At 71.9% G+C, this 57,453-nt stretch carries 47 protein-coding genes, 2 tRNA genes, 4 pseudogenes and 1 riboswitch (1 of these 54 only partly in view); of the genes and pseudogenes, 40 read left to right on the plus strand and 13 right to left on the minus strand.

Annotation, left to right across the window (positions count from 1 at the left end; genetic code table 11):
• The 4 genes and pseudogenes from ACGFQC_RS12155 to ACGFQC_RS12170 form a co-directional block, all read left to right on the plus strand.
• A pseudogene (locus tag ACGFQC_RS12155) lies at positions 1–372 on the plus strand (RNA helicase); the annotation flags it as partial.
• 236 nt (positions 373–608) lie between these two features.
• Positions 609–2,723 carry an FG-GAP-like repeat-containing protein gene (locus tag ACGFQC_RS12160; protein ID WP_363090821.1) on the plus strand — a complete coding sequence of 705 codons (2,115 nt, stop codon included), beginning with the start codon at positions 609–611 and terminating at the stop codon, positions 2,721–2,723.
• Positions 2,724–2,805: 82 nt separating this feature from the next.
• A complete protein-coding gene (locus ACGFQC_RS12165) occupies positions 2,806–4,341 on the plus strand; it encodes an amino acid permease (protein WP_363090820.1) in 1,536 nt (511 codons plus the stop codon).
• Between the two features lie 89 nt (positions 4,342–4,430).
• Positions 4,431–4,503, plus strand: a tRNA-Lys gene (locus ACGFQC_RS12170).
• A 250-nt stretch (positions 4,504–4,753) separates the two neighbouring features.
• Here the strand turns inward: ACGFQC_RS12170 and ACGFQC_RS12175 are convergent.
• Complete coding sequence (locus ACGFQC_RS12175) at positions 4,754–4,981, minus strand: hypothetical protein (protein WP_363090819.1); 228 nt, start codon at positions 4,979–4,981, stop codon at positions 4,754–4,756.
• 173 nt (positions 4,982–5,154) lie between these two features.
• On the opposite strand from ACGFQC_RS12175, the gene ACGFQC_RS12180 reads away from it, so the two are divergent.
• Positions 5,155–5,289, plus strand: a complete 135-nt coding sequence (locus ACGFQC_RS12180; RefSeq protein ID WP_363090818.1) for a hypothetical protein — start codon at positions 5,155–5,157, stop codon at positions 5,287–5,289.
• A 103-nt stretch (positions 5,290–5,392) separates the two neighbouring features.
• On the opposite strand, the gene ACGFQC_RS12185 is transcribed toward ACGFQC_RS12180, so the two are convergent.
• Complete coding sequence (locus ACGFQC_RS12185; RefSeq protein WP_363090817.1) at positions 5,393–5,998, minus strand: response regulator transcription factor; 606 nt, start codon at positions 5,996–5,998, stop codon at positions 5,393–5,395.
• 153 nt (positions 5,999–6,151) lie between these two features.
• On the opposite strand from ACGFQC_RS12185, the gene ACGFQC_RS12190 reads away from it, so the two are divergent.
• From ACGFQC_RS12190 to ACGFQC_RS12205, 4 genes and pseudogenes are all read left to right on the plus strand, one after another.
• Entirely contained in the window at positions 6,152–7,093 is a 942-nt protein-coding gene (locus ACGFQC_RS12190; protein WP_363090816.1) for an ABC transporter ATP-binding protein, read from the plus strand.
• Positions 7,090–7,857 carry an ABC transporter permease gene (locus ACGFQC_RS12195; RefSeq protein WP_363090815.1) on the plus strand — a complete coding sequence of 256 codons (768 nt, stop codon included), beginning with the start codon at positions 7,090–7,092 and terminating at the stop codon, positions 7,855–7,857. Before ACGFQC_RS12190 ends, ACGFQC_RS12195 begins: the two co-directional genes overlap by 4 nt.
• Positions 7,854–9,158 (plus strand): histidine kinase, encoded by a 1,305-nt coding sequence (locus ACGFQC_RS12200; RefSeq protein WP_363090814.1) that lies wholly within the window; start codon positions 7,854–7,856, stop codon positions 9,156–9,158. Before ACGFQC_RS12195 ends, ACGFQC_RS12200 begins: the two co-directional genes overlap by 4 nt.
• A gap of 42 nt (positions 9,159–9,200) precedes the next feature.
• Positions 9,201–9,662: pseudogene (locus ACGFQC_RS12205) on the plus strand (response regulator); the annotation flags it as partial.
• Positions 9,663–9,696: 34 nt separating this feature from the next.
• Here the strand turns inward: ACGFQC_RS12205 and ACGFQC_RS12210 are convergent.
• Positions 9,697–10,206 (minus strand): helix-turn-helix transcriptional regulator, encoded by a 510-nt coding sequence (locus ACGFQC_RS12210; protein ID WP_363090813.1) that lies wholly within the window; start codon positions 10,204–10,206, stop codon positions 9,697–9,699.
• A gap of 408 nt (positions 10,207–10,614) precedes the next feature.
• On the opposite strand from ACGFQC_RS12210, the gene ACGFQC_RS12215 reads away from it, so the two are divergent.
• The 14 genes from ACGFQC_RS12215 (at position 10,615) to ACGFQC_RS12280 (ending at position 25,360) form a co-directional block, all read left to right on the plus strand.
• Positions 10,615–12,303, plus strand: coding sequence for an ABC transporter ATP-binding protein (locus tag ACGFQC_RS12215; RefSeq protein WP_363090812.1), 1,689 nt, complete (start codon positions 10,615–10,617; stop codon positions 12,301–12,303).
• Positions 12,304–12,660: 357 nt separating this feature from the next.
• Positions 12,661–13,104, plus strand: a complete 444-nt coding sequence (locus tag ACGFQC_RS12220; protein ID WP_393288106.1) for a hypothetical protein — start codon at positions 12,661–12,663, stop codon at positions 13,102–13,104.
• 15 nt (positions 13,105–13,119) lie between these two features.
• On the plus strand, positions 13,120–13,476 hold the full coding sequence (locus ACGFQC_RS12225) for a nuclear transport factor 2 family protein (RefSeq protein WP_363090810.1): 357 nt from the start codon (positions 13,120–13,122) through the stop codon (positions 13,474–13,476).
• Positions 13,473–14,510 (plus strand): LLM class flavin-dependent oxidoreductase, encoded by a 1,038-nt coding sequence (locus ACGFQC_RS12230; protein WP_363090809.1) that lies wholly within the window; start codon positions 13,473–13,475, stop codon positions 14,508–14,510. Before ACGFQC_RS12225 ends, ACGFQC_RS12230 begins: the two co-directional genes overlap by 4 nt.
• Positions 14,507–15,139 (plus strand): flavoprotein, encoded by a 633-nt coding sequence (locus ACGFQC_RS12235; protein ID WP_363090808.1) that lies wholly within the window; start codon positions 14,507–14,509, stop codon positions 15,137–15,139. Before ACGFQC_RS12230 ends, ACGFQC_RS12235 begins: the two co-directional genes overlap by 4 nt.
• A gap of 2 nt (positions 15,140–15,141) precedes the next feature.
• Positions 15,142–16,086, plus strand: coding sequence for a hypothetical protein (locus ACGFQC_RS12240; RefSeq protein ID WP_363090807.1), 945 nt, complete (start codon positions 15,142–15,144; stop codon positions 16,084–16,086).
• Positions 16,087–16,328: 242 nt separating this feature from the next.
• A complete protein-coding gene (locus ACGFQC_RS12245; RefSeq protein ID WP_363090806.1) occupies positions 16,329–16,475 on the plus strand; it encodes an LxmA leader domain family RiPP in 147 nt (48 codons plus the stop codon).
• Positions 16,476–16,628: 153 nt separating this feature from the next.
• Complete coding sequence (locus ACGFQC_RS12250) at positions 16,629–17,942, plus strand: pitrilysin family protein (protein ID WP_363090805.1); 1,314 nt, start codon at positions 16,629–16,631, stop codon at positions 17,940–17,942.
• A gap of 142 nt (positions 17,943–18,084) precedes the next feature.
• Complete coding sequence (locus ACGFQC_RS12255; protein WP_363090804.1) at positions 18,085–19,299, plus strand: insulinase family protein; 1,215 nt, start codon at positions 18,085–18,087, stop codon at positions 19,297–19,299.
• Positions 19,296–20,366, plus strand: a complete 1,071-nt coding sequence (lxmK, locus tag ACGFQC_RS12260; RefSeq protein ID WP_363090803.1) for a class V lanthionine synthetase subunit LxmK — start codon at positions 19,296–19,298, stop codon at positions 20,364–20,366. Before ACGFQC_RS12255 ends, lxmK begins: the two co-directional genes overlap by 4 nt.
• A 58-nt stretch (positions 20,367–20,424) precedes the next feature.
• The gene (locus tag ACGFQC_RS12265) at positions 20,425–21,357 is read left to right on the plus strand and encodes a T3SS effector HopA1 family protein (RefSeq protein ID WP_363090802.1); all 933 of its coding nucleotides are present in this window, start codon (positions 20,425–20,427) and stop codon (positions 21,355–21,357) included.
• Between the two features lie 3 nt (positions 21,358–21,360).
• Positions 21,361–23,796 carry an SDR family NAD(P)-dependent oxidoreductase gene (locus ACGFQC_RS12270; protein ID WP_363090801.1) on the plus strand — a complete coding sequence of 812 codons (2,436 nt, stop codon included), beginning with the start codon at positions 21,361–21,363 and terminating at the stop codon, positions 23,794–23,796.
• Positions 23,793–25,220, plus strand: a complete 1,428-nt coding sequence (locus ACGFQC_RS12275; RefSeq protein ID WP_363090800.1) for a lysine 2,3-aminomutase — start codon at positions 23,793–23,795, stop codon at positions 25,218–25,220. Before ACGFQC_RS12270 ends, ACGFQC_RS12275 begins: the two co-directional genes overlap by 4 nt.
• A 2-nt stretch (positions 25,221–25,222) precedes the next feature.
• Positions 25,223–25,360 carry a hypothetical protein gene (locus ACGFQC_RS12280; protein WP_363090799.1) on the plus strand — a complete coding sequence of 46 codons (138 nt, stop codon included), beginning with the start codon at positions 25,223–25,225 and terminating at the stop codon, positions 25,358–25,360.
• Between the two features lie 279 nt (positions 25,361–25,639).
• Here the strand turns inward: ACGFQC_RS12280 and ACGFQC_RS12285 are convergent, their stop codons facing one another.
• Positions 25,640–27,055, minus strand: coding sequence for a hypothetical protein (locus ACGFQC_RS12285; RefSeq protein WP_363090798.1), 1,416 nt, complete (start codon positions 27,053–27,055; stop codon positions 25,640–25,642).
• Between the two features lie 279 nt (positions 27,056–27,334).
• On the opposite strand from ACGFQC_RS12285, the gene ACGFQC_RS12290 reads away from it, so the two are divergent.
• The 8 genes from ACGFQC_RS12290 (at position 27,335) to ACGFQC_RS12325 (ending at position 34,820) form a co-directional block, all read left to right on the plus strand.
• On the plus strand, positions 27,335–27,832 hold the full coding sequence (locus ACGFQC_RS12290) for a hypothetical protein (RefSeq protein WP_363090797.1): 498 nt from the start codon (positions 27,335–27,337) through the stop codon (positions 27,830–27,832).
• 247 nt (positions 27,833–28,079) lie between these two features.
• A complete protein-coding gene (locus ACGFQC_RS12295) occupies positions 28,080–29,720 on the plus strand; it encodes a hypothetical protein (protein WP_363090796.1) in 1,641 nt (546 codons plus the stop codon).
• A 10-nt stretch (positions 29,721–29,730) separates the two neighbouring features.
• On the plus strand, positions 29,731–30,432 hold the full coding sequence (locus ACGFQC_RS12300) for an ABC transporter ATP-binding protein (RefSeq protein WP_363090795.1): 702 nt from the start codon (positions 29,731–29,733) through the stop codon (positions 30,430–30,432).
• Entirely contained in the window at positions 30,429–31,646 is a 1,218-nt protein-coding gene (locus ACGFQC_RS12305; RefSeq protein WP_363090794.1) for an ABC transporter permease, read from the plus strand. Before ACGFQC_RS12300 ends, ACGFQC_RS12305 begins: the two co-directional genes overlap by 4 nt.
• Positions 31,647–31,679: 33 nt before the next feature.
• Positions 31,680–32,771: a hypothetical protein gene (locus ACGFQC_RS12310; RefSeq protein WP_363090793.1), complete on the plus strand. Its 1,092-nt coding sequence runs from the start codon at positions 31,680–31,682 to the stop codon at positions 32,769–32,771.
• A gap of 112 nt (positions 32,772–32,883) precedes the next feature.
• The gene (locus tag ACGFQC_RS12315) at positions 32,884–33,672 is read left to right on the plus strand and encodes a DeoR/GlpR family DNA-binding transcription regulator (protein WP_363090792.1); all 789 of its coding nucleotides are present in this window, start codon (positions 32,884–32,886) and stop codon (positions 33,670–33,672) included.
• A gap of 78 nt (positions 33,673–33,750) precedes the next feature.
• The gene (locus ACGFQC_RS12320) at positions 33,751–34,113 is read left to right on the plus strand and encodes a DUF4406 domain-containing protein (RefSeq protein WP_363090900.1); all 363 of its coding nucleotides are present in this window, start codon (positions 33,751–33,753) and stop codon (positions 34,111–34,113) included.
• On the plus strand, positions 34,110–34,820 hold the full coding sequence (locus ACGFQC_RS12325) for an NUDIX domain-containing protein (protein ID WP_363090791.1): 711 nt from the start codon (positions 34,110–34,112) through the stop codon (positions 34,818–34,820). Before ACGFQC_RS12320 ends, ACGFQC_RS12325 begins: the two co-directional genes overlap by 4 nt.
• A 25-nt stretch (positions 34,821–34,845) precedes the next feature.
• On the opposite strand, the pseudogene ribA reads toward ACGFQC_RS12325, so the two are convergent.
• Together ribA and ACGFQC_RS12335 are read right to left on the minus strand one after the other, a co-directional pair.
• Positions 34,846–35,469, minus strand: a pseudogene (gene ribA / locus ACGFQC_RS12330) (GTP cyclohydrolase II); the annotation flags it as partial.
• A 137-nt stretch (positions 35,470–35,606) separates the two neighbouring features.
• A complete protein-coding gene (locus ACGFQC_RS12335; RefSeq protein ID WP_363090790.1) occupies positions 35,607–36,128 on the minus strand; it encodes a MarR family transcriptional regulator in 522 nt (173 codons plus the stop codon).
• A gap of 189 nt (positions 36,129–36,317) precedes the next feature.
• On the opposite strand from ACGFQC_RS12335, the gene ACGFQC_RS12340 reads away from it, so the two are divergent.
• From ACGFQC_RS12340 to ACGFQC_RS12355, 4 genes and pseudogenes are all read left to right on the plus strand, one after another.
• Positions 36,318–37,457: a dihydrofolate reductase family protein gene (locus ACGFQC_RS12340; protein WP_363090789.1), complete on the plus strand. Its 1,140-nt coding sequence runs from the start codon at positions 36,318–36,320 to the stop codon at positions 37,455–37,457.
• 67 nt (positions 37,458–37,524) lie between these two features.
• Positions 37,525–37,598 (plus strand) — tRNA-Met (locus tag ACGFQC_RS12345).
• A gap of 306 nt (positions 37,599–37,904) precedes the next feature.
• Positions 37,905–38,064, plus strand: a riboswitch (cyclic di-AMP (ydaO/yuaA leader).
• A gap of 7 nt (positions 38,065–38,071) precedes the next feature.
• Positions 38,072–39,106 (plus strand): M23 family metallopeptidase, encoded by a 1,035-nt coding sequence (locus tag ACGFQC_RS12350; protein WP_363090788.1) that lies wholly within the window; start codon positions 38,072–38,074, stop codon positions 39,104–39,106.
• Between the two features lie 207 nt (positions 39,107–39,313).
• Positions 39,314–39,481, plus strand: a pseudogene (locus tag ACGFQC_RS12355) (aldo/keto reductase); the annotation flags it as partial.
• A gap of 61 nt (positions 39,482–39,542) precedes the next feature.
• On the opposite strand, the gene ACGFQC_RS12360 reads toward ACGFQC_RS12355, so the two are convergent.
• From ACGFQC_RS12360 to ACGFQC_RS12375, 4 genes are all read right to left on the minus strand, one after another.
• Positions 39,543–40,979: a PrsW family intramembrane metalloprotease gene (locus ACGFQC_RS12360; RefSeq protein ID WP_393288109.1), complete on the minus strand. Its 1,437-nt coding sequence runs from the start codon at positions 40,977–40,979 to the stop codon at positions 39,543–39,545.
• A gap of 51 nt (positions 40,980–41,030) precedes the next feature.
• Entirely contained in the window at positions 41,031–41,867 is an 837-nt protein-coding gene (gene trmB / locus ACGFQC_RS12365) for a tRNA (guanosine(46)-N7)-methyltransferase TrmB (protein WP_363090787.1), read from the minus strand.
• Positions 41,868–42,096: 229 nt separating this feature from the next.
• The gene (gene lhgO, locus ACGFQC_RS12370) at positions 42,097–43,335 is read right to left on the minus strand and encodes an L-2-hydroxyglutarate oxidase (RefSeq protein ID WP_363090786.1); all 1,239 of its coding nucleotides are present in this window, start codon (positions 43,333–43,335) and stop codon (positions 42,097–42,099) included.
• Positions 43,336–43,386: 51 nt separating this feature from the next.
• A complete protein-coding gene (locus ACGFQC_RS12375; RefSeq protein ID WP_363090785.1) occupies positions 43,387–44,811 on the minus strand; it encodes an MFS transporter in 1,425 nt (474 codons plus the stop codon).
• A 721-nt stretch (positions 44,812–45,532) separates the two neighbouring features.
• Here ACGFQC_RS12375 and ACGFQC_RS12380 point away from each other — a divergent pair.
• Together ACGFQC_RS12380 and ACGFQC_RS12385 are read left to right on the plus strand one after the other, a co-directional pair.
• On the plus strand, positions 45,533–47,680 hold the full coding sequence (locus tag ACGFQC_RS12380; RefSeq protein ID WP_363090784.1) for an asparagine synthase-related protein: 2,148 nt from the start codon (positions 45,533–45,535) through the stop codon (positions 47,678–47,680).
• Positions 47,681–48,007: 327 nt separating this feature from the next.
• Positions 48,008–48,427: a hypothetical protein gene (locus ACGFQC_RS12385; protein ID WP_363090783.1), complete on the plus strand. Its 420-nt coding sequence runs from the start codon at positions 48,008–48,010 to the stop codon at positions 48,425–48,427.
• On the opposite strand, the gene ACGFQC_RS12390 is transcribed toward ACGFQC_RS12385, so the two are convergent.
• Together ACGFQC_RS12390 and ACGFQC_RS12395 are read right to left on the minus strand one after the other, a co-directional pair.
• Complete coding sequence (locus tag ACGFQC_RS12390) at positions 48,414–50,363, minus strand: sigma-70 family RNA polymerase sigma factor (RefSeq protein WP_363090782.1); 1,950 nt, start codon at positions 50,361–50,363, stop codon at positions 48,414–48,416. The genes ACGFQC_RS12385 and ACGFQC_RS12390 overlap by 14 nt on opposite strands.
• Before the next feature lie 585 nt (positions 50,364–50,948).
• On the minus strand, positions 50,949–51,713 hold the full coding sequence (locus tag ACGFQC_RS12395) for a helix-turn-helix domain-containing protein (RefSeq protein ID WP_363090781.1): 765 nt from the start codon (positions 51,711–51,713) through the stop codon (positions 50,949–50,951).
• Positions 51,714–52,117: 404 nt separating this feature from the next.
• Between ACGFQC_RS12395 and ACGFQC_RS12400 the strand changes: the two genes are divergently transcribed.
• The 3 genes from ACGFQC_RS12400 to ACGFQC_RS12410 all read left to right on the plus strand — a co-directional run bounded on the left by ACGFQC_RS12400 (position 52,118) and on the right by ACGFQC_RS12410 (position 56,302).
• Entirely contained in the window at positions 52,118–53,497 is a 1,380-nt protein-coding gene (locus ACGFQC_RS12400; protein WP_363090780.1) for an NAD(P)/FAD-dependent oxidoreductase, read from the plus strand.
• A 266-nt stretch (positions 53,498–53,763) separates the two neighbouring features.
• Positions 53,764–55,431 (plus strand): SpoIIE family protein phosphatase, encoded by a 1,668-nt coding sequence (locus ACGFQC_RS12405; protein ID WP_363090779.1) that lies wholly within the window; start codon positions 53,764–53,766, stop codon positions 55,429–55,431.
• A gap of 73 nt (positions 55,432–55,504) precedes the next feature.
• The gene (locus ACGFQC_RS12410; RefSeq protein WP_363090778.1) at positions 55,505–56,302 is read left to right on the plus strand and encodes a methyltransferase domain-containing protein; all 798 of its coding nucleotides are present in this window, start codon (positions 55,505–55,507) and stop codon (positions 56,300–56,302) included.
• A gap of 64 nt (positions 56,303–56,366) precedes the next feature.
• Here the strand turns inward: ACGFQC_RS12410 and ACGFQC_RS12415 are convergent, their stop codons facing one another.
• Positions 56,367–57,453 carry the 3' portion of an MFS transporter gene (locus ACGFQC_RS12415; protein WP_363090777.1) on the minus strand. 206 nt of this gene lie beyond the right edge of the window, so only the last 1,087 of its 1,293 coding nucleotides appear in the window; the start codon falls outside the window, past its right edge; it ends in the stop codon at positions 56,367–56,369.

The raw sequence follows: 57,453 nt of genomic DNA on the forward strand, positions 1-57,453 counted from the left end.
CGTGGTGGCCGTTCCTTCAACCGCGACGACCGCGGTGGTCGTCCGTTCGAGCGTCGTGACGACCGCGGTGGTTTCAACCGGGACCGTGACGACCGCGGTGGCCGTTCCTTCGAGCGCCGTGACGACCGCGGCGGCCGTTCCTTCGAGCGCCGTGACGACCGGGGCGGCTTCCGCCGCGACGAGCGCGGTGGGCACCGCGGCAGCGACCGTCCGTTCAACCGCGACCGCCGCGACGACCGTCCGGGCACCGGCTTCCGCGCCGGCGGCCACGAGCGGCCGAGCGCCCGCCGTGACGACCACCGTGGCACCGGCACCGGCGGTGGCTCCTTCGGGCGCCGTGACGACAAGCCGCGCTGGAAGCGCAACGGCTGACGTCGACTTGGCCGGCTGACCGCCGATCGCCGTCGCATCAGGGGAAGGGCCCGTACGACTCCTTGGGTTCCAGGAGTCGTACGGGCCCTTTTCCGTGTCCGAGGGGGAGCGGGGCCCTGTTTCCCCACCGCCGCCTCCGAGCCGGTTGTTAGCATTCCCTTGCTTGGCATGGACAGAGCGGCCGGAGGGGGAAACCGCCGCCGCCATGCCGTTCTCGTATCCCCTGGGAGGGACCCTTGGCCCGGCGTGCCCGGATCACACTCACTTTCGCGAGCCTCGTCGCCCTCGGCGCGGGCTCCCTGATCACCGCGGGCCCGGCCGCCGCGGACGCCACACCCCTGCCGCTGACCACGAGCGGGGTGTGGGGGATCGACTTCGCCGGGGGTGTCCTGACCACGGTGGAGCGCGCGCCGAACGGCGACCCGTACGTCACCAACCGGCCGGTCGCGGCCGACGGGTCCACGGTGGGCGCACGGGAGACGCGCGCCTACGCGGGCGAGTACGCGACCGGCGCGCACCTGTCGCGGACCCCCTGCGACGCCGGTACGTGCGTGTCGCTGCGGGCGGCCGGGAACGGCGACGTGGGCGTCTTCTTCGGCAACTCCGAGGAGTACGAGGGCAAGGAGCGCGCCCAGATCCGGACGGCCGACAACGGCTACCACTCCGGCTCCGAGCCCCTCGTCACCGGCGGCAGGTACGTCGACGTGACCGGCCGCTACTTCGTCTACGAGGCCGCCTCGACCGGCAGGCAGTACGTCGACTCCGTGCAGCCCTACCACGTGCAGCACGTGCGTCTCACCCGCGCCGTCACCGCCGCCTCCGTGTGGGGCTCGCGGCTGTACGCGCCGGGCGCCGGCAACGGCACCGTCACCGCCTACGACCTGGAGCAGAAGAAGACCGTGGAGACGCTGGCCACCGGCGCTCCCTGCACGGTCAAGGAACTGCAGGTGGTGGGCCGTTGGGTCTACTGGAACTGCGGTCCCACGGGCGCGGCCGGCGTGTTCGACCGTACGGCGGGGAAGAACGTCGCCGTGCCGTCGGGGCCGGTGCTCGTCGGCGACGGCTACCTGGTGCGGCACGACCGCGCCGCCGGCAAGCTGATGCTGACCGACTTCCACACCGGTACGGCGGCGGCCGCCCGCGAGATCGCCGACCTGCCGGCCGGGAACACCGCCGACCAGCGGCGGCAGACCTGGTCCGTCGACAAGTTCGGCGGGGACATCGCGTACGTGGACCCGGACAGCACCGTGCACGTGGTGCAAAGCGGGGTGCCGTCGCAGCCGCTGGCGCCGGTCGAGGCCGAGGTCGACGACGGTTCCGTCCACGTCCGGGACGACTGGTGGAACAGCACCTGGCAGCTGAGCAAGCCGGCCGCCTGGACCTTCACCGTGAAGGACGCCCAGGGCCACCGCGTGCACACGCAGAGCGGCACCGGCACCGCGCCCGACGCCCACTGGAACGGCCGGACGGACGCGGGCGCCGTCCCCTACAACGGCCGCTTCACCTGGACGCTCACGGCGACGGCGACCGAGGGCGCGGGCACGTACACCACGAGCGGTGCGATCGGGCTCTCCGGCGGCCGCCAGGGCCACCACGACCAGGGCGGATACAGCTACGGCGAGCTGGTCACGCTGAACGCGTCGGGCGCCCTGAGCCTGCACTACACCCACGGCAAGGGCACCTTCGACTGGAAGGTGTCCACCGGCGGCTGGCCCGCCGGGACCGTCGCGGTCCCCTTCGGCGACCTGACCGGTGACCGGTGCGCCGAGATGCTGGTCCGGATGCCGGGCGGCGAACTGCGCCGCTACACGGGCAAGTGCGGTGTGTCGTACTCCCCTTCCGGCTCCCGGCTGTCGCTCGGCACCGGCTGGAACACCTTCGACGTCCTCACCGCTGCGGGGGACGTCAGCGGTGACGGCCGTCCCGACCTGATCGCCCGCAAGGCCTCCACCGGCGCCGTGTACCTCTACAAGGGCACGAGTGCGGGACGGCTGGCCTCCGGCGTGAAGCTGTACGCCAACTGGAAGGCGTACAAGAAGGTCGTCGGGGCCGGTGACCTGAACGGGGACGGTGTCGGGGACCTCCTCGCGCAGGACAAGGCGAACAACCTGTACCGGTTCTTCGGCAGGGGCAACGGGACCTTCGCCCCGGGGGTGAAGCTGTACGCCGACTGGGGTGCCTCCTACAACGCGCTCGTCGGCGTGGGCGACATCACCGGGGACGGGAAGGCCGACCTGGTGGCACGGGACACCGCGGGCGTGCTGTGGCGGATGCCCGGGACCGGCAGGGGCACCTTCTCCGCACGGGTGAGGACCGCCACCGGCTGGCAGGGCTACAAGGGCCTCTTCTGAGGGATCCTCCGGAACCCGCAGGGGTTCTTTCTGGTCAAGTTGTGACGTGTGTCACGCCCCCGGCGAGGGAATTGCTGGGGGCATGACAGATGACGGCACGGCGACCGGCGGCCTCTCGGACGAGGAACGGCTGGCCCAGCTCGGATACACGCAGGTTCTCGCGCGCCGGATGTCGGCGTTCTCCAACTACGCGGTCTCCTTCACGATCATCTCGGTCCTGTCGGGCTGCCTGACGCTGTACCTGTTCGGCATGAACACCGGCGGCCCCGCCGTGATCACCTGGGGCTGGGTCGCGGTCGGCCTGATGACCCTGTTCGTCGGGCTGTCGATGGCCGAGATCTGCTCGGCCTACCCCACCTCGGCCGGCCTCTACTTCTGGGCCCACCGGCTGGCGCCGCCCCGCAGCGCGGCCGCCTGGGCCTGGTTCACGGGCTGGTTCAACGTGCTCGGCCAGGTCGCCGTGACGGCCGGCATCGACTTCGGCGCCGCGTCCTTCCTCGGCGCCTGGCTCAATCTCCAGTTCGGTTTCGAGGTCACGCCCGGCCGGACGATCCTGCTGTTCGCGGGGATCCTCGTGCTGCACGGCCTGCTCAACACCTTCGGGGTGCGGATCGTCGCGCTCCTCAACGGCGTGAGCGTGTGGTGGCACGTCCTCGGTGTGGCCGTGATCGTCGGCGCGCTGACCTTCGTACCGGACGAACACCGTTCGGCTTCCTTCGTCTTCGGCGAGTTCGTCAACAACACCGGCTGGGGCAGCGGCGTCTACGTCGTCGCCCTCGGCCTGCTGATGGCCCAGTACACCTTCACCGGGTACGACGCCTCCGCCCACATGACCGAGGAGACCCACGACGCGTCGACCGCGGGCCCCCGGGGCATCGTGCGGTCCATCTGGACCTCGTGGATAGCGGGCTTCGTCCTGCTCCTCGGCTTCACCTTCGCCATCCAGTCCTACGACGGCGCCCTCGGCTCCCCGACCGGCGCCCCGCCCGCCCAGATCCTCCTCGACGCACTCGGCGCCACGGCGGGGGAACTGCTGCTCCTCGTCGTGATCGGCGCGCAGCTGTTCTGCGGGATGGCCTCCGTCACCGCCAACAGCCGCATGATCTACGCCTTCTCCCGCGACGGGGCCCTGCCCCTCTCGCGGCTCTGGCGCACCGTCAGCCCGCGCACCCGGACCCCCGTGGCGGCGGTCTGGCTCGCGGCCGGCGGCGCGCTGCTGCTGGGCCTGCCCTACCTCATCAACGTCACGGCCTACGCGGCCGTCACCTCCATCGCCGTCATCGGCCTCTACATCGCCTACGTCATCCCGACCCTGCTGCGGCTGCGCAAGGGCGACGACTTCGCCCGGGGCCCCTGGCACCTGGGCCGGTGGTCCCGGACGATCGGCGTGATCTCCGTCATCTGGGTGGGCGTCATCACCGTCCTGTTCATGCTCCCCCAGGTCTCGCCGGTGACCTCGGAGACCTTCAACTACGCCCCGGTGGCCGTCCTGGTCGTCCTCGGCTTCGCGGCCGTGTGGTGGTTCGCCTCGGCGCGGCACTGGTTCCTCAGGCCCGCCGACGGGCGGGCGGTGCCCCGCGGGGCGGCGGAGGTGACGGCGGAGCCGGTCGATCCGTGACCGGTCTTCGCCGCCCGGCGCGGCCGTGTCCCGATACCCGATCGGCGATACGGCCACGTCCGGCTATGCTCGGGGAGGCAACATCGCCTGGGCCCTTAGCTCAATTGGCAGAGCAGTGGACTTTTAATCCATTGGTTGTGGGTTCGAGTCCCACAGGGCCTACCGGTGGCGGGGGAGGTAAACGCCCTCTGACCTGCTACGCAGCGCCTGAGTCGGCTTCGGTCGGGTCGGGCGCTGCTTCGTTCTCAAGCCATTGCGTGAGCGATGCGTGAGCGGATGCGCTCGTGGCCCGCGGATCGGGGGCTGTTTGGGCGGACGGATCAGCAGCTGCCGGACGCGACCTGGGGATCGGCTTCGCCGCCTTCTGGGCTGTTTCGCGGTCCAGCCGTACCCCGCCGCACCGAGGGCACGATCAATCCTCCGCGTCCTGCGCCTGACGCCCGCCGACCTCGTACGGCTGCGGACGGAAACCGATCTGGCACTGGCGGATATCCGCACCGAAGTCTTGCGCGCCGAGGCCGCGCGGCGCGAACTGCTCAGGGAGCGGCACGCCGAGGGGCGAGCCGCCGCCGAGGCCAACGAGCCGGACATGGCGTTGCTTTCGCGTGTCCTGGAGGGCCTGCGGGCCTGCCTGTAGCACCCACAGACTCCGCCTGGTCGACCGAAGGTCCTCGGGCGGTACGACGCCTGCCTGCTTCCCCCGAGGTGGGCGGGCACCGCTCCAGCCCCGCTGGCTGCAGCTGGCACAGCGGGTCTGCTCACGACCTCTCGCTCCGGCCCAGCGGGGGGAAGCCAAGAGAGCAGGAGTGCACGATGCCCGAGAACGCCGCCATGCAGCCCGCCGACGACGGGCTGATCGTTTCCCGGAAGTCCATCGCCACCATCCGCTCCCGTGCCGAGCAGCCGTCCGACGGCGGCTCGACCGGCGTCTCCGACACCAACGACTGAGCGGAGCCGACAGAAGTGACCGCATCCTCGAAGGTGGTCGAACGCCTAGGTGGGGACTTCCCACCACCGTGCGTGAGCGATGCGTGGCCGAGGGGGATGTGGATCAGATCCATCCTCGCCGCCGTGCCAGGTGCGCGGCTGCATGGCGGTTCTCCGCCCCCAGTTTGGTCGTGGCGGCGGAGAGGTAGTTGCGCACCGTTCCCGCAGCCAGTGCTGCCCGGTCGGCGATCTCCTCGATCGGAGCGCCGTCGGCAGCCATGGACAAGATGTCTGCCTCTCTGGGGGTGAGCGGGGACTCGCCCGCGCTGATCGCCTCCGAGGCGATGTCGGGGTCGATGTACCGACGTCCTGCGTGCACGATGCGGATGATCGTGGCGAGTTGTCGGGCGGAGACGGTTTTGCCCACGAAGCCTTTGACTCCGTTGCCGAGGGCACGTCTGAGATGTCCAGGGATACCGTGGCTGGTGACGATGAGAGCCTTGCAGGCCGGGAGTACGCGGGACAGCTCCCGAGCGACCTCGACGCCGTCCTTGCCTGGCATCTGGAGGTCGAGCACCGCTACGTCGGGCTTGTGGTGCAGGGCCATCGCCACGGCCTCAGCCCCTGTGGCGGCTTCAGCCACGATGGTCAGATCGTCCTCTAAGGAGAGGAGCGCGGCGACAGCGCCGCGTATGAGGTTTTCGTCATCGGCAATGAGAAGGCGGATCATCGAGTGGGTTCCTTCGGTGAGGTCACCCTCTGACGGTAAGGGCTCCTGCCCTGGACAAATGCGGGGCAGTTGGGCGGCTGACAGTCACAACGGACTCCTGACTCATGACAAACATCACTGCTGCCTGCAACAGAGGGGCGAAACACTGAGTGCATGACTATCGAGCAACCGGTGATCGAGGTGAGCGGCCTGCGTAGGCGCTATGGCGCGCAGGGCGGTGCGAGCTTCGAAGCGGTGCGGGGTGTGGACTTTTCTGTGGCGCGTGGGGAGATCTTCGCGCTGCTGGGTACCAACGGTGCCGGCAAGACGTCCACGGTCGAACTGATCGAGGGGCTCGCCGCGCCGTCCGAGGGCCGGGTCCGGGTGCTGGGTATGGACCCTTGCCGCGAGCGGCGCTCAGCGCGGCCGCGGATCGGCGTCATGCTCCAGGAAGGTGGCTTTCCCTCCGAACTGAGCGTCGCCGAGACCCTGCGGATGTGGGGCGGGTGTGTGTCCGGGGCGCGTCCGGTGGCGGAGGCACTGGACCTGGTGGGGCTCCGCGAACGCGCCGACGTACGCGTCAAGCAGCTGTCCGGCGGCGAGCGGCGGAGGCTCGATCTGGCCCTGGCTCTGCTCGGTCGGCCCGAGGTGCTCTTCCTCGACGAGCCGACCACGGGGATGGACCCCGAAGGCCGACAGGAGACGTGGCAGTTGGTCCGGCAGGTTCAGCGACAGGGCACGACGATCTTGCTGACCACGCACTACCTGGACGAGGCCGAGAACCTCGCGGACCGCATAGCGATCATGCACGAGGGCCGGATCGTCGCCGCCGGAACGCCCGCCGAGGTGACGGCGAGCCGCCCGGCACGCATTCGCTTTCTGCTCCCCGCCGGTACCACGGCGGACCTGCTTCCCTCCTCGGTGACCGTGGCGGTCACGGGGCAGTGGGCGGAGGTGCGCACCACCCGGCTGCAGGAGACGCTCACCGACCTCCTGTTGTGGGCGAGGGAGCGGGAGGTTGAGCTGACTGGTCTGGACGCACGGTCGGCCTCGCTGGAGGAGGCGTTCTTGGACATTGCGCGGAAGCAGAGGGTGCGGGAAGAGGTCGGCGTATGAGCACAGTGGTGATGGCACGCATGGGTGCGTTGGGCCGGGCCGAGCTCACCCTTCTGCTACGGGCCAAGTCGGCTCTGTTCATGGGACTCGCCTCGCCCGTGCTGCTCACGGTCGGTCTGTGGTCGGCCGTGAAGGAGATGGACCTGTCGAGGACGGGACTCTCGCCGGGAACCGTGCTGCTCCCGGGGGCGATGGGCTTCGTGCTGCTGTTCGCCGTGTACGCGAATCTCGTCGGTGTCTACGTGGTTCGGCGCGAGGAACTGGTACTGAAGCGGCTGCGTACGGGGGAGGCGAGCGATCCGGAGATCCTTGCGGGATCGGCCTTGCCCGCCGTGGCCATCACCGTGCTGCAGTGCGGGGTGCTGGTCGTCGGGGGAGCGGCTCTGCTTGGGCTGTCCATGCCGTCGCGACCGGATCTGCTGATCGCGGGCCTGCTGCTGGGTACGGTCATGACGGCATCGATGGCCGCTGCGTCCTCGGTGATCACCAGGTCGGCCGAGGCCGCCCAGGTGACGCCGCTGCCGGTGATGCTCGTGTCCTTGATGGGCTCGGGGATGTTCATTCCCCTCGACGTCATGCCGGAGCGCCTGGCGACGGTGTGCGAGTTCCTTCCGTTGTCCCCGGTGATGGCGCTTCTGCGGGCCGGCTGGGTGGGCGGTGTCGGTGCGGGAGAAACCCTGAGGTTCCTCGCTCTCGCACTGGTGTGGACCGGGCTCTCACTGCTGGCAGTGCGGCGTTGGTTCCGCTGGGAGCCCCGCGGGTGAAGTGGCACGGGGTGGGGAGTGGGGCCTGGCGTGGTGCGCTGACCTGGTGGAGTGGCAAGGGCACCTCTGCCCGCGTCGAGCTGTACACGCGGTGGACTTTTCACTTCGTCGCTCTGATCGAACTGATCGGTGTCGCGTGCCAGATCGCCTTCTCTCAGGGTCCCGGATGGTCGCGTGCCGGGTTGTCAGCGCTGATCTCGCTCCACGCCGTACTCACCGGGGTGACCTGCTCTCGTGCGTTGGACACCGCGCTGGACCGTTGGGCACGGCCGTCACGGTTCATCGTGGCGAGCACCGTCTTCTCGGTCCTGACCGTCGCGGTGGCCTTGATGCTGGGCAGAAGCGAGGCGCTTCCGGCCCAAGGGCTGCTGGCTCCGGCTGTATTGGGACCGATCATCTTCGGCTCGGTGCCGTTGGGGCTCACCGTCCCTCTGCGGCGGGTCGTCCAGCTGGTCGTCTGGGCCGCTGTGACGCTGATGCTGGTGATGCCCGCGCTGTCGTTTCCCTGGCGGACCACGTTGGACTGGGCATTCACCTCTCTGGCAGGCGGGCTTGTCATGGCCTTCGCCGCACGCTTCTCGGTGTGGCTGCTGGACGCGGTCAGGGAGCTGGACAGCGCGCGGATGACCCAGGCCCGACTTGCGGTGGCCGAGGAGCGGTTGAGGATCGGCCGGGACATGCACGACGTGCTCGGAAGGAACTTGACCGTCATAGCCCTCAAAGGCGAGTTGGCGGTGGAACTGGTGCGGCGGGGCTCGTCGGCCGCGGTCGAGCAGCTGGTCGAGGTGCAGCGCATCGCTCGGGAATCTCAGCGGGAGGTGCGGGAGGTGGTGCGCGGTTACCGCGAGGCTGACCTGCACACTGAAATCGCAGGTGCCAAAGACGTATTACAGGCAGCCGGAATTATCTGCGATATCGAGGACACCTGTACGGAAGTGCTGCCGAAAACTACCTCTTCAATGTTCGGCTGGGTGATTCGCGAGGGGACGACGAATATCCTGCGCCATTCCAGCGCCGGTCACTGCGTGATCCGGCTGCGTTCTGTCACAGAGGCCGGTGCGCTGGTTTCGGAACTGATGATGGAGAACGATGGAGCCATTGTTGGTAACGGAACCGGAAACGGCTCGGGGCTTCTCGGGTTGGTGGAGCGGCTTGCGAGTCACGGTGGCACCCTTCGCGCTGAGCTGCGCCCCGGAGGAATCTTCCGGGTCGTGGCACGAGTTCCCTCGGTGTGTGGCGTGACGGAGTGTTCTCCCGAGTCGTGGAATTCTCGTCAGATGTGCGAACGACTGGCCGAATGAGTGCGGAGGGCAAAGGTGAGTGAGAGAGAAGAAGACCGGGTTATCCGGGTTCTTCTGGCCGATGACGAACACCTTTTTCTGAACACGTTGAACGAGTTGCTGTCCATGGAGCCGGACCTGCGTGTGGTGGCGACGGCATCGTCCGGAACGGAAGCGTTGGCCATGGCGAGGGCCCACTGTCCGGACGTAGCGGTGCTGGATCTGCACATGCCGGGCGCCGACGGAGTCGAGGTGTCCGTCGCTCTGCGTGGGGAGCTCCCGCAGTGCCGCCCCGTGATCGTGACGGCGGTCACTCAGTCGGACAGTCTCAAGCGGGCGCTCTCCGCCGGCGTGCGCGGCATGCTGCCGAAGACGGCGTCCGCACGTCAGCTCGCGGCGGTGATCCGCTCTGTTCATGCTGGCGGCCGGTACGTCGACTCCGAGCTCGCGGCCGATGCGATCAGTTCGGGAGGCGTCTGTGAGTCGTCAGTCGCTGAGACGGGCAGTGAGGTCACGCCGTATGCGATGTGACCTCACTGCGGGCCGGGCGGCCGTGGCGTCATCTGCGGTGGGCTGCTTCCAGGACGCGCACCGGCCCTTCGAGGTGGCTTCGCAGGGATGCGCGCCACGAGGAGAGGGCGACGGTCGCGCACGCCACGGTGAGGATCCCCCCGATGGCACCCGCAGACGCGGCCATGGCGATCGCCCGCGGGGGAATCCTGGTCCTTTGATGGGCTACGGGGCTCACGCTGGAGGCGGTCGGAGCCTCCGCGTCGCGGAGCGTTTCCTGGCGGGTGGCCGCGGCATGGGTTTGCTCCACGGCGAGCCACCGCTCACGCCACTCCTCCGGATCTCCCCCACAGGCTTGTACGTAGGCCAACGTGACGGCCAGTGAGGGATGGCGCTTGCCGCGCGCGGCTTCGGAGAGCGTCGTTCCCGAGAAATGAACCGCTGCGGACATCTCGCGGTAGGAAGGGTTACCCGCAGCCTTGCGTAATTGCCGTAGGTCATAGGCAAATCGCTCGACGGGTCCTGCCGAAGGATCTATTGGTGTTTCCGGTCTAGGCATCTTTCCCCCTAATGCCCGGATAAGATCTGTGTGATGGCCGGATCTTTCCTTGTAAGGCTCTCACCGGGCCACCTGCAATCAACGCGTGGTCAATGCGATTGAAGCATAGGTTCCGGCTGATTGGAAGCGCTTTCTGCCCAGCGGTCGGGAGGCGGGTCGCTCACGTGGAGTTGATGGCTGTCAACGGTCATCAACCTTCCTGCACCGAAGGAGGCCAGTGGCTGTTACAAAAGTAGGCCGGTCGGCTTATCTACGGTCGGCCGTCTCCAGGGCGGGCGGCCGGGAAATGGGGAAGTGCCTATGCCGCGCGAATTAGTGGATGGGGATGGTCCGGAGGTGCCCGGGCCTGCGAGAGGAAGCCTGCGCATTCTGCCGGAGCTTCTGCAGGGCCGTCGGCTGGTCGTGTCCGTGTCCCTGCTCCTGGCGCTGGGGTCGGCGGCTGCGGCGCTGTCGGTGCCGCTGATGGTCCGCGAGTTGGTCGCTTCCCTCTCCGCGCACCGGTCGGTGCTTGTCCCCGCCTTGGGCATGGCGCTGCTGGCGGTCCTGTCCGCCGTCGCGTCGGCGCTGTCCGCCTTCCTGCTCGCCAGAGCCGGCGAACAGATGCTCCTCGGCCTCCGTGTACGTCTCATGACCCATGTGATGAGGCTACCGCTGCCCTCCGTGCGCAAGGAGGGGGAGGGAAACCTGGTGGCCCGGGTGACCTCCGATGCCGCGCTCCTGCGTGAGGTTGTCGACCTGGGGGTCGTTCACGTGCCATTCAGCGCCGTACATGTGATCGCCACGCTCGTCATCATGGGCATCCTCGACTGGCTGTTGCTTCTCGTCACGGTCGGTTCGTTCACGGCAGCGGGGGCTGTCGTCGCGGTGGTCATCGCCCGCGCGCGTCGCAGTTACGCGGCCCAGCAGGAGGCCGTCGGCGCTCTCGGCCAACAGTTCACGGCCCAACTCGGTGCACTTGCGGTGCTCAAGGCCAACCGGGCGGAGACCGCTGTCGTGCACCGGCTGGCCCGGGCCGCCGGTAGCGCGGCCGACTCCGCGATCAGCGGAGCCGCCTTTCAGTCACTCGTGACGCCCGTCGTCATGCTGGGGCAGCAGGTCGCGCTGGTCGGCGTCGTTCTGGGAGGCGGCTACCGGATGACGCAAGGGGCCGTGGACGTCTCCACCTTTGCCGCCTTCCTGCTCTACCTGCTGCAGATGATCTCCCCGGTCACGGTCGTGGCGATGGGCATGAGCCAGCTGCAGACCGGGATGGCAGCCCGCGACCGGTTCCAGAAGATCCTGGAACTCGAACCCGAGCCGACGGGCCCCGGAACAGCCCAGGGCGCGGAGCATGCCCCCGTTGAATCGTCCGTGGCCTTTCGCGACGTTCGCTTCCGCCATCCCGGGCGGGAAGTCCTCAACGGAGTCACCTTCACCGCGCCTCCGCAAGGTGTGACCGCACTTGTTGGTCCGTCCGGCGCAGGCAAGAGCACGGTGCTGCACTTGGTGGAGCGGTTCGTCCATCAGGAGGCAGGCGAGGTGCAGGTGCTCGGTCGCTCCGTCGATCGCTGGCCCCTGGATCGGCTGCGTACCGACGTCGCCTACCTGGACCAAAAGTTCACGATCCTGGAGGGGTCCGTTCGGGACAACCTCTCTCTGGGCCAGCGCGAGGTGCCGACCGACGCACAGCTGTTCGCGGCGCTGGCCGCAGTGGGCTTGGCGGATGAGGTACGCAGGCTCCCGGACGGCCTGGACACGGTCCTGGGCAGGGAGACCGACCTCTCCGGCGGCCAGCGTCAGCGCCTCGCCCTGGCCCGGATCACCCTCTCCCCCGCGCGGGTCGTGCTGCTGGACGAGCCGACTTCGCAGCTCGACGCCGCCAATGAACAGCGCATCCAGCACTTGGTGGAGGCGCTGGCCGTGGAGCGGGCCGTCCTGGTGGTCGCCCACCGGATGTCAACGGTGCAGGCCGCGGACCACGTGGTGATGCTCGACGAGGGGCGGGTGCTCGACGCCGGCAGGCACGAGGAGCTGATGGAAGGGTGCGAGCCATACCGGAACCTGGTGCAAGGCCGCTGGGCCGACGACCAGGACGCTCTCCCTGCGGAGATGCCGTGACCGGTGGACTCGGCCCCGGGACGCGGTTGACCGGCGTGAAACCTTTCAAACGATCAATGACTTCCGGGCCTTTCCCGGCTGTTACAACTGGCTGCGCGACGTACCCATATGACACACCGACACTGTGTCTGGCACCGGCGTGGTCACGGGTTGCTCATCTTGCAAGGAAGGAGTCCTACCGTGTCGGGTCTGTCTGAGGGGTGCACGACGCCCCGGCCTTCCGGGGCGGGGATCGTACGGCTTCTAGCGGAGTCGCTCGTCGGGTGGGTGACACGCCGACCCCTGCGCGAGGCTTCGGGCGGGGCTCAGTTGCTGTCCCACTCGTCGGAGACACGACAACTGATCGCCATCCTGGCCGTGCTGGAGATCTGCGTCGCCTGCTTCGTGTCCGTGATGATTCCGGCGCCACTGCGGCCCTACCACGCGGCTTTCGAAGTGCTGTTGGTCGCCGCCGGATTCGGAGCCGTGGCGGCCATGGCCAGGCACCCCCATGTCGTCTCCGACTCGCGCCTGGTCCTGCGTACCGGTTTTCTGGGCGAACTCGCCGTTCCCCGGGAGGCGGTCCGGACGACGTCCCGAGTGATGCGGTCGATCAGCGGCCGCGGCCTCCGTCCGGTGCCTGGCGAAGAGCGCGCTGTGGTCTGCTCGGTGGCTAGCACCGTCAACGTGCGCATACAGCTCGACCCGCCGGTTGCCGTCGATCTCGGAAAGAGAGGGATGGTGCAGGCGTCCGAAATCTACGTCTCGGCTGATTCTCCCGAAGCGTTTCTGCGCGCCGTGAGAATGAGTGGGACGCCCTGACAGAGGAAGCGGACGATGCTCGAAGAATCTGCTGCGCAGGAAGTGCGCACAGTACAGCGACAGATTGATGCATACAACCGCCGGGATCTGAACGATTTCCTTTCGTGCTACGCGGAATCGGTCCAGCTGCTGGCGAACGGTGTGGTGTCTGCCTCGGGAAAGCAGGCACTGCGTGCCGTGTACGCCGAGCAGTTCGCCGAGGTCCGGGTGCAGGCGACGAGCGTCGGGCGGATTCACCACGGTGAATGGGTGGTCGACGCCGAACGGATCGTGGCCGACGGCGCGCCCGCCATGGACGTGCTTGCCCTGTACCGCGTGCGGGACGGCCTCATCGATCAAGTGCAGTTCCTCGGTGGGGAGGTGGCCCGATGACGCGCGACGGGATGGCCGGCACCGACGGGGAGCCGAACCCGGCGGTACCCCGGTCATCGGACGACGGGCTGGTGTCACTCTTCTTCCCGATCATGCCCGGGCGGCCGGAATACGTCGTCAGCTTCGCCGAGTTGGTGCAGAACTCGCGCCTGACGCGGTTGTGGATGGGACAGAGCCTGACGCTCGACACCTACCAGTTGTTCGCTTACCTCGCGGGGCGGGGAATACGTATTCCGTTGGGTACGGCCGTTACCGTGATGCCCCTGCGCCACCCGTACGAAGCGGCCATGCAGGCTCGTTCCGTGGCCGCGCTGATGGGCCGGCCCGTGACCGTGGGATTCGGTCCCGGCGACGCGGCTTTCACGGCTTCGCTGCGCGGCTCGGCCTACGACAGGCCGCTCACCGCCAGCCGGGAGTACCTGTCCATGGTGCGTGAGCTGCTGGACGGCAGGACGGTCCGCCGTGACGGCTCGTACCACGTGCTGCACAGCCGACTGCCCGTCATCCCCGATGGGCATCCTGCTGTCGAGGTGGGCGCGGGTGTGCTCAGGGCGGGTATGGCGAGAGCCGTCGGCGAGTTGGCCGACGCCGCGATCAGCTGGCTGACCCCGCTTCCCTACCTCCGGGACACGATTCTGCCTGCGATGCGTGAGGGCGCCCGCAGCCAGGACCGGACCGTGCCGCGCCTGGTGTCGCTGGTCCACTTCGCCGTGGACCGCCCGGGGCGGGATCCTCAGGACCTGGTCCTGGCGGCCACCGAGGGGCATCTGAGTTCTGCGCACTACACGGCGATGCTGAGGAGCGCCGGACTGGCGGCCGATCCCTCCGACCCGGCTGCCGGCGCCAAGGCCGTGGTGGAGGCAGGGCTCTTCGTCACCGGTTCCGCGGCCGAGATCGCGGAAAGCATCACGCAGTATCTGTCGTCGGGAGTGGACGAGGTGGTGCTCGCCCCCTCGGGTGTTCTCATGCGGTACGGAATGGAGGCCGCACTGGAGGACGTCCGTTCGGTCGTCACGGAACTGGGGTACCGGTGACCGAGGCGGCACCGTCGGATCGGCGGCATCCGGAGCAGGAGCAGGCCATCACCTTCACCCCGCGACGGCTCCTTCTCGTGGGAACGGGGGCGATCGGCGTCACCTTCCTGCCCTACTGGATCAAATGGCTGCACATGGCCCTGCCCGAGGTGGAGTGCCGTGTGGTGATCACACGCAGCGCGGAGCGCTTCGTGACCCGGGAGGCCCTCTCGGCGCTCAACAACTCCGTGGCAGCGCTCGACGAGTGGCCCGACGAGCCGCGCACCACGGCGCTGCACGTGGAATGGGCGCAGTGGGCCGAAGCCGTCGCCGTCTATCCGGCGACGGTTTCCTTCATCACCCGGTTCGCCCTCGGCATGGGCGACAGCCCGGCGCTCCTCGCGATGCAGTGCACCCAGGTGCCGGTGGGGATCGCACCTTCGTTGCCGCCCGGCGCCATACACAACCCCGTGCTGGGCAGGCACATGAAGGAACTTCAGGAACGGCCCAACGTCCGTCTTCTCCCACCGCAGCCCGGGCGCAGCGCCACCACGGGCCGCAATGACGCCTACGTACCGCCGGAGCTGCCCGGACTGCTGACCCTGATGGAGCAGTCACTCGGCGCTGTGGACGGGCGGGCAGAGGAGTGACCGTGCAGGAGCAGGGTGAGCTCGTTGCCGAGTACGGAACCAGCTTCACCAGGACCGCCGTCCATCGCTGCCCTGACGACGAGTGGGGTTGGCGCTGGGTCAGGTCGGCGGGGCCGTCCCGCGCGGCCCCCATGCGTGTCCCGCCCGAACCGGCCGCCGAGGCCATCGCCCGTCTTCCCGAGGGTGCTCTGCGCTTCTCCCTTCCTCGGCAGGTGGGAGACACGCTGGTCCACAAGGCCGGTGGACCTCTCGCTCTGGCCAAGCTGCTGATGAGCCGGCATCCGGGGGAGGCGTATCCGCTCGCCCGGTCCATGCTGAGGGAACTCGGGGCGGCGTTGCGGCGGCTGCACGCCGCACCGGCAGGAGAGGCCGCGGCGGCGTCCCATCCCGGCCTGCGAAGACTCTCGCGGTGGCTTGCGGGCGAACCGCCCGCCGACACCGAGCAGCCCACGGCCGGGCAGCTCCTCCAGGCGGTGGTCGAGCGGTTGGGCCCCGAACGCCGGACGACCCTTCAGGCCTGGTGCTCCACCGTTCTGGAGGACCAGGCCGGACGTGTGCTGCTGCACGGAAACCCGGGCAGCGGCCTGGTCGTTCCTGACCCGGACGGGAGAGCGGGGGTTCTCCTCGTCGGCGAGGACCTGGCTGCCGGCCCGGCGTATGTGGACACCGGATGGGTGCTGGGGGAACTGGCGGAGCTGCGGGGGGTCATCCGCAGCAAGGGAGGGGCGGCGCCCGCAGCGCAATGGTCGACGCTGGGCCGTTCCTTCGTCGAGGGACACGGCGGTGATCTGCCCGGCGAAGCCGGGATCGTCGCCACCCTGGGCGTGCTCGCGCACATCAGGGACTACTGCGCCTTCGTGGGTTGGGACGAGTGGTGGATATCCGTTGCCTTGGACATCGTGGCGGAAGAGGTCGATAAGCGGGGGTCGGGAATGCTCGAATGGTAGACGGGTGCATAGGGGCATAACCCCGTTGGCTTAGTCGGTTAATTACCTCGGAAGTGTGCCGGACGGCCGTGCCGTTCGGCACCCTGGCGTGCCTTGAAAAGGTAGCTCGGAGGTGCGTCGACTTTCTTCAAAAAATGCTTCCGACGGACGGCTGTTCGATGCTAGAAATGTGAACGCAAGCGGCCCTCCGGAACTTTCCGAAGGCCGGTTAATCACCCTTCTGTTGAAGAAAGGGGTGTCCCATGGACGCCGAGAAGCTTTTCGAGGGTTACACCGTCTACACCGACGCCGAGGAGCTGGCCGCCGCCCCCGAGGGCGACGCGCCCGCCACCTCGCCGATCGCCCTCACCGTCACGGTCAGCCTGGCCACCAAGGCCGAGGGCTGCTGACCCGTCGCAAGCGGTAACGCTGCGAGGAAGCTGCAGCGTCGGCGCCGACTGATCCCGTCAAGTTTCGAGTCGGCGCCGGCGCCTCAGCCTCAAGGATAGAGCGGGGCCGCGGCCGTGTGCCGCGGCCCCGGCTCGCTACGGAGAGAACCACCGATGCCGACCCCGCAACGACTGGTCCTCAGCAACGGGCTGAGGGTGCTGCTGGACCCACTGCCCACCGTCCCGGCCGTGGCCGTCAGCGTGCACTACGACGTGGGATTCCGCTCCGAACCAGAGGGTCGCAGCGGCTTCGCCCACCTCTTCGAGCACCTGATGTTCCAGGGCAGCCGGCGCCACCCCAAGATGGCGCACTGGAGGTTCGTGCAGGGGCACGGCGGCATCGTCAACGGCTCGACCCATCAGGACTACACCGAGTACTACCAGCTCCTGCCGCCGCACTGCCTGGACAGCGTTCTGGCCATGGAAGCGGACCGGATGGTCTCTCTCCGTGTCACCGAGGAGAACCTCGACAACCAGCGTGCTGTCGTGAAGGAAGAGATCCGGCTGAACATCCACAACCGCGCCTACGGCGGTTTTCCCTGGATTCCGCTCCCTGGGCTCCTTTACCGTTCATTCGCCAACAGCCACAACGGTTACGGCGCTCTCGCGGATCTCGACGCGGCAACTGTGGCCGACGCCGTCGACTTCTACGGCAGTCACTATTCTCCCGCCAACGCGGTCCTCGCCGTGGCCGGGGCCTTCGATCCCGACGAGGCCGCAGGGCTCGTAAAGCGGCACTTCGGTGACCTGCCCCGGGTCCGCAGGCCCGAACCGGCGCCACTCGACGAGCCCCCTTTGGTACGAACGCTCCACGGACGCCACGACGACCCCCACGCACCGCTGCCGGCCTTGGCCGTCGGTCACCGGCTCCCCGACCCCGCCGCCGACCTGGACGCCTACGTGGCCCACATGGTCCTCTGCGAGACCCTCACCGGCGGGCCCACGTCCGCTCTGCACGCCCGGTTGGTCCGTGACGACCAGCTGGCGGTCCACGTGGCAGCGGGCTGCGGCCTCTTCAACGCCCTGGACGCTCGCCATCCCGACACCCTGGCAGCAGTGATCACCCACCACACGCACGTCGCCCCGGAGACGGTGCTCGCCGCCCTCGACGCGGAACTGTCCCGGCTGTCCGACGAGAGCGAGGTGGAAGCGCACGCGGCCGTGGCGCGTGTCCGGCTCGCGACCAGGACACACCGGCGCAACGCCGACCTTCTGGCACGCGCCCGTGGTGTCGGCGTGTACGAACTGATCCACGGCCGACCGGCACTCATGGACGAACTTCCCGATCGCATCGGCTCGGTCACCTCCCCCGCGATCGCCGCTGCCGCCCGGTCGATGCTCACTTCGTCCCGGGCCGTACTGCACCTCATCCCCGGCAGCACGCCGGCCGGCGCGACCAGGACGGAAGTGGCTCGCCAGGATGCATGAACTCGGAAGCCGTCGGCGCGTCCTCGATGTGATGTTGCCCAGCGGACTGCGACTCGTCGCGGTTCACGACGTCAGTGCCCCCCTGATCGAGCTCCGGCTCCGCATCCCCTGCGCGGACGTCGGCGAGTCCTTCGCCGCCCACATGCACGTCCTCAGTGACGTGCTCCTGCCGCCTGCATCCCTTGCGGAAGCGGCGCGCTCCCCTCACTGGGCGGCGGCCGAACTCGATTCCGCAAGGGACGCCGAATCGCTGGGGGTGTTCGGCTACCTCCCGGCCCAAGCGCTGGATGCCGTGCTGAGGGAGCTCGCCTCCCGCCTGGCCGGGCCACGTTACTCGGATCGTGCGATCGTCGAGGCGCGCACACGTCTGTCGGCGCAGGTCGGCATCCGCCGCGGTGAGGCCCGCTGGACCGCGATGACGGCGCTGCTGCGCCGGCGACATCCCGTGGATGCACTGCCCTGCGACGTGCCTTCCCCCGAGCATCTGACCGGGGTCGAGCCCGCCTGGGTACGTGCGCTGCACGGGAGCAGGCTCTCGCCACGTGGTGCCGTTCTCGTCCTCGTCGGAGACTTCCCGGCAGCCGGGATCGCTCAGCTGGCCGAAGAGGCGCTTGCCGAGTGGCAAGGATGCGAGGCCCCGGCCCACGTGCCCGCCAGCGCGCCCGTGGCACAGCACGAAGTGGTGCTCATCGACCGGCCGCGGTCCGCGCAGGCCGAGATCGTGCTCGTCGGCCCCGCTCTGCACCGCACGCACGAGCGTCGTCCCGCACTGGACGTCGCCAACACCGTCTTCGGCGGAGGCATCGCGTCTCGACTCGGCCTGAACGTGCGGGAGGACAAGGGCTTCGCGTACCTGACCGCCTCGGCCATCGAGGTACTGGCCGGCAGCCCGGCCACGGTCGTCCGGCTCGCCGCGAGCGAGGCGCATGCGGCGGCGGCGCTCGCCGAGACCCGTGGCGAACTGACCGCGATGACCGAGTCGCCGCCGAGTCCCGAGGAGATGGCCGCCGCGAAGCGGCTCCTGGCCGGTCAGGCGAACACGGCGGCAGCGTCACCGTCCTCGCTCGCGACGCTCCTCGTCAACCTGGCGGCCGAGGGTGCCGATCCCTCGTCGTGGCTCGCCGACTACGGCGACAGGCTCGCCGCGGTCCATGCCGACGACGTGGCCACGGCTGCGGCCACCTATTTCGACCCGGGTGCTCTCGACACCGCCGTGGTCGGTGATGCAGAAGCACTGGCCGGGCCGCTCGAAAAGGTTCCCGGCGTACGTGTGCGGCGCTGTGCGGGACTGCACGAGGTGACGGCCTCGGCTGCTCACTCCGCCGCCAGCCGTTCCTTCGAGGAGGCCAGACGATGAGTGCTGACAACCGATACCGGGCTCTCCCCGTCGAACTGGAGTCCGCACCCGCCGTTGCAGGTCTGCTGCAGAGCCTCGGGCTCGGCACGCTCGACGATGCCGGTGTCGTGTCCCACATCGGTCGCAACGACAACTGGGCAGGGACGACAACCAGTGGGGCGCCCGTCTTCATCAAACGGCTGGGAGGGGAGCGCAAGGACGTCCGCCGCCGGTTTGCCGCCATCCGCGCTTTCGAGGAACTGCGGGCAGCCGCGCCCGGAACGGCGCCGAGCAGTCCGCGCTGCCTCGGCTGGAGCGAGGAGGACGCCGTCGTCGTGTTCGAACTGCTTGCGGACTCCCGCAGCGGTGCCGAACTGGCCGATGACGACGCCTTCGACGACAAGCACGCCTACCGGGTGGGCGAGATGCTGGGCGGCCTGCACTCCCTCGACGCCTCGGCAGGAGTGGACTTGGAGGACGCTGCGCCCCCGCTGCCGCCACTGCCGTACTTCGACGCGCTGCCCCTGGAGCGTTACCGGGCGGCGAGCTTCGCCGAGTTGGAGTTGTGGCGGCTGCTCCAGCAGGACGAGGAGCTGGCCGAGGCGGTGCGCCGGCTACGTGCTGACGAGAGTCGCGCACCGGTCTGTCCCATCCACGGCGACTTCCGGCTCGACCAGGTGGTCCTCGCTCACGGCACGCTGCACCTGCTCGACTGGGAGGAGATGCGCAGTGGCGATCCGGCTCGGGACATCGGGGCGTACACGGGTGAGTGGCTCCATCGTGCGATTCGCAAGCTTCCCGGTGCCGACGACAACGACGTGGTGGCGCGCGGGGTCCGGGAACTGACACGTCTGCGCCCCATGGTCGAGCACTTCCGGGAGGGCTACCAGGCCGTCGGCCGCCGGCTCGGCAGGGATCTGGTACTGCGCAGCGTCGGCTTCGCCGGCTGGCACGTGATCGACCGTGTCATGGCGGTGGCCGCTCAACGGCCCAGTCTGTCGCCCGTGGAACGTGCGGCGCTCGGCATCGCACGGACAGTGCTGATCACCCCGGCGGCTGTCACCGCCCTTCTCGGTCTGGAGGACTGACGTGACGACAGCGCCAACGCTGCACCCACGTGTGCGCGCGGCTCTCACCGGCATCGAGGTGGACCCGGAGCGGTGCACGGCCCGTGTCCATGACACGGTTGTCGAGGCTGACACCTTGCCGCGCCTGCGCCAGGCCCTGGGAGACAGGCTGTACGAAGTTCTGCACGCGGGAATGGACCTGGGGCACAAACTGCGTCCGCGGACACTCGGAGACCCGCCCTTCCAACGGCTTCTGGCCGAAGCCGTTCCGCACGGCACGACGGTCCTGGAGATTCCGGCAGACCGGCTCGGCGACCCGACGGGCGACGACGAACGCAGGGCCACCCTCGACGGAGTGCGGGTCCTCGTTCCGGCGGGCGCCGTGGACGAAGAGGCGGTCGCTCCGGATGGGACCGGTGCGGTGCGTGCAGTGCTGCGGCTGCCCGCCGGCCGCCCCTCCCTGTCGCCCGGTTTCTATCTCGTCGACGGTTCCGCCGGGCGACCACGCGGCAGCGACCTCGTCCGTCACTACGTCCACATCCAGGAAGCGGAAGAGGCGCCCGCCGTCTGGAACCGGGTGCTGACGGCGCTGGAAGACAGCGGTGTCAGCTACCGGGCCAAGGTCGCCTCGTCACGGCTGCTCTATTCGCGCCGGGATGCCCTCGTCGTGTACATGGACGCGCACGACGTCCCCCGCGTCGACCTGGCGGCGGTCGCCGACCGTCTGCCTGGGATCGGTGAAGCCACCTCGGTGTTCGCCGCCCGGGTCGCCCCAGGCGTGGCCACGGCCTGCGAGCCGTCCGATCCACGCCCGGGCATGGCCCGCCTCAGTTTCGGGCAACACCGCGCCCGCGCTGTGGCCGACGGCCTGGTCGAACACGCCCAGAACCCCACTGGCGGCACTGCGGAGGAGGCCGTGTGCCGTTGCCTGGCGGCTGCCGGAGCACGGCCGGACGCGCCCTGGCGGAACGCAGAAGGTACTGGCCCGGGCCCGAGCCCAGCACAGGAGTGAAGCATGGCAACAGACACGAACCCCGTCACCACCGGCCACCCGGGGCAGCGCATCGTGCTGATCACCGGTGCCACCTCGGGTCTGGGGCGCCACCTGGCGGAGCGGCTGGCCGCGCGCGGCGACACCGTGCTCGTGCACGGCCGGAACGCGGAGCGGGTGGCCGCACTCGCCGAGCGACTGGCGGCAGTCGGTGCCACAGCCCGTCCCTATGTCGCCGACCTCGCCGACCTCGCGGAGGTCCGGCGGCTCGCGGATGAGGTCCGGTCCGCGGAATCGCGGATCGATGTCCTCATCAACAACGCGGGAGTGGGCCCGGGTCGCGACGGCGCCGGGCGAGAGCTCAGCCGTGACGGCCACGAACTGCGTTTCGCGGTCAACTACCTGGCGCCCGTGCTGCTGAGCCGGCAGCTGCTCCCCCTGCTGCGCCGGTCGTCGGCGGGCCGTGTGGTGAACGTCGGCTCCGCCGCACAGCTCGAGATCGACTTCGACGATCTGGCCCTGGAGCGCTTCTACCACGGCTGGGTTGCCTACGGCCGGTCCAAACTCGCCCTCGCCTCCTTCACCGTGGACCTTGCCGAGGAGCTCACGTCGGAGGGCATCGCCGTCAACTGCGTCCATCCCGCCAACTTCATGCCGACGGCGATGGTGAACGAGCTGGGGGTTGCTGCGGAGTCCACCGTCGAACAGGGCGCCGAGGCCGTGGAGGCCCTGACCCTGGCGACGGCAACCGGCGGATACTACGACGGGACCGCACTGGCCGACGCTCATGAGCACGTGCGGGACACCGGTCGGCGCCGGGCGCTGCGCGAAGCCACCGAGCCGGCTCTGGCGGCATACACGGTCCTGGCCGCGGCCGACGACCTTCCGGAGGCTGCCGAAAGGCCTGGAACGACCACCCACCAGCCGTTCCGTGCCTACGCGGAGAAAATCCTCGATGCCCTCCGCCAGGTGCCCACCCGCGATGTCGTCGTCCACGGCCGGCAGCGCATCAAGGCGTCCGAGCTGCGCGACAGCGTCTACCGCACGGCACGTGCCCTGCGCGCTCTAGGACTGGATCGCGGCCTGACACTGACGCTGCTGGGCGGAAACCTGCCCGAGATCATGATCGTGCGCTATGCCGCCCATCTGGTGGGCTGCCAGGTGAATCACCTCAACAACAACCTGACGGCCGAAGCTCAGGCAGCCATCCTGCGCGACGTCGAAACGCACACGTTGGTCTTCGACCCCCGCTTCTCCGGCCGGGCCGAGGAACTGACCGCACTGCGGCCGGTCGAGCACGTTGTCTCGCTCGGCCCCGGGCGCATGCGGTCGGCAGTCGATCTGCTGGCGATGGCCGCCGGACAGAGCGCGGAAGCCTTCGCGGGCCGGGCCCGGCCGGGCGACGTCTGCGTCTTCAACTACACCGGTGGCACGACCGGGCGCCCCAAGGGCATCGTCGCCACGTACGAGCAGGTCGGCGGGCTGTACACGGACCCGCCCCAGGGGCGTGACGAGGTGCCCCGCGTACTGGTGTGTACGCCGCTCGTGTACTCCGGCGGCATGCTGGCCGACGGGGCCCTGCTCTCCGGGGGGCTTGTCGTGCTGCACGAGGACTTCGACGCCGCCGAAGTGCTCGCCACGATCGAACGTGAGCGCATCGAGTACCTCTTCCTGCTCCCACCGCTGATGTACCAACTGGTGGATCACCCGGACTCGGCGCGCACCGACACGTCCAGCCTGCGGGGCATCGTCTACAGCGGCTGCCGGGCATCGGCCACCCGGCTTGCGGACGTCGTACGCCGTTTCGGCCTCGTCCTCGTCCAGACGTACGGCCAGAACGAGGCCGGCGGCATCAGTGTGCTCACGCCGCAGGACCACGACCTGACGCGCCCGGACCGACTCGCCTCCGCGGGGCGGGTCCTGCCCTGGGTCGAGGTCGCGATCCGGGACGGGGACGGGCGGGACCTGCCGGTGGGCGAGAGCGGTGAGATCTGTGTGCGTGCCCGGACCGTCATGCGGGAGTACCTGAAGCAGCCGGCGGAGACGGCCGAGGTTCTCCGGGACGGCTGGCTGCACACGGGCGACATCGGCTTTCTGAACGGCGAGGGCTATCTGACCGTCGTCGACCGGCTCAGAGACATGATCAATGTCATCAGTGACCACGTGTATCCGGGAGACCTCGAGGAACTGCTGAACTCCCACCCCGGAGTGCGCCAGAGTGCCGTGTTCGGCGTTCTCGACTCCGAGAACGTGGAGCGGGTGCACGCTGTCGTCGTACCCGCAGCGGGCGTGGAGGTCGAAGCCGAGCAGCTGCGGAGGATGGTCCGTGAGGAGTGGGGGGCGGTCTACGAGCCCACCAGCATCACCTTCGCCGACGAGCTGCCCCTCACAGGCGCCGGCAAGCCGGACAAGAACCGCCTTCGCCAGGAGGCCGTACTCCTCCAGAGGGCTGCCACATGACTCTGATGAACACGGACGGTGGTATCGACCTGGCCGGCCCTCGACAGCCGTACGCCTACCGGCGCACCGAGCTCGTCGAACCGGACTGGCGCCGGTTCCCGGGGTGGCGGAACATTACGGCCGAGCAGTGGCAGGACGCCCAGTGGCAACGTGCGCACTGCGTCAAGAACGCGCGCCAGCTTCGCGGCGTCATGGGGGACCTGCTCGACGAACGCTTCTACGAGGACTGGGAGCGGGACCGGTCGGAGCGGGCCACCATGCCTGTCCTGCTGCCGCCGCAGATGCTCAGCACCATGGTTCCGGACGCCCTGCCAGGAGGCCGGGGATCGCTGACCGAAGCCTTCTACGCGGACCCCGTACGCAGGTACATGCTGCCGGTGCTGTCCGACCGGCACCCCCTGTGGCCGTCCCACCCCATGGCCAGCCGTGACTCGCTCCACGAACAGGACATGTGGGTGACCGAGGGCCTCACCCAGCGCTATCCGACGAAGGCGCTGGCGGAACTGCTGGCGACCTGCCCGCAGTACTGCGGGCACTGTACCCGGATGGACCTGGTGGGGACGTCGACGCCTCAGGTGACGAAGACCCGGATGAGCCTGAGGCCGGCCGACCGGGCGGAGGCCATTCTGCGCCACCTGCGCCACTCGCCGTCCATCAGAGACGTCGTGGTGTCTGGCGGTGACGTGGCGAACCTGCCATGGCCGCGCCTGGAGTCGTTCCTCGTCGGGCTCCTGGAGATCGACACCGTCAGGGACATCCGCCTGGCCAGCAAAGCACTTGTCGGTCTGCCGCAGTACTGGGCCTCTGAGGCAGTTCTGGACGGCCTGCACCGGGTGGCCGGGACGGCCGCCGCACGCGGAGTCGCGCTCTCTCTGCACACTCATGCCAATGCGGCGCAACAAGTGACCCCGACGGTCGCAGAGGCGGCGAGGGCGCTGCTGGCCGCGGGACTACGGGACGTCCGCAACCAGGGTGTGCTGATGCGGGGCGTGAACGACGATCCGTGGGCGCTGCTGGACCTGTGTTTCGCGCTGTGCGACCACGCCTCGGTTACGCCGTACTACTTCTACATGTGCGACATGATCCCGAACGCCGAACACTGGCGGCTGCCGGTCAGCCGGGCACAGTCCCTCCAGCACCAGATCATGGGCTATCTCCCGGGGTATTCCACTCCCCGCGTCGTCTGCGACGTTCCCTTCGTGGGCAAGCGCTGGGTCGACCAGTACGACGCCTACGACCTCGAACTGGGCATCACCCACTGGAGCAAGAACTACCTGACTCCGCTGGAGGCGGACGACCCGGGTGCGCTGGATCGCAATCACCAGTACTACGACCCCATCGACACGCTGCCGGAATCGGGCCAGGCATGGTGGCGGGTGAACCGCGATCGAGGCGCGGCTGTTGTTGATGCCAGGAAGGAATGAACATGTCGCGGTTTCTTGGTGTCTGCACCGGTGCTGTCCTCGCAGGAGCCGCCCTGCTGGCCCGTGCCTCGGTGTCGGCGGCTGCGGACGTCTCCAACGCGGGCCTGGCCGACGGACGGTCCGCCGTCGAACATCGCTGACACGAGAGCTTCCGCTGGTCAGCGCCATGTCCTGCGTGAGCGATGCGTGAGCGGACGGTCTGGCACGAGCCGTCACGGAGTGGGACGCCTGCTCCGTAGGGTCCGCTGTGACCTAGTGGTTCCGGACGCTGAAGCAGCGCCCGGAACCACCCATCACGGCCACACCAGGACTTTTGATCCATTGGTTGTGGGTTCGAGTCCCACAGGGCCTACCAGAGAGCCCCCGCACCGGAGTCTTCCGGTGCGGGGGCTCCGGCGTTCCCGGGGGCCGTGGGCCGGTCAGCCGTTGACGACGATCCGGGCCGCGTTGTTGGTCAGGTCGGGGTCGTAGGCGCGGATCGGCGGCTCGTACTGGTCGTTGTCGATGGCGACCGTCGAGGTGGACCGGGTCGCGCTGTCGATGCGGAGGTCGAAGGGGAAGGTGTGGGTGGCGCGCTCGTTCAGGAAGACGGGGGTGGTGCAGCGGTAGCGGGGGGCGCCGAGCTGTTCCTCGACCCAGTCGCCGTCCGCCGTCAGGGCATAGCAGTTGTCGGGACGGGCGGTGACGGTCGTGCCGGCCGGGACGCGGACGTCGACCGTCGCCACGGGCTCGCCGGCGCCGAGTGAGGCGATCCAGGCGGGGCCGCGGTTCCTGACCTTGACGTCGGCCCGTACGGTCTCGCCGACCGCGCCCTCGACCCGGCTGCCGATCAGCCTGAGGTCGGCGGTGTTGGTGGCGTGGACGATGACGGAGCGGTAGTTGTCCTGGGGGTCCAGGTCGGGGACGGCCGCCGTGGCGGTGGCCGTGCGGAGGGACCGTGCGGGGGCCGGGTCCAGCTCGGTGTCCGTGCCCGGGGTCCACGTCCCGCCGGCGCGGGCCGCATCCAGGGCCTCGGCCGAGTAGGGCTCGACGGAGTAGTCGTAGCGGTCGTACAGGGCGTTGCGGCGGGCCTTCAGGGGGTTGGTGAGGGTGAGCGACTCGCCGGGGGCGAGCTTCTCGTCGAGGACGCACAGGGCCTCGGTGCCGACCTCCGTGTCGCGGTACTCGCAGTTCGCGGGCCGCTGGGCGTAGGCGAGGCCGCGGGAGGCGAACAGGTGGAGCAGGACGCCGTCCGCGGTGCGGTTGCCGTTGTTGGAGAGGGTGGCGGGGACGGTGATCCGGGTGCCCGGCGTGACGCCGTCCTGCCGCGGGGACTGGCTGAGGGCGAGGTCGGGGCCGTTGCCCACGGTCACCCGGGTCTCGCCCGGGTAGGACGTCAGGTCGCCGGCGACGGCGGTGTAGCGCAGGGTGCCCACGGCGCCGTCCGGGGCGTCCGGCAGCGCGCTGACCTCGAGTCCGGCGGCGGTCACCACGTCGGTGCCGGTGAGCGTGGGGACGTCGCAGACGGCCGTGACGGCGGTGTCGGGCGCGCAGTTGGCGGGCCAGGTGATCTTCGCGAAGGCCGCCAGCTCGCCGGCGTCCACGGTCAGCCGTCCGGCGCCGACCGGGTTCGCTACGTTGTCGTGGGAGACCTTGAGCGTGACGGTCCGCTCGGGTGCGGAGCCGTCCTCGTGCGTGCCGGGCAGGATCAGTTCGTAGGGGTCGGAGTACGTCCACAGCTGGTCGCTGTCGGCGGCCGCGGGGCCCGCCGTGCCGAGGGTCAGCAGGGCGGAGGCGGCGAGTACGGGTACGAACGCGCGCCGGGTGCGGCGGGCCGTCGTGTACGTGCGTGTCATGCCCAGGCTGACTCACACCGGGGGTGCGGGGTTGTACGGCGGGCGGGGACCGGGCGGGACCGCGTCGGCTCCGCCGGATGCCGATTCCCCGGTCCGGGTTCCCCCGATTTCGTGTGGGGTGGTTCACGCCGGAAATCGGATAGCTGGGTTGGACAGTAATGATCAAGCCATGCGGTAATTGCGGGGCACTCGATCGACCCGGGGGAAACGGGCAGGTCGGAGTGGTTTTCCGATACCGGGAAAACGATTCAAGAATGAACAATACGGGGAGTCAATAGAATGACCAAGGGAATACGCGCGCGTCTGATCTCGGGCGCCGCCGCCGTGTGCGCGGCCGGGGCCCTCGTGCTCACGGCGTCGCCCGCCCACGCCACCTCCGCCTCCACCTCGGTGGGGCTGCCGGGCGGCAACAAGGTCTCGGTCAACGCCTGGCACTGCGGCTTCTACGTGACCGCCTGCGACTGGAAGGCGTCCACCAAGATGTCCGGCACCAACCCGCGCAAGGCCAAGTGGATCCAGAACCGCGCCGAACTCCAGGCCCACGGTGTCAGCGTCTCCCTCACCATCTCCAAGAACCCCGAGGCCACGCTCACGATGAAGAGCCGGTCGCTGGGCGAGGTGCGGTGGAAGAACACCAACGCCAACATCTCCGACACCTACGGCCAGATGCGCCCCGGCGGCGCCACCACGTACGTGTCGACGCGCAGTTGCGGCTCGGCGCAGGTGACGAGCGCCATCAAGGTCAGCGAGAAGTGCGCGTACGCGGGCGCGGCCTGACCGCCCGTCCGGCGCGGGCCGCCTGACGCCCGCGCCATGTGATCCATGAGGGTGCCACATCGCCAGGGCCCGGCGGTGTGGTATTCCCTTCACGTTTTCCGCGCAATTCCGGCACGCGTATTCCGCTGTTTCCTTCGCGTGAATGCGGCAGGGCGCGCAAAGAGAAAAACGACGCACGGGGGCGTTCGTGACATCCATCGGTGGTGAAAGGCGCGGGAGACGGTTCGCCTCCCGTGCGGCGGGGGCGGTGACGTGCGCCGCGCTCCTGGCGTCGTGCACCGTCGCGGACGGCGGTTCCGGGCGGCGGGAACCAGCCGCCGCCCGTCAATTCGACCTGCTGGTCAGTGAGCGGAACGGCTATTACCACCACCCGTTCCTGCGCCAGGAGCCGGCCGGTCCCCAGGCCCAGTCGTACGCCCTGCGGACCCTTGCCGAGCTGGGCCGTGACCCGAGGACCGGCATGGCCGCGCCGCGGGTGGCGTCCTTCCGCCGGGAGGCGCTGCAGGCGTCCCCGCTGTGGGGCCGCGAGTGGCTCGTCCCGCTGTGGCGGACCGGTGCCCGCGAGGCGCTGGGCGTCGGTGACGCGGCCGAGGTGAACCGGCTGCGGACGGCGGGCGGGTGGTACGTCGACCCCGCTCTCGGTGACGACGGGGACCCGGCCCGCCTCGGCGCCACCTGGGCGGCCCTGGAGGTCCTCGACGCCCTCGGGTGCCTGCCGGAGCTGCCCGCGGCGGACCGGGCCGCCACCGTCTCCTGGCTGCGCGCGACGGCCGGTCGGGTGCGCGGCCGCCTCGACCTGGCCGGTGCCCTGGCCCGTTCGCTGCGACTGCTGGGGGAACCCGTCCCCGCCCGGCTCACCGGGATCGCCGCGCCCCGCACCGACGACTTCGCGGACCTCACCCCCGAGGCCAGGGGGGTCCGGCTCGACGACACCTACAGCTGGGTACTGGTCCAGGAGGCCGCCGGGAGGCGGCCCGCCGTCGACCGCCGGGCCTGGGAGCCGGTGCTGCGCGACGGCGCGGCCACCCTCCCCCACGAACAGCTCCACGACCTGGTGCACGTCCTCAGGGCGGCCGGTTCCCCGGCGGCCGTGTTCGACCCGGTGCTGAAGCGGCTGGACGGCGAGCGGCTCGACGACGGCACCGTGCGCGATCCCGGCGCCTACCTCGGCAACCCCGACGCCTCCCTCTTCGTGCAGCGGCTGCGGGCCCTGGCCGGCTGGTCGCGCGAGGACCCCGCACTGCTGACCGCGCTGGAGCGGGAGGAGACGTCCGGCGAAGCGAGCCGGGAAGGTTCCGAACGGCTGAACCGGGCCGCCCTGCGCACGGTCACCGGGGGCGGCGGAGCGGACGGACCGGCGCGCACGCTGTGCGCCGACCCGCGTGTGCTCCCGGCCACCGTGACCGAGCAGAACGCCGGCCAGTGGCAGCGCACCACCTTGACCTGCGCCGACGCCGGCGTCAGCACCGGCGTCCCGGCGATCGGCAGCTGGCCCGCCGACACCCCGGACCGGGTCGTCGCGGCGGCCACGGTCGTCGTGGGCTTCGCCGACAGCGGCCGGCGCGACGCCGTCCCGTCGTGGATCGACGCCGCGACGCTGAAGCGCTGGGCCCTGCACCCGGACCGGTTCACCTCCCTCTACGGCTACACGCTGGTCGTACGGGCGTACGCGCTGCTCGGCGGCCGGCTCGACGCGGCGCTGCGCGAGGCGCTGGGGCGCGGCGTCACGCCGTACGGGGGCTGTCCCGGACTGCCCGGCCTGTACCGGGTCGGCGGCGGGGACGAGGCCTGCGACCTGAAGACCACCTGGGGCGTATGGACGCTCGACCGGCAACTGGACGGCGCCATGGGCTGGTTGCCGGCCGGGGCCACGGAGAACGGAAAGTGAGCGGAATTCGGTGAACGCGTTGCTGCGGGCCGAGGGCGTGGGCAAGTCCTACGCCCTGCGGGGAAGGAGGGTCGACGTGCTGCGGGGGGTCGACCTGGCCGTGAGAGGCGGCGAGATCACGGCGCTGGTGGGCCACTCGGGCTCCGGGAAGACCACCCTGCTGCACATCCTCGGGCTGCTCACCCCGCCGGACGGCGGGCGGGTGGTCGTCGGGGGCGCCGAAGGACCCGTCGACACCTCGGGGCTCGGGGACGACGCGCTGGCCGACCTGCGCCGGCGCCGGCTCGGCTTCGTCTTCCAGTCGTACAACCTGCTGCCGCAGCACTCGGCGCTGCGCAACGTCCTCCTGCCGTACGCCGGCCGGCGCGGTGACGCCGAGGAACGCGCCCGCACCCTGCTGGCGCGGGTGGGGCTCGCCGAGCGCGCCGGCCATCTGCCCGGCGAGCTGTCCGGTGGCGAGCAGCAGCGCGTGGCCCTGGCCCGCGCGCTGGTGAACGACCCGCCCGCGGTCCTGGCCGACGAGCCGACCGGAAACCTCGACACCGACAGCGAGGAGCTGCTCCTCGGCCTGTTCCGCGAGCTCGCCGACGAGGGCCGGGCGGTGCTCCTCGTGACCCACAACCCGTCCGTCTCCGGCTTCGCGGACGTCGTGCACCGGCTGGACCGCGGCACACTCGCGGACCCGCGGCGGGAGAGGGGGAGCACGGGATGAGCGTCCTCGCTCTGGCGCTGGCCAACGTCCGCGCCCTGCGCCGCCGCCTGTTCGGCCTCGTCGCGCTGGTCTCCGTCGCCGCCGCCGTCTGCCTCGGCGCGCTCGGCATCGCCGGACGGGCGCAGGGCGTCACCGACACCGGCGTCAAGGAGAGCAACGCCAACCGCAGCATCACCGTCGACCGCCCCGCCGACCGGCCGGGCACCGCGCCCCTGACGAACCGTACGGTCGCACGCCTGGCGAAGCTGCCGCACGTCGAGTCGGTGCAGCACCGGGCGCAGGTGTCGTTCGGCGTCCTCACCGACGCGGGGGACACCGTCCTGCTGTACGCCACGACCCACCGGCCGGCCCTCACCCCGCCGGTCACCGAGTCCGTGCGCGAGGACCTGTTCCCGCTGCGCCCCGGCGAGATCGTCACCCCGGCCACCTCGCAGGGCGTGGACCTGAGCCAGCTGGTGGGCCGCGACGTCGAGATCGAGACCACCCGCTTCGTGCGCCCCGGCGAGGGCACCGGCGTCACCGGCCACGCCCGCCTGGTCGGGGTGTACGACCCCACCTGGCAGCTCGACAACCCCGACGCCGCGTACGCCGCCGACGCCACCGTGATCGGATGGGCCGCCCAGCGCTCCGGAGAACCCGAGAAGAACTACCTCGCCACCGTCGGCTACGACCAGCTGACCGTCGTCGCCCGCACGGCGGCCGACGTGCCCGCCCTGACGGAGGCCGTGCAGCGGCTCGGCTATCCGGCGGTCACCCTCCAGCAGCAGCTCGACGCCCTGCCCGCCGTCCTGGAGATGATCCGGGTGGTCGGCCGGGTGCTGCTCGGCGTCCTCGGTGTGCTGGCGTTCGTCGGGGCGGTCACCGTGACCGGCGCCCTGTCCCGGCAGCGCGCCCAGGAGATCGGCGTCCTCAAGGCGGTCGGTTTCCGCACCCGTGCCGTCCTGACGATGCTCGTCGTGGAGATGGCCCTGGCCGGCGTGGTGGCCGCACTGCTCGGCACGGTACTCGGCGCCCTCCTCGGCTCGCTCGCCGCGGCCTTCCTGCGCGGCAGCGCCGACCTGGCGCCGTACGTCGAGGGCTGGGTGCTGCTCCCGCCGCCGGTCACCCTGCTGCCGCTCCTCGCCCTGACCGTGCTGGTGGTGGCGGCGGGTTCGCTGGTCCCGGCGCGCAGGGCGGCCCGGATGTCCCCCACGGATGCGATGAAGGACTGGTGAACGGTGAATCCCGTTGATCCCGTGAATGCCCCCATGCCCCGCGAGACGACGCACGCGCGCGTGCCGGGTGCGGGCCGCGGGCCGCACGCGCGCGTGCGCACGCTCCTCCCGCTCGTCGCCCTCGCCACGACGGCCGGCCTGCTGACGGCCTGCTCGGGGCCGGGCGGCGTGGACCTGGGCACGGACTGGAAGGGCGCCTCCGCCTTCGTGCTCGCGGACGTCGACGGCCTGGTGACGATCGTCGGGGTCGACGCGGACCGGTCCCGTGCGGAGAGCCTCGCCGTGGTGCCCCAGCAGGCCGACGACGACCGGGCGGTCAGCCCGCAGATCGTCGAACTGGCCGACGGCCGCTGGCTGGTGACCGTCCCCCGCAAGGGCGGCAAGCCGGACCGGCGCTATCTGGTCAACCGCGCCGACCACACGCTGGACGGACTCCGCGGTGACGAGCGGCTGCGCCGCGTCCTGCCGGGGAAGACGCTGCTCGCCGAGGTCGCGGGGCTGCCCGACGCCAGGTCGGCGAGCGGGGCGGCGCAGTCCACGCTGCTGGTGCGCGACCCGGCCGACTGGAGCACCCGGCGCGAGGTGAGGGTGCCGGGCACGATCGGCCTCGCCGCCTCCGACCCGTCCTCGGACACCGTCTGCCTGGGCAGCGGCTCCGGCTCCGGCACCAGGGTCACCGTCGTAGGGCTGACCGACGGCCGGGTCACCGTCGTGCCCGTGCCGGCCGGGCTCGACGTCACGGAACTCGCCTGCCCGTCCGGCCGCCCGGTCGTGGTCGGCTCCCCGGCCGAGGGCACGTCCGGCAGCGTACGGGTCTCCGTGACCCGGAGCGCCGCCGCGACGGCGGTCTCGGTGGCCGGCGGCCGGGCCGACGCGGTGGCGGCGACCGGCACGTCGATCGTGGTCGCCGTGGCGACGGGCGACGGAACCGACCTCGTGGAGGTCGACGCCGGCACCGGCGGGGAGGTGCACCGCGTGCGTCTCGAGGGTCTCGCCGAGGCCCAGGCCCTCACGCGCACGCCGGCGGGCTGGCTCGTCCACGGCGAGGACTCGGTGACCCGCGTGAACCTCGGCACCGGCGCGACCGAGCGGTTCGACCTGCCGGGAACGCTGCTGGACGCCTGACGCCTGACGCCTTGCGCCTTGCGCCTGACGCCGGCGGAGCGGGAACACCGACGGGGAGACGCTACGAACAAAAAAATGTGCGTTCTCACATTCGGATGATAGAAATGCCCCCATGGGGATCGCCGACCGTCTGGATCTGACCCTGCGGCTCGTCCAGGGAGCCGCGGGGCAGGTGTCCGTCGCCGAACTCGCGCAACGGCTCGGGGTGTCCGAGATGACCGTCCGCCGCGACCTCGACGCGCTGGAGAAACAGGGCCTGGTGCGCCGGGTCCACGGCGGGGCCGTGCCCGCGCGGGCACGCGAGGAGGGTGCCGGCTTCGACGCGCGGCAGGCGTGGCAGGGCGCGACCAAGGACCGGCTGGGCGCGGCCGTCGCCGACCTGGTGGAGCCGGGGACGCGGGTGCTGCTGGATGCCGGGACCACCACCGCGTACGTGGCCGAACACCTCGCCGCGCGCGGGCCGTTGACGGTCGCGGTGCTCAGTCTCCAGGCGGCGGTACGGCTGGCCGACCGGCCCGGCATCGACCTGTTGGTCGTCGGCGGCCGCTCGCGGCCCGGCGAGCGGTCCCTGGTGGGGCCGCTGGCGCTGCGGACCCTGGAGTCCCTCGCCTTCGACCTGTTCGTCATGTCCATCGGCGGGGTGCACGCCGGGCACGGCTGGTCGGAGTTCTCGCTCGACGACGCGGCCGTGAAACGGGTGGGGCTCGGCCAGGCGGACCGCACGGTCGCGGTGGCCGACGCGACGAAGCTGGGCGTGCGCGCCTTCAACCGGGTCGCCCCGCTCGACGCCGTCCACGCCTTCGTCACCGACGGCGCGGCGGCCGTCCCCGACACCCACCCCGCGGGCCCGCGGACCCTCCGGGCGCTGCGTGAGGCCGGCGTGGAGACGCTGCTGGTCTGAGGCGTCGGTCCCCCACTGGTCCAGGACACCTGTCCGCCCACCGAGCCGAGGAGTGAGCCCGTGTCCCACCCGCCCCTGATGATCCTCGTCGCCGGCCCGTACCGTTCGGGCACCGGTGACGACCCCGCGAAGCTCGCCGCGAACGTACGGGCCATGAACGAGACGGCCCTCGTCCTGTTCCGGGCCGGGCACCTGCCGGTCACCGGCGAGGCGCTGGCGCTCCCCCTGCTGGAGACGGCGGGCGGCTGCGGCCCCGGCGATCCGCTCTTCGACGAACTCTTCCACCCCGTCGCCGAACGCCTCCTGGACCGCTGCGACGCCGTCCTGCGGATCGGCGGCCCCTCGGCGGGCGCGGACCGGATGGTGGAGCGGGCCCGCGCACACGGCAAGGACGTCTACACGGACCTCGCCGACGTGCCGGCCGCCGGCGGCACCCGATGACCGCCCCGGCGGGCCGGCCGGGTATCGACGTCCCCGACCCCCGCGGCCGTACCGGACTCGACCGCCAGGGCCGCGACCTGACGGGCAACGCGCGCGTGCGCGTCGTCGACGTCGAGGTGCTGGCCTGCGACTGGTCGGTGCTGCGCCGCACCACCTTCGACTACCGGCACGGCGACGGCCACTGGAGCCGTGAGCGGCGCGAGACCTACGACCGCGGCGACGGCGCGGCCATCCTGCTCTACGACCCCGACCGGCGGACGGTCCTGCTGACCCGTCAGTTCCGGCTGCCCGCGTACGTCAACGGCCACCCCGACGGCATGCTGCTGGAGACCGCGGCCGGACTGCTGGACGGCGACGACCCGCGGGAGGCGATCCGCCGCGAGGCGGTGGAGGAGACCGGCCGGACCGTCCACGAGGTCGAGCACGTCTTCGACGCCTTCATGAGCCCCGGCTCGGTCACCGAACGCCTGAGCTTCTTCGCCGCCCCCTACGACGGCTCGGCGCCCGGCGTGGAGCGGGCCGGCCTCGCGGCCGAGGGGGAGGACATCACGGTCGTGGAACTGCCCTTCACCGAGGCGCTCGCCCTGGTCCGCGCGGGCGGGATCGCCGACGCGAAGACCATCATGCTGCTCCAATGGGCGGCGCTGGACGGGCCGTTCGGCCGGAGCCGGCCGACGGGAGGGAGCCGGGCGCGTCCCGGCTCGTGAGTTCGGCGAGTTCGGTGCGCTCGGCGAGTTCGGTCAGGTCGGCCAGGGGCAGCGTGTGCCGGGTCGTCAGGACCTTGGCCCGCAGGTAGCGCACGTTGTGCGCGGTGGTGAAGACGCCGGTGGGCACGCGGTCGCGGACGTCGACGCCCCGTCCGCGGAGCTGCTCGGCCTTGTCGGGGTTGTTGGACAGCAGGTCCAGCTCCGTGACGCCCAGGGCGCGCAGCATCTGGGCGGCGGCGGTGTAGTCCCGGGCGTCCTCGGGCAGCCCGAGGGCGGTGTTCGCCTCGTAGGTGTCGAGGCCCCGGTCCTGGAGGGCGTACGCGTCGAGCTTGTTGTAGAGGCCGATGCCGCGGCCCTCCTGGCGCAGGTAGAGCAGGATTCCGCCGCGGTCGGCGATGCGCTCGACCGCCTCGCGCAGCTGCGGGCCGCAGTCGCAGCGGGCGGATCCGAAGACGTCGCCGGTCAGGCACTCGGAGTGCAGCCGGACGAGCGGGACGGGGCCGGGATCGCCGAGGACGACGGCGACGTGCTCCTGGCCGTCGGCGAGGCCGTGGAAGGTGACGAGTTCGGCGTCCACCGAGTAGCCGTCGTGGAAGCGCAGCGGTACCCGGACGCGGGCACGCCGGGTGGCGGCGGGGGTGTCGAGCATGCGGGTTCTCCGGGTCAGGGGCGGTGCGCACGGTTTCTGCTTCAGATTTGAATCAGATGTACGGTTCGCGACCCTACCGCATGCTTGAAATTTGAAGCAATGGGATTGTGCGGTGGCTCATGGACGGAGTTGCCGGCTCACGACGTCCCCGAGCAGGGCGAGGAGCGCCGGCGCCACGGCGGATCCTCGGGCGCGGCTTCGCCGCCGCCTCCCTGGAGGCCCCGCGCGACCTGCGTGAAGATCTCCTCCAGCTGCCCCACCTGCTCGGGCGTGAGCCGGTCGAAGAGCAGGCCGCGCACGGTCTCGACGTGACCGGGCGCCGCGCTCTCCAGGACCGCCGTGCCCTCGTCCGTCAGGACCGCGACGCTTCCCCGCTTGTCCTGGTGGCAGTCCTCGCGCCGCACCAGCCCGTCCTTCTCGAGCCGGGTCACGGCGTACGTCAGCCTGCTGCGGGTGGCCTTCAGGTGCTCCGCCAGGTCGGTCATGCGCAGCCGTCGCTCCGGCGCCTCGGAGAGATGGGCGAGGATGGAGTAGTAGGCGTGGGGCATGCCGGCCTCCTGCTGGAGCTGCCGGTCGATCGCGTCCTCCAGGAGGAGGTATCCGGCGATGTACGCGCGCCAGGCGCGCTGCTCCTCGGGGGAGAGCCAGCGGGTCGTCATGCGCCCAGTGTAGTTTTGTTTCAAACTTGAACCAAGCCTTGTCGTGCCACCGCTCTCGTACCGAGCCCTCTCGCGCCACCGCTCTCGCGCCGGGCCCCGCCGTCCGCCGGGCTCGAGGCGAACCCCGCCGTGCCGCCGGGGCCCGTCTCCGTCCGTCCACCGCCACCGAACCCGGAGAGAACCGCGCCGATGCCGTACCCGTACGTCCTGCTGTCCGCCGCCGTCTCGCTCGACGGCTACCTCGACGACACCGGCCCCGACCGGCTGCTGCTCTCCGGCCCGGCCGACTTCGACCGGGTCGACGAGGTGCGGGCCTCCGTCGACGCCATCCTGGTCGGGGCCGGCACGATCCGCGCCGACAATCCGCGCCTGCTGGTCAACTCGCCCGCCCGCCGCGCCGCCCGGGTGGCCGCCGGGAAACCGGAGTACCCCCTCAAGATCACGGTCAGCGGGACCGGTGAGCTGGACCCGGCGGCGCAGTTCTGGCACACCGGCGGGGAGAAGGTCCTCTTCACGACCGACGCCGGTGCGGACCGCGCCGGCGTCCTCGGCCTCGCGGCGGACGTCGTCCCGCTGGGCCCCGGCCTCGACTGGCGCCGGCTCCTGGAGCATCTCCACGACGTGCGGGGCGTACGGCGCCTCATGGTCGAGGGCGGCGGCACGATCCACACCCAGCTCCTCCAGGAGGGCCTCGCCGACGAACTCCAGCTCGTCCTGGCCCCCCTGTTCGTGGGCGACCCGGGCGCGCCCCGGCTGTTCGGCCCCGGCGGCTATCAGGGCGGGCGCCTGCGGTTGGTGGGGACCCGGCGCATCGAGGACGTGGTCCTCATGTCGTACGAGCCCACCGCACCCGGCACCGGGCCGCTGCCCGCAGCCGCCGACCGGCACTGGCTGGCCCTCGCCTGCGAGCTGGCCGCCGCCTGCCCGCCGTCGCGGACCGCGTTCAGCGTCGGCGCGGTCGTGGTGGCGGCCGACGGCACGGAGCTGGCGCGCGGCCACTCCCGCGAGGCCGGCGACCCCGTCGTCCACGCCGAGGAGGCGGCCCTCGCCAAGACCGACCCCGCCGACCCCCGGCTGGCCGGCGCGACCGTCTACAGCAGCCTGGAACCCTGCGCCCGGCGCTCCTCCCGGCCGGCCCCGTGCGCCCGCCTGATCCTCGACGCGGGCGTGCGCCGGGTCGTGACGGCCTGGCGGGAGCCGGACACCTTCGTCACCGACGCCGACGGGAGCGGCCTGCTGGCCGCCGCGGGCGCGGACGTCGTCGTCCTTCCCGAGTACGAGGAGCAGGCGAAGGCGCCCAACGGCCATCTGCTGCGCCGGACCCCCTGACCGGTCCCCCCGGGTCCGACCGTGGTTCTGAGCGTCCCCCGCATGGCGTAGACTGGTGTCACACCGACGCGGGGTGGAGCAGCTCGGTAGCTCGCTGGGCTCATAACCCAGAGGTCGCAGGTTCAAATCCTGTCCCCGCTACTCAAGGCCGAGGGCCGGAATCCTGATCATGGGATTCCGGCCCTCGGTGTGTCAGGGCGACCTTTCCCGTCACGTACGGTGAACGCCCCGGAGCCCTGCGCATGACATCTGAGTCACCATCAAAACCCCGGTGACCCCTGTGCCGTCCGGGTGGCTGGTCAACTCGCCCGTTTTTCACCGGTCATGGGCTGAAAGTCCAGGCCATGAATGTTGTTGATCAAGCTGAACGGCTTGGAATCCCGCCCCCCCGTCTATTAACGTTCGATAACGCAGCGCGGTCGTCCCAGCCGTCACAAGAGGCGGCTCCGTGCGCACGCGCCGAATCCCGCAAGGGAACCGGGGAACCACCAACTTGGGGTGAATCGCGCGGAAGCCGCCGTACAGTCACGGCCGGTATACGCGCGTAGGAGACCTTCCCGCTCCGAACCCGTCAGCTAACCCGGTAGGCGACGGAAGGAAAGGAGTACGCCCGCGTGGCGTCCAACCGGCCTGCCCCAGAAGCCCCCGCCGTGCCCGGCCAGCAGACCTTCGGCTACGGCACCTACCGCACCGACGAGGGCCCCTGGGAGGAATGGAACCCCACCGCGGATTCCGTTCGTCCGGTGCGCGGCAAGCACCGCGTCGCCAAGCAGCGCGGCGGACTCGCCCGCAGCTCCACCGTTCTCGGCGTCGGCGTCATAGCCGCCGTCGGCGGCGCCGGCATGGCCAGCGCCAACACCGGCAAGTCGCCGGTCTCCATCTCCATGCCCGACCTCCCCTCAGTGGGTTCCCTCATCTCCGACGATGACACCCCCGAGGAGACGACGCCCGCGCTCAGTGCCTTCGGCACCTTCGGCACCGAGGCCGTCGCCGCCGACAGCACCGACAGCGGTGCCGACGCCGGAGAGGCACTGCGCAACCGGATCATGGCGCAGGCCGAGTCGCAGCAGACCCAGGTCGAGACCAAGGCGCAGGAGGCCGCCGAGGCCGCCGCGGCCAAGGCCGCCGCCGAAGCCGCCGCCAAGGCCGAGAAGGAGGCCGCGGCCAAGGCCGAGGCCGCCAGGAAGAAGGCCGCCGAGGAAGCCGCCAAGAAGGCGGAGGCCGAGCGCCTCGCCGAACTGGCCAAGCAGTACGCGCTGCCGACCTCCTCGTACACGATCACCTCGACCTTCGGTCAGGCCGGTGCCTACTGGTCCTCCGGGTACCACACCGGCCTCGACTTCGCCGCCCCCACCGGCACGCTCCTCAAGGCCGTGCACAGCGGCACCATCACCTCCGCCGGCTACGAGGGGTCGTACGGGTACAAGACCGTGCTCACCCTCGAGGACGGCACCGAGATCTGGTACGCCCACCAGTCCTCCATCAGCGTCAGCGTCGGCCAGAAGGTCGCCACCGGCGACGTCATCGGCCGCGTCGGCGCCACGGGCAACGTCACCGGCGCCCACCTCCACATGGAGGTCCACCCCGGCGGCGGCAGCGCCGGCATCGACCCGGCCGCCTGGCTCCGGGGCAAGGGACTCAACCTCTGAGCCGCCGCCGGAGATGCTCCCCGGGTGCCCCGGACTCCTGCCGGGTGCCCCTGAGAGTCCCCTCGGGACCCCTGCCGGGTCTCCCGAGGTCTTCCGGGAAGTGTCACGGGGGTCGGTGAGGTCTACGCCCGGATGTTTCCCGGATGTTCGTGAGCCCTGGCCAAAGGCGCGGAATGCGTGCCTTTGGCCAGGGCGTTGTCGTCAGGCATGACTTCCCTGCGCAAGCTCGGCTCCTCCGACCTCGAGGTCTTCCCGCTCGCCCTCGGCGGCAACGTCTTCGGCTGGACCGCGGACGAGGCGGCCTCCTTCGCCGTCCTCGACGCCTACGCGGCCGCCGGCGGCAACTTCGTCGACAGCGCCGACTCGTACTCGTCGCGAGCCCGGCACGATCCAAACGACAGGCCCCGGACCACGGGTGCCCCGTCCGGCCCGCCTCTCAGGACCGGTACGGGGCGGAGGGGGTGTACGGGTACGGCGCGGCGTACGGAGCGGGCGAGGCCTGTGGGTGGGGCACGGTGGGCGGAGAGGAGACGTACCCGGGATACCCGTAGTGCCCGGGCGGCGGGTGCGCCGCCCCGGGCGGGAACCCGTACCCCCCGTGCATGCCGTACATCCCGTAGACCGGCAGGGGCGCCGGGGCCGCCAGCCGGGACGCGTGCTCCAGCGCCGGCCGGGCCACCTCCCTGCGCCGCCACAGCTCGCTCAGCAACTCCCTCTCCCGTACGACGAAGTCGGCGCCGCCCCGTCCGTGCCGCCCGCGGTGCCGCAGGAACGCGAGAGACGTGGCGTAGGCCTCGTACCGCGCCACCTCCCGCGCCGCCGGCCTGCCCAGGTGCCGTCGGGCGTACTGCCGGGCGAGCCTGCGGGCCCGCATCGAACCGAGGGCGTACGGCTCGGCCGGGCCGAGCCAGCCGGCGGCCGTGTACGCGGGCAGCTCGTCGCGCACGGTGCCCAGCTCGCGCTGGCGCGTCCACACCACCAGCCAGGTCAGCACTCCGAACGCGGGCACCATGAACGCCCCGTACACGGCGAAGAACCCCCACTCGCCGAAGGTCGCGGAGCCGTTCCACAGGGCGTGCATGAGCATCGCGAGCAGCAGCCCGCACAGCGGCAGCACCACGCGCCGCACGCGCTGACGCTCCCCGGACAGCGCGGCGATGCCGAACCCGAGGCCGGTCAGGACCGTGAACAGGGGGTGCGCGAACGGCGACATGACCACGCGCACGAAGAACGTGGCGACGGTGACGGAGGCGATACCGCCGTCCCCGGTGAGCTGGTCGGTGCCGAAGGCGTTGCCGAGGTAGAGGATGTTCTCGGTGAACGCGAAGCCGGTGGCGGTGATCCCGGCTATCACGACCCCGTCGACGATCCCGGTGAAGTCCCGCCTGCGGAACAGGAACACGAGGAGTACGGCCGCCGCCTTGGCGGTCTCCTCGACGACCGGCGCGATCACGGTCGCGCCCAGGGTGTCGGCATGGGCCGGGTCGGCCGTCGCCGTCGCTATCCAGCGCACCGCGAAGCTGTTGGCGACGATCGCCATCAGCGCCGCCGCGCACGCGCCCCAGGAGAAGGAGAAGACCAGATTCCGCCAGGGGCCGGGTTCCACCCGGTCGAGCCAGCGGAACGCGGCGACGAGCAGGGGCACCGGGAGGATCGCCAGGCCCAGTCCGACCAGGAACCCCTCCGTGCCCGTCTGCTCGCGGACGAGGCCGACGATCACCAGTCCCGACAGGGCGAGCAGCGTGATCAGCGCGCCGTAGCGGACCCACTTGTGCTGCCACCAGTGCGCGTGCCGCAGCACACCGCCCTCGGCCGGGCCGCCGGGGTGCGGCGGGTGCGGGGGAAGCGGTGGGAACGGGGAACTGGTGGCCACGGCATCGACCCTAACGAGGGAGCGGACGGTGGTGGAGGGGATTCCGGCTGGTCAGTGATCCCGGCGGCCCTCGTGCTGTACGCGGCGGAAGAGCAGATCGTTCACCACATGACCCTTGTCCAGACCCTGACCCTCGAAACGGGTCAGCGGCCGGAAGCCGGGGCGCGGTGCGAAACCGCCGTCGGCACGGGTGTTGGCGAAGTCGGGGTGCGCGGTGAGCACCTCGAGCATCTGCTCCGCGTACGGCTCCCAGTCGGTCGCGCAGTGCACGAGCGCGCCCGGTCCCAGCCGGGTTGCGGCGAGGCTGAGGAACTCCGGCTGGATCAGGCGCCGCTTGTGGTGGCGCTTCTTGGGCCAGGGGTCGGGGAAGTAGACGCGCAGCCCGGCGAGGGAGTGCGGGGGGAGCATCTCGCGGAGCAGGATGATCGCGTCGCCGTTGGCCACCCGGATGTTCGTCAGGCCGCCCCGGTCCGCCAGGTTGAGGAGATTGCCCTGGCCGGGGGTGTGGACGTCCACGGCGAGGATGTTCGTCGCGGGGTCGGCGGCGGCCATCTGGGCGGTGGCCTCACCCATGCCGAAGCCGATCTCCAGCACGACCGGGTTGTCGTTGCCGAACAGTTCGGCGAGGTCGACACCGTGCCCGTCGATGTCCAGGCCCCACTTCGCCCACAGCCGCTGCAACGCTTCGGCCTGGCCCGCCGTCACCCGGCTGCGCCGCGGCTGGAAGCTCCTGATCCGCCGCTCGAAGTGCGACCCGGCGGGATCGGCCCGCGGACCGTCGGGGAAGCGCGGCTCGCCCTTGGCGCGGGTACGACGGACGGACTCGCCGGGGTGGTGATCACCGGGGGCGGGCCTGGCGGGTTCTGGGGCACTCAACGAATCAGACACAGTGGGCTCGATTTTACGGGCGACGGCAAAGGGGGCGGGCCGGGGCGACGGGGGAGGGGGCGTGCTGGGGTAAGGCGCTGGTACGGGTGGAGCCCTGCGGTGGCGCTGGTCAGGGCGAGCAGGGCGAACAGAGTGGGGCCGGATGGGGCCGGGTGGTCGGCGCACGCCGGGGCCGCCGATCCTCCGATGCGTCCGACGGGCCCGGCACCGTCGCGCGGTGGACGCCCGCCTACACGGGCCCCAGTGCCTCCAGCGCCCGGCGGGCCACCTCCCGGCCGATCGGCAGGGAGGCCGTCGCCGCGGGGGAGGGGGCGTTCAGCACGTGGACCGCGCGCGGGGACCGTCGTACGAGGAAGTCGTCCACCAGGGAGCCGTCCCGCCGGACGGCCTGGGCGCGGACGCCGGGAGCCGCGCGCACCAGGTCCTGCGGCTCGACCGCGGGCAGCAGACGGCGTACCTCCGCCACGAAGGCGCGCTTGGACAGGGACCGGTGCAGCTCCCCGACGCCGTGGCGCCAGTGCCGGCGGGCCAGGCGCCGGGCGCCCGGCCAGGCCGCCGTCGCGGCGGCCTCCCGCGGGCGCACGACCCCCCAGCCGTACCCCTCGCGGGCCAGGGCCGGGACCGCGTTGGGGCCGACGTGGACGCTGCCGTCCAGGCCTCTGGTGAGGTGCACGCCGAGGAACGGGAAGGCCGGGTCGGGAACCGGGTACACCAGGCCGCGCACCAGGTCGCGGCGGGCCAGTTCGTAGTACTCGCCGCGGAAGGGGACGATGCGGACCTCGGGCTCGTCCCCGGTCAGGCGGGCGATCTCGTCGCAGTGCAGACCGGCGCAGTTCACCAGGACGCGGCCGCGGACGACGTCCCCGCGCGCGGTGCGGACGGCCACCCCGCGGTCGGCGCGGCGGTCGATCCGGACGACCTGCGCGCCGTAGCGCAGCTCCGCGCCGGAGGCCTCGCCGAGCTGCCGGGCGACCGCGGCGAAGTCGCAGGTGCCGGTCGAGCCGACACGGATCGCCGCGAGGCCGGTGACCTCCGGCTCGTACTCCGTGATCTGGGCGGGGCCCAGCTCGCGGACCGCGATCCCGTTCTCCCGGCCGCGCTGGGCCAGGGCGTGCAGGCGGGGCAGCTCGGCGCGGTCCGTGGCGACGATCAGCTTGCCCGTGACGGCGTGCGGGACGCCGTACTCCGCGCAGAACTTGATCATCTCGGCGGAGCCCCGGACCGCGTAGCGCGCCTTGAGGGAGCCGGGGCGGTAGTAGACGCCGCTGTGGATGACGCCGCTGTTGCGGCCCGTCTGGTGGCGGGCCGGACCCGGCTCCTTCTCCAGCACCGTCACGCGGGTGCCCGGCGCGGCGCGGCTGATCGCGTGCGCCGTCGACAGGCCGACGATGCCGCCTCCGATCACCAGCACGTCGCAGTCGTAGCCGATCGCCCGCACCTGCACCACCTCCCGGCTTCGATAGTGCACTGCGCCACTGACAATGCCTTCAAACCCGTGCGGCGCCACCGACTCAGGTCACTAGGCCGGTGTCATCAGCAGCGGCCGGGCCCGCTCGCGCAGCTCGACCACGCGCGGCTCGTCGCCGTACGGCTCCAGGCGGTGCAGGAGGTCCTTGACGTACTCGGTGGTGCGGGCGGACGAGATCCGGCCGGCCACCTCGACCGCCCGCACGCCCTGCTCGCAGGCCGCGTCCAGATTGCCCGACTCCAGCTCGGCGACGGCCGAGACGACGAGCCGCAGGCCGTGCGAGCGCACGAACTCCTCCGTCGGCTGCGACAGCGCCTGCTCGGTGAAGCGGCGTACCTGGCGCGGTGCCTTCAGGTCGCGGTAGCACTCGGCGGCGTCGGCGGCGAAACGGTCGTAGGAGTAGAAACCGAGCCACGACGGGTCGTGGTCGCCGTCGCGGGCCCGCTCCAGCCAGCTCTCGGCCGCCTTGAGGGCGGCGCCGGCGGCCTGCGCGTCACCGGCGCGCGCGTGGGCGCGTGCCTCGACGAGGCGGAAGAAGCTCATCGTGCGGGCCGTGGCCAGGCCACGGTTGCGCTCCAGGGCGGCCTGGGCGAGGTCGACGCCCTCGTCCCCGAAGCCGCGGTAGGTCGCCTGGAGGGACATGGAGGCCAGGACGTACCCTCCGAGGGGCACGTCGGCCGCCGCGCGCGCCAGACGCAGCGCCTGGATGTAGTAGCGCTGGGCGGCCTCCTGCTGACCGGTGTCGAAGGCCATCCAGCCCGCGAGCCGGGTGAGTTCGGCGGAGGCGCCGAACAGGGCGCGGCCGACCTCGTCGGAGTACGCGCCGAGCAGCAGTGGCGCGGCCTCCACCCGCAGGCACTCCGGCACCATCGACGAACGCCAGTCGCCGCCCCCGTACTTGGAGTCCCAGCGCCTGGCGTCCTCGGCGGCCTCCCGGAGCTTCCGCACGTCGCTGTGGCCGACTTTGAGCGGTGCGCCCGAGGCCTCGGCGGAGTTCACCTCGCGCGCCACCGAACTGTCGGCCGGGGTTATCAGCCACCGTGAGGCGGGTGTCGCGTACGCGCTCACCGCGAACGAGCCGGCCAGCGACTGCCAGATGCCACCCGAACCGGCCCGGCGGCCCGCGAGGTCGAGCCGGTACAGCTCGGTCGCCGAACGCACGGCCTGGCCGACGTCCCTGGGGAAGGCCAGGCCCACTTCGGGCGCGGGGTCCGCGTCCGCCAGTCCGATCTCGTGCAGGGGCACGGGCCGGCCGAGCTTCTGGCCGATGGCGGCCGCGATGAGGTGCGGCGCGGCGCCCTGCGGCACCATGCCCTTCGACACCCAGCGCGCCACCGACGTCTTGTCGTAGCGAAGCGTCAACCCGCGTTGGGCGCCAAGGTCGTTGACGCGACGCGCGAGTCCCGCGTTGCTGATTCCCGCGAGGGCGAGAACGGCGCCGAGTTTTTCGTTCGGCCCGCGTTGCTCCCTGGACATTGCGCCACCCCTCGACACAGACGGCTGCCGCGCTGGCATAACCGTGCGGCATTCGTAAACCCAGCGTAGTTCGCCGCATCCCAAGCGTTAAGGGGCATTCTTCCGGATGGCGGGATTGTGGTCCGTACGCAAGCGCGGTCCCCATACGCACGGTTGCGGCGTGCTCCCGACGTGTGGCCGTGCGCCCGTCCGTGCGCTCTGGTCCGGCCACCGCGGGAGCGCTTCCATGGGCGGTGCGTGGGTCGGCCCGCTGTACTGGATCCAGTGGGCTGGGGGACACCGCCGCCACAATCCCCGCGGGCGGTGGAACGGTCCGGGGGGCGTTCGCCGCCTCCCGGACCGACGCGCCGGGCCGGGGGCGCGACTGTGACGGAGTGTGCGCGAGCCCGTTTCAACGGGGCCGACGCACAGGATAATTGGCCGAAAATCGACCCTGTGTTCCGTCGGCGAATACGCCTCCCACCATGGAAATCCAGGGCGCGCGGGGCGTCCTGGGGGAGCGTATCGGGGGCGCATTCGCGTCGCACGCGCGGGGTGCACGCGGTGACCGCCGTCCCACGCACGGGAGTTCACCCGGCCCTCCGGGGTGGCGAGGGGGCGCTCGCACGGGCGCACTTCGCGGATCTCGCACGGCGTCACCTCCCTCTGCGGCGCGTTCTTCGTGGCAGCATGTGAACCGTTCGTACGGTGCAGCTGTTGTCCACGGCCTGTGGAGGCGTCGATGCGGTGGTTGGTGGGATGGAGCAGCACCGCCGCGGCCCCTGGCCCCGGCACATCCGGAACGGGGGCCTACGGCGGCCCCGGCGGGTACGCCGGCGAGGACGGCGGCCGGATCGGCCACGACGGCGAGACACTGCACCCGGTGGGCTCCCAACTCCTGTGGGGCGACCCCGATCCGCTGTGGGCGGTCGGCGACTGGCGTTCCGACGAGGTGCGGGTGGTGCGGGCCGACGCCCGGACCCGGATCGCGGTCCTCGGCACCTGCGGGGCGACCGACGAGCAGCTGCGCGTCGGCCTGTTCGCCGCGCGCGGAGGCGCACTGCGGCATCTGACCGCCTGGCCCGGCAGCTACACCGCGATCGTCCAGGTCGACCGGCGCATCACCGTCTGCGGCGACCTCGCGGGCGCGCGACCGGTGTTCCACACCCCCTGGGCGGGCGGCACGGCGTACGCGACGGCCGCGCTGCCGCTGGCCGACCTCGTCGAGGCCAACCTCGACTTCGGCCACCTCGCGGCCCTCCTCGCCGCCCCCGACGTACCGGCCGCCGTGCACGACTCCACCCCGTACGACGGCGTGCGGCGCGTTCCGCCGGGGCACGCGCTCATCCTGCGCGCCGGGGCCAGGGAGGTCGCGGGCTACGAACCCGTCGCCTCGCTCGCCGTGGCGGCCGTCCCGGCCGATCCGGACAGCGCGGTCGACGCCATCCGCGACGCCCTCGTCGAGGCGGTCCGCGCGCGTCTGTCCGCACCCCGGCACGTCCCCGACATCGATCCCGGCCCCGTACCCGGCATGGGCCCCGCGGAGCGGCGCGCCGCACGCGGGATGCCCGTCCCGGGCATCGGCGCCGACCTGTCCGGCGGCCCCGCCTCCGGGACGCTCGCGCTCCTCGCCGCCGGCCTGCCCGGCATGCCCGGCACGCTCCTGGGCCACGGCACGGGCGCCGGCGAGCGCCTCCTGGCCGTCACCTTCAACGACCTCGCCGTCGGCGGACGTGAGGCGGAACTGCAACGGGCCGGCACCCTCGCCGCCAACCCCCGCCTGCACCACGTCGTCGTGACCGGCGGCGAGGAGACCCTGCCGTACGCCGACCTGGAAGGCCCGCTGACCGACGAACCCGGCCCCAGCCTGGTGACCGCCGCACGCCACCGCACCCGCCTCGCCGCCGGCAGCGCCGACCACTTCACGGGCTACGGCGCCCGCCAGGTCCTCGACGCCCACCCGGCCCGCCTCGCGGACCTGCTGATGGACCGCAAACGACGCCACCTGGTGCGCCCCGTCGCCGCCCTCACCAAGGCGGACGGCTCCGTCCTCGTCCCCGCGCGCGTGTACGGCGCCGCCCGCCGACTCGCCCGCACGCCGTACCGGGCGGGAGTGGAGGGCCTTGCCGAACGGCTGATGCACCGCCGCTTCGACGACCCCAAAGGCGCGGTGGGCGCCTCGTTGGCCGCCCTCGCCTGGGGCGGGCCCGGTCCGGCGGCGCGGTGGCTGACCGGCGAGGCACTGGCGGAAGTATCGGTCCGCCTCCAGAGCGCGGCCCACCGCGCCGGAGGGGGCCCCGGCCAGCGGCCCGGCGACTATCGCGCGCGTGCCGCCCTCGCCCGCCACGCGGCCGACCTGCGCGTCCTGGAACAGGCCGCCGAGATCCGCTCCCAGCGCCTGCACGCACCCTTCCTCGACAACCAGGTCGTACGCGCCTGCCGCGCGCTGCCCGAGACCCTGCGCGTGCAGCCGGGGGCGCGCGCGGCGATCCTGCGCACCGTCCTCAAGAGCTCCGGGGTCGCCGACCTCCCGCCCGGCTGGGGCGCCCCCACCCAGGCCACCACCACCGCCGCGGCCCGCGCGGGCCTGCGCATGGCTGCGGATCCCCTCATCACGCTCTTCGACGCACCCCTGCTCGCCGACGCCGGCCTGATCGAAGCCCGCGTCGTCCGCAAGGCCCTCCGCGGGGCCGCCGCGGGCGAACCCCTGCCCCTCGACGGCCTCGCCGACCTCGTCTCCCTCGAACTCTGGCTCCGCCGCCTCCTCTCCCGAAGAGGCACCTGCTGGACCGGCACCCCGGCCCGCTCCCGCGCGGTACCGGCGGGAATCGCCCCGCAGAGACGGGCGGTGGCCTCGGGGGGCGAGGGCGCGGACCTGGCCGCGCGCTGAACGGCGCGGCCCGGGCGGGCGCAGCACGCGGGCCGGCACCCGGACGGTCCGTCCAGTCCTCCCACCGGTGGCCCCCTCCGTCGCGCCGGGCCGACGGCCCGCTCCCCCCCCGTTCGGGCGACCGGGCGGGCGCCCTGACCGCGCTCGACGAGGCGAACACCGCGGCCGAGCGCCACGGCATGGCGGACGCCCGCGCGTTCGTGCGCATGCTGCGCGCCCGGATCGCCGTGGACGAGGGCGACACCGCCCGCGCGCGGGAGTTGTGCGACGCGAGCCGCGTCGCCACGTCCGCGGGCACACCGCCCCCGGTTCACGGCGGCACCGGGAATGCTCGAGGCGGAGGTCACCGCCGGTGAGCCGGGTCCGGAGCCCGTCCCGGCGCTGCTCGCCGACACCCTGTGCCGCGCACCGGCCGACCACTGCGCCGGGGCCGTCACCTCGGCGATCGTCGACGGCGCGGTGACCCTGCCGGCCCGGCTCGGGGACTTCCCGCGCTCAACCCGGCTGCTCGCGGCCGCCGACGCGCTGTACGACCCCCATCCACGCCCCGCCCCGCAGCGCGCCCTGGCCGAGCGGGCCGAGGCGGTCGCCCGCGAGGCCCTGGGCACCGAACGGCACGAGGCCGAACGGGCCCGGGGCGCGGCCCTGACGGTGACCGGCGTCCTGGGTGAACCCACCGAGGCCGTGCACGCCCGTCCGGCGCCGGCCACCGGCACTCCGGGCACCTCGACCGCTACGTACAGGTGAACTTCGACTCGGCCCAGTCCGCGAGCGCCACCGTGTCGAGATGGTTGTGCGGCTCGACCACCAGTGTCACGGTCTCCCGGCCGGCCAGGTTCACATGGACGGGCACGGCGGGGCCGCCGCCCCTGACGGTCCCGGACGACCACAGCCGGACCCCGTCGGCGTGGACGGAGAAGACGACCTTGCCGAGCTTCTGCGTCAGGTCGTCGACGCCGGCCACGGCGTCGTAGGCGGTGCAGGCGCGGTTGAGGTCGATCGTGACGGAGGAGTCGCCGTGCACGGTCACCCCGCGCGCGTACGCGCGGCCGGCGACGGTCAGGCCGTAGCGCTGCCACACCCAGCTGCTCCCGCCGAGGCGGATCTCCGGCCCGGTGCCGTCCCCGGCGACGTCGAAGGGCAGCTCGCTCAGCTCGTAGACCGCCGGGGCGGGCGGGGGCGTCGGAGCGGGGGTGGGGGTGCGCGTCGGGGCCGGTGTCGGCTCGGGCGTGGGTGGGGGAGGCGGCGTGGGCGTCGGCTTCCGGGTGGTCGGGGTCGGCTTCGGGGTGGTCGACTTCGGGGTGGGGGGAGCCGCCGGGACGACCACCGGGGGCAGCGGGGCGGGCTCCACGGACGTGGGCGCCGGTGCGGGCACGGGCGCCGGTGCCTCGGGCGGGACGGCCGATGCGGAGGCCGAGGGCCCGGCCGCCGACTGGTCGGCCGGGCTGTCGTCGCCGACCAGGGCGAGCGCCACCACCGCGACCGCCACCGCGACCACACCGGCCGCGGCACCGGCCTTCACCGGCGCACCCAGGCCTTCCGAGGCGGCGGCCCCGGCACCCGTCCCACCGGTACCGCCGGCCGCCGCGGCCGCGCCCGCGGTGCCCGCCGCTCCGGCTCCGGCACCACCGGTGACGAGTGCGACGGCCTTGGCGTACCCCGCGGCGCCGAACCAGCCGATGACCGCGACCGGCACGACGGCGGGGAGGCCGCCGGCGACCTCCTCGATCTGGAGGGCGGCCAGCCGGCACCTGGCGCACTCCTCCAGGTGCTTGCGCAGCCCCCGCTCGGCGCGCTTGCGCAGCCGGCGGCGGGCGTAGGTGCCGAGCTGGTCGGCGTAGCGGGAGCACTCCTCGTCACTGGTCAGGGTCGCGCTGACGTGAGCCTGGAGATAGGCCTGCCTGAGGCCCTCGCGGGCGCGGCCGGCGAGCACGCGGGTGCCGTTGGCGTCGAGGCCGAACAGCGTGGCGACCTCGCTCGGCGACTCGTCCTCCACCTCGGTGTGCCACAGCACGGCCTGCCAGCGCTCCGGCAGCGAGCGGAAGGCCCGCACGGCCATGGACTGCTCGGCCTCGTGCATGGCCCGTACGTCGGCACCGGGGTCGAGGGCGGCGTCGCCGGACACCTCGCGGGAGCGGGCGGCGTGCGCGGCGAACACCGCGAAGTCGTCGACCAGTTGCTCCCGCTTCGCGGACCGCGTCCAGCCCGCGGCCACCCGGCGCACGGAGGTGAGCAGATAGGCGCGTACGGCGTGCTCGGGACCGGAGCCGCGCCGTACCGCCTGGAGCACGCGGGCGAAGACCTCGGCGGTGAGGTCGTCCGCGGTGTGGGCGTCCCGGCAGCAGGTGCGCGCGTACCGGCGCACGGCGTCGGCATGGCGCCGGTACAGCTCCTCGTACGCCGTGTCGTCCCCGGAGCGCATCCGGGCGATCAGGTCGGAGTCGGCGGGCGGTGCCCCCCGCAGCGGCGGCAGGAGGCTGTCCCCGCGCCACTCGCGCTGCGCCGGGACGCCGCCCTCGACGGGCGGGCCGGCCTCGACCGGGAGACCGCCCCCGGCCGGGGTGGGACGCCCACTCCGGGGTACGCCCGTGCGCCCGCCCTGACCGGGCACCTGGGGCGGGACCCGGTCACCGGCCCGCGCGTCACCTTCGCCCGGTGACCCGTCCCTGCCGTCAACGCTCATCGCGGAATGCCCCCGCCGCCTGTCGAACCCGTCCCGACCCCCGGGTCAGCGTGCCATATCGGCTTTTGTCCAGAACCCCACGGGAGGAGTCGTCCACTCGTCCGTGGGCACCTGTCCGCATCCGGCACCGAAGTTCACCCGGACGGGGAAGGCTCCCGGGCTCTCCGCGGGGCTCGGGCGACGCCCACGGTCGACATGCACCTCGAGCAGGCGGGGGTCCGCCCGGCGAACCGGGCGAGCCCCACCCACAACCTTCCGCCGGCCACCCGCGGACCCGCGGTCCAGGGAGCGCACGGGGCCCACGGAACCCGCGGACAGCCGGCCGGCCCGCGCGAACGGCCCGCGGTGCGGGGCGAAGAACCGCGCCCCGCACCGGCTGGTGCCGTGGCGGGCGACGTTCGCCCGTGAAGGAGCGGCGGCCGGTGCGTGCTCCGGCGTTACCCCCGGCCGAAGGCTGGGGGGAGTGCCGGCCGGAGGCCCTCGCACCGGGCGTGCTCGGGTCTTCGGCCGGTGCGGCGAGTGGGGGTCCCCCTTCCGGGGAGCGTGCCGGGCGTCGCGACGGGGCGAACGTCGCCCGTCGCGGCGCTAGGAGACCGGCCGGGACCGCAACCCCTCCAGCAGGATGTCCAGCAACCGGGACGAAGCCGCCGCCTGGTGTGCCGGGTCGGGCAGGGAGGGTGCCGCGGTGGCGATGACCAGCAGGACGTCCGACACCGAGACGTCCGGCCGCAACTCGCCCGCCGCCCGTGCCCGGTCCACCAGCTGACCCACGACGTCGAGCAGGGCCGCCGCCCCGGTGTCGTCCACGACGGCCCGCGCGTCCGCGTCGGCGAGCGGTCGCAGCTCGCCGCCCGGCTGGCTCCGCTGCTGCGGAACCCGGGCACCGTCGGCGACCGCGCTCTCCGTGCCCTCCTCGGCGACGCCGACCCGCAGCACCTGCGGCGGCAGCAGCCGCCCGGCGCCGGACGCCACCGACGTGCGCAGGAAGCGCGACAGCGCCGACCACGGCTCGTCCTCCTGCCCCAGCGCCGTCCGTGCCTGGTCGGTCAGCCTGGAGGTCTCCTCCTCGGCTATCCGCCGCACCAGGACGTCCTTGCTGGGGAAGCGCCGGTACACCGTGCCGACGCCCACCCGCGCGCGCCGCGCCACGTCCTCCATCGGCGCGCCGTACCCCAGCTCGCCGAAGACCTCGCGCGCCGCACGCAGCACGTGCTCCAGATTGCGCTGTGCGTCCACGCGCAGCGGCGTGGTCCGCGAGGTGTCCCCGCGCCCGTCGCCCGTCGCCGCGCTCACCATGCCGCCCGGTCCGAGTGTGGACGCGGACGACCAATGCGTGTCCTGAATGTGCATGAATGTTCCCCCGGTAATGACGTCTCCCCCCGGAGACTCTCCCCGCCATCGAATGCACGAGGCGCATGGAACAGGGGACAACGGAACCGGATCCGCCGATGAGACCCTGCGTCAGCAGCACCTCGCGGACCCGACGAGCGCTTCCCCCCGCACCCCGTCGACACACGAACATAGTTGAGAGGGAGTCAATTCAGAAGGGGCAGGTTCCGCACGGAGCGCCCCCCGATCGGAGCACGGGCCGCATACGTCCCGATAATGCCCCTTCCTGCACTCCGGTGAACCAGGTCTGACCTGCGGTCCTGTTCCTCCCGACGACGTTTCGGCCCTCTCCGCCCGCGCCCGGCCCGCGGTCACACGAACTTGTCGGGTCTGTGGACAAACTCCGGCGCGGGGTGCGTCATGGGATGGTGAAGGAACGTGCGCGCATTCTCGTTGTCGGCGGTGGCTACGTCGGGATGTACACGGCCCTGCGGCTCCAGCGGCAGCTGAAACAGGAGATCGGCCGGGGCGAGGCCGAGATCACGGTCGTCACGCCCGACCCGTACATGACGTACCAGCCGTTCCTGCCCGAGGCGGCCGCGGGCGCCGTCTCCCCGCGGCACGTCGTCGTACCGCTGCGCCGCGTCCTGCCGCACTGCCGGGTCGTCGCCGGCGAGGTCACCGCCATCGACCACGCCCGGCGCACCGCGACCCTGACCACCCTCGCCACGGACGAGGAGGGCACCGGCCCGCGCCGGCTGAAGTACGACGAACTGGTCCTCGCGCCCGGCTCGGTCTCCCGCACCCTGCCCGTCCCCGGCCTCGCCGACCACGCCATCGGCTTCAAGACGGTCGAAGAGGCCATCGGCCTGCGCAACCACGTCATCGAACAGATGGACATCGCCTCCTCCACGCGCGACCCCGCGATCCGCGACGCGGCCCTCACCTTCGTCTTCGTCGGCGGCGGCTTCGCGGGCGTGGAGGCGCTCGCCGAGCTGGAGGACATGGCCCGCTACACCACGCGCTATTACCACAACGTCAAGCCCGAGGACCTGAAGTGGATCCTCGTCGAGGCCTCCGACCGGATCCTTCCGGAGGTCGGCGCGGACATGGGGCGCTACACGGTCAGCGAGCTGCGCCGCCGCAACATCGACGTCCGCCTCGGCACCCGCCTGGAGTCGTGCGCGGACCGTGTCGCCGTCCTCAGCGACGGCGCCCGCTTCCCGACCCGTACGGTCGTGTGGACCGCCGGCGTCAGACCTCACCCGGTGCTCGCCGCCAGCGACCTGCCCCGCACCGGGCGCGGCCGCCTCAAGTGCACCCCGGAGCTGACCATCGAGGGCGTCACGCACGCGTGGGCGGCCGGGGACGCCGCCGCCGTCCCCGACGTGACCGCCGGCCGGCCCGGCACGTACACCGCCCCGAACGCCCAGCACGCGGTACGCCAGGCCAAGCTCCTCGGCGACAACATCGCCCGCTCCCTGCGCGGCGAGCCCCTGCAGACGTACGCGCACAGATACGTCGGCTCGGTCGCCTCCCTGGGGCGGCACAAGGGCGTCGCGTACGTCTACGGACGCAAGCTGAAGGGCTACCCGGCCTGGTTCATGCACCGCACCTACCACCTCAGCCGCATCCCCACCTTCAACCGCAAGGCGCGCGTGCTCGCGGAGTGGACGCTGTCCGGACTCTTCAAACGGGAGATCGTCTCGCTCGGATCCCTCGAACATCCCCGCGCGGAGTTCGAACTCGCTGCCGGTGGAAAGCCTTCTGACGAGTCTTCCGGCGACCCGAAGGGGTCGTCCTGACCCGATCCGGGAACTCCACCGACCGCCCCCACGTCTGACGAATGCCGGCCCGGACGGCGGCCGCACTGCCAGACTGCTCCCTGCTCACCGCCCCTCCCGAGCCCCTCCGGCGGGCCACCACCCGCCCCTGCCGACCCACGAGGCCGTTCCCCCGTGCTCCGCACCCCGGGTGCTGCAACAATGTGCGGCCACCGCCGCGCGGCCTTCGCAGCCCAGGAAGGCCGGGCCGGGAGCCGGCCGTCGACGACTACACGAGGCAAGGATTCGTGAACTTCACGCGCTGGAGCGCCCGCATCCCCGGAACGCAGCGCCGCGCCGCCGCGCGAGCGGAGCACCCGGTCACCACGACGGACCGGCGGAGCGAGAGCTCCGGCCCAGGCTCCGTACCCGCGGCCCGCGCCGAACAACTCACCGACGACGACCCGCCCCCGGTGCCCGCCGTCGACGAACTCCCCGCCCGCGAGGTCCTCGACCGCGTCCCGGCCCTGGTGGCCCTGGTGCACGGCCCCGACCACCGCCTCGCCTACGTCAACGACGCCTACACGGCGGCCTTCGGCGCCCGGTCCCTCGGCGAACCGGCCGCCGAGACCCTCCCCGAGCTGCGCGACCTGGGCCTGATGCCGCTCCTCGACCAGGCCCAGCGCAGCGGCAAGCCCCGCACCCTGAAGTCCCGCAAGGCGCCCGACGGCCGCTCCTACACCTTCACCTGCACCCCGGTCCCGGAGAACCACGGCGAGGGCGCCGTCCTGGTGTTCGCCACCGACGTCACCGACCACGCCGAAGCCGCCGAACGGCTCAGAGCCAGCGAGCGCAGCCAGCGCGAGACCGCCGTCACCCTCCAGCGCTCCCTCCTCCCCCAGGAGCTGGAGGAACCCGACGACCTGCGCATCGCCGCCACCTACCACCCCGGCGGCACCGAGGCGGCGGTCGGCGGCGACTGGTACGACGTCATCACCCTCGGCGGCGGCCGCACCGCCCTCGTCATCGGCGACGTCATGGGCCGCGGCGTCCGGGCGGCGGCCGTCATGGGCCAGCTCCGCACCGCCGTCCGTGCCTACGCCCGCCTCGACCTCCCGCCGCACGAGATCCTCCAGCTCCTCGACGGCCTCGCCATGGAGATCGACGCCAACCAGATCGCCACCTGCGTGTACGCCATCCACGACCCCAACGAGGGACGGCTGGTGTACGCCTCCGCGGGCCACCTGCCGATCCTGGTCCGCGACGAGAGCGGCACCGTCCAGCGCGCCGACGAACCCACCGGCCCCCCGCTCGGCACGGGCGGCTGGATGCACGCCTCCGGCTCGATCCCCCTGGGCCCGGGATCCACCGCCGTCCTCTACACCGACGGCCTGGTCGAGCGGCGCAACGAGGACCTCGACGAGGGCATCGCCGCCCTGGAGCGCGCCCTGGCCGGCGCCACCGGATCCCCCCAGGTGGTCTGCGACCGCCTGGTCCGCTCGGCGGGCGTCACCGCGGACCACGACGACGACGTGGCCGTCCTGGTCCTCCAGCACCCCGCCCGCACCGGCCCCGACGGCGAGCTGTTCCACAACGCCGCCCTGGAACTGCTCGGCGGCGTCGAGGCGGCCCCCCGCGCGCGTGCCTTCGCCTCCGGCGTCCTCACCAGCTGGCGCTTCCCCGCCGAGCTGCACGACCTGGGCGTCCTCGCCACCAGCGAACTCGTCGCCAACTCCCTCCAGCACGGCATCCCGCCCATGCGCCTGCGTCTGCGCCGCACCGACCGCCGCCTGATCATCGAGGTCACCGACGGCGACGACCACCTGCCACGCCGCCGCCGCGCGGAGCCGGCCGACGAGTCGGGCCGGGGCATCGCCATCGTCGCCACGATCGCCTCCAACTGGGGCAGCAGACGCATCCCCGGCGGCGGAAAAGCGGTGTGGTGCGAGTTCGTCCTGCCCAAGCCCACCGACTGAAACCAGCCTCGAACACCCATTCCCCGACGCGCGCCACCTAGGCGAACGCTCCTCCCGGTGCTAGTAGCTCCCCATGGCAGACGCAACGGGCTTTCACCTCAAGGGAAGCGCCCCCGAGCGCTACGAACACTACGTCGCGCCCCTCATGGCGCCCTTCGTGACCGCACTCGTGGACGCCGCGGACCTCTACCCCGGCGCCACCGTCCTCGACCTCGCGTGCGGCACCGGCTTCGCGGCCCGCACCGCCGCCGCACAGGCCGGCCCCACCGGCCGCGTCGCCGGCGCCGACCCCGACGAGGCGATGCTCAAGGTCGCCGTGGAGCACCACCCGCGCCTCTACCCCGACATCGAGTTCACCGCCGCCCCCGCCGACGACCTCCCCTACCCGGACGCGACCTTCGACGTCGTCCTCTGCCAGCAGGGCGTCCAGTTCTTCCCCGACCTCGACGCCGCCCTGCGCGAGACGGCCCGCGTGCTGCGCCCCCAAGGCCGCTTCGCCGCCACCGTCTGGTCGGACCTCGAAGCGTCCCCCTGCTTCGCCGCCCAGCTCCGATCGGTGCGGCAGTACGGCGGTCCGGACGCGGCAGCGGACTTCCAGGAGGCCTTCCACGTCGCGGACCGCCTCCCCGCGGCCCTGGACGCGGCGGGCTTCCGGCGGACGACCCGCCGCGACCTCACCTTCACCGTCACCCTCCCCCCGCTCCGGGACCACGTCCCCGGCCACCTCTCCGCGATCCCCTGGGGCCGGACGATCACCGAGACCGGGGGCGAGGAGGCCCTCACCCGAGCCGCCGACACCGTCCGCGCCGCCCTCCCCGCCGACACGACGGCCTTCCCCTTCACCGCGACCCTGGTGACGGCCGACCGCTGACCCCGCCCCCGACATGCGGGAGGCGGCCATCGCCTCCCGACGACGGCCGCCTCCACGCCCTACCTCACGCCTCCGCGGCGACCGGCTCCACAGCGGCCCCACCCCGGGCCACCACCCGCTTGCGCGCCACCCACGGCTGGTCCTGCACGACGGTGAGCTGCCGCCCCAGCCGCAGCGCGAGCACCGTGATTCCCAGCGAGAACAGCAGGAACGTCACGATGTACGGCGCGTGCAACGACGCCCCCATCGGCCCTCCCACGGCCGGCCCCACGGCCAGCGCCAACTGCTTGACCAGCGCGAACGCCGAGTTGTACTGCCCGGCGAGCCCGGCCGGCGCCAGATCGGCCACCAGCGGCGCGACCGTCGGCGACAGCATCGCCTCGCCCAGCCCGAACAGCGCGTACGTCGACACGAACGCGGCCGTCGCCATCTCCCGGCTGCCGTTCCCGAGCCCGGCGTACCCCGCCACGGCCCACGCCACGGCCCAGATCAGCCCCACGGCCGCGATCACCCGCGACCGCTTCTGCCGCTCGACGAACCTCAGCACCGCGAACTGCGCGACGACGATCACCGCGGTGTTGGCGGCGAGAGCGGTCCCGAGGGCGGACGTCGAGATGCCCGCGGCCTCCACCCCGTACGCACTGAGCCCCGACTCGAACTGCCCGTAGCAGGCGAAGAACAGCACGAAGCCCAGCACGGACAGCTGCACCATGGCCCGGTTGCCGAGCAGATGCTTCCAGCCGCCCTTCGCCGGCCCCCGCGGAGCACCCTCCACCCGCGGCGAGTGCGGCATCCGGACGCTCGCCATCACCACGACCAGCAGCAGGAACATCGCCGCCTCGATCGCGAACAGCAGGGTGAAGGAGGACACGCGCGTGGCGTCGACGAGATGCCCGCCGATGAGCCCACCGACCCCGAGCCCCAGGTTCTGCAGGAAGAACTGCGTCGCGAAGGCCCGCGACCGGGTCTCCGCGGTCGAGCAGTCCACGATCATCGTGGCCAGCGCCGGCTGCATCACGGCCTGCCCGGCCCCCAGCGCTGCCGCGGCGGCCAGTACGGCGGCGGCGCTGCCGGCGAGCCCCAGGCCCAGTGCGCCCAGCGCGGCGGTGACCAGGGCGGTGATCAGCACCGGCAACGGGCCGCGCCGCACG

This window comes from Streptomyces sp. NPDC048734 (assembly GCF_043198675.1).
Lineage (GTDB): Bacteria > Actinomycetota > Actinomycetes > Streptomycetales > Streptomycetaceae > Streptomyces.

Bases quoted from the DNA above. Each gene is read 5' to 3' on its own strand.
- ACGFQC_RS12245 (WP_363090806.1), top strand. From the start codon at position 16,329: ATGGACGCCGAGAAGCTTTTCGAGGGTTACACCGTCTACACCGACGCC.
- ACGFQC_RS12190 (WP_363090816.1), top strand. From the start codon at position 6,152: ATGACTATCGAGCAACCGGTGATCGAGGTGAGCGGCCTGCGTAGGCGC.
- ACGFQC_RS12305 (WP_363090794.1), top strand. From the start codon at position 30,429: ATGAGCGTCCTCGCTCTGGCGCTGGCCAACGTCCGCGCCCTGCGCCGC.
- ACGFQC_RS12275 (WP_363090800.1), top strand. From the start codon at position 23,793: ATGACTCTGATGAACACGGACGGTGGTATCGACCTGGCCGGCCCTCGA.
- ACGFQC_RS12270 (WP_363090801.1), top strand. From the start codon at position 21,361: ATGGCAACAGACACGAACCCCGTCACCACCGGCCACCCGGGGCAGCGC.
- ACGFQC_RS12335 (WP_363090790.1), bottom strand. From the start codon at position 36,128: ATGACGACCCGCTGGCTCTCCCCCGAGGAGCAGCGCGCCTGGCGCGCG.
- ACGFQC_RS12410 (WP_363090778.1), top strand. From the start codon at position 55,505: ATGGCAGACGCAACGGGCTTTCACCTCAAGGGAAGCGCCCCCGAGCGC.
- lxmK (WP_363090803.1), top strand. From the start codon at position 19,296: ATGAGTGCTGACAACCGATACCGGGCTCTCCCCGTCGAACTGGAGTCC.
- ACGFQC_RS12165 (WP_363090820.1), top strand. From the start codon at position 2,806: ATGACAGATGACGGCACGGCGACCGGCGGCCTCTCGGACGAGGAACGG.
- ACGFQC_RS12195 (WP_363090815.1), top strand. From the start codon at position 7,090: ATGAGCACAGTGGTGATGGCACGCATGGGTGCGTTGGGCCGGGCCGAG.
- ACGFQC_RS12290 (WP_363090797.1), top strand. From the start codon at position 27,335: ATGACCAAGGGAATACGCGCGCGTCTGATCTCGGGCGCCGCCGCCGTG.
- ACGFQC_RS12375 (WP_363090785.1), bottom strand. From the start codon at position 44,811: ATGTCCAGGGAGCAACGCGGGCCGAACGAAAAACTCGGCGCCGTTCTC.
- ACGFQC_RS12315 (WP_363090792.1), top strand. From the start codon at position 32,884: ATGGGGATCGCCGACCGTCTGGATCTGACCCTGCGGCTCGTCCAGGGA.
- ACGFQC_RS12285 (WP_363090798.1), bottom strand. From the start codon at position 27,055: ATGACACGCACGTACACGACGGCCCGCCGCACCCGGCGCGCGTTCGTA.
- ACGFQC_RS12210 (WP_363090813.1), bottom strand. From the start codon at position 10,206: ATGCCTAGACCGGAAACACCAATAGATCCTTCGGCAGGACCCGTCGAG.
- ACGFQC_RS12225 (WP_363090810.1), top strand. From the start codon at position 13,120: ATGCTCGAAGAATCTGCTGCGCAGGAAGTGCGCACAGTACAGCGACAG.
- ACGFQC_RS12180 (WP_363090818.1), top strand. From the start codon at position 5,155: ATGCCCGAGAACGCCGCCATGCAGCCCGCCGACGACGGGCTGATCGTT.
- ACGFQC_RS12185 (WP_363090817.1), bottom strand. From the start codon at position 5,998: ATGATCCGCCTTCTCATTGCCGATGACGAAAACCTCATACGCGGCGCT.
- ACGFQC_RS12250 (WP_363090805.1), top strand. From the start codon at position 16,629: ATGCCGACCCCGCAACGACTGGTCCTCAGCAACGGGCTGAGGGTGCTG.
- ACGFQC_RS12400 (WP_363090780.1), top strand. From the start codon at position 52,118: ATGGTGAAGGAACGTGCGCGCATTCTCGTTGTCGGCGGTGGCTACGTC.
- ACGFQC_RS12340 (WP_363090789.1), top strand. From the start codon at position 36,318: ATGCCGTACCCGTACGTCCTGCTGTCCGCCGCCGTCTCGCTCGACGGC.
- ACGFQC_RS12325 (WP_363090791.1), top strand. From the start codon at position 34,110: ATGACCGCCCCGGCGGGCCGGCCGGGTATCGACGTCCCCGACCCCCGC.
- ACGFQC_RS12380 (WP_363090784.1), top strand. From the start codon at position 45,533: ATGCGGTGGTTGGTGGGATGGAGCAGCACCGCCGCGGCCCCTGGCCCC.
- ACGFQC_RS12395 (WP_363090781.1), bottom strand. From the start codon at position 51,713: ATGCACATTCAGGACACGCATTGGTCGTCCGCGTCCACACTCGGACCG.
- ACGFQC_RS12230 (WP_363090809.1), top strand. From the start codon at position 13,473: ATGACGCGCGACGGGATGGCCGGCACCGACGGGGAGCCGAACCCGGCG.
- ACGFQC_RS12310 (WP_363090793.1), top strand. From the start codon at position 31,680: ATGCCCCGCGAGACGACGCACGCGCGCGTGCCGGGTGCGGGCCGCGGG.
- ACGFQC_RS12255 (WP_363090804.1), top strand. From the start codon at position 18,085: ATGCACGTCCTCAGTGACGTGCTCCTGCCGCCTGCATCCCTTGCGGAA.
- ACGFQC_RS12390 (WP_363090782.1), bottom strand. From the start codon at position 50,363: ATGAGCGTTGACGGCAGGGACGGGTCACCGGGCGAAGGTGACGCGCGG.
- ACGFQC_RS12320 (WP_363090900.1), top strand. From the start codon at position 33,751: ATGATCCTCGTCGCCGGCCCGTACCGTTCGGGCACCGGTGACGACCCC.
- ACGFQC_RS12280 (WP_363090799.1), top strand. From the start codon at position 25,223: ATGTCGCGGTTTCTTGGTGTCTGCACCGGTGCTGTCCTCGCAGGAGCC.
- ACGFQC_RS12385 (WP_363090783.1), top strand. From the start codon at position 48,008: ATGCTCGAGGCGGAGGTCACCGCCGGTGAGCCGGGTCCGGAGCCCGTC.